The sequence below is a fragment of the Pseudomonas sp. MF5691 genome, assembly GCF_016405645.1.
GTDB classification, from domain to species: Bacteria; Pseudomonadota; Gammaproteobacteria; order Pseudomonadales; family Pseudomonadaceae; genus Aquipseudomonas; species Aquipseudomonas shahriarae.
This window is the reverse complement of sequence record NZ_JAEKDC010000016.1, coordinates 1-57671: the sequence shown is the minus strand read 5'-3', so window position 1 is coordinate 57671 and position 57671 is coordinate 1. Positions and strand designations below refer to the sequence as shown.

The 57671-nt window shown below is 59.9% G+C and carries 51 protein-coding genes, 1 tRNA gene and 1 pseudogene (1 of these 53 running past the window's edge); 28 read left to right on the top strand and 25 right to left on the bottom strand.

The genetic code is table 11. From position 1 onward, the window contains the following. The 6 genes from dnaG to JFT44_RS20800 all read left to right on the top strand — a co-directional run. A protein-coding gene (gene dnaG / locus JFT44_RS20825) for a DNA primase (RefSeq protein WP_120734240.1) crosses the window boundary here: on the top strand, positions 1 to 1946 show its 3' portion. It extends 25 nt beyond the left edge of the window; only the last 1946 of its 1971 coding nucleotides appear in the window; its start codon lies beyond the left edge, outside the window; the stop codon is at positions 1944 to 1946. Positions 1947 to 2013: 67 nt separating this feature from the next. Continuing rightward, on the top strand, positions 2014 to 3864 hold the full coding sequence (rpoD, locus tag JFT44_RS20820; RefSeq protein WP_057444304.1) for an RNA polymerase sigma factor RpoD: 1851 nt from the start codon (positions 2014 to 2016) through the stop codon (positions 3862 to 3864). A 124-nt stretch (positions 3865 to 3988) separates the two neighbouring features. After that, positions 3989 to 7732, top strand: coding sequence for a bifunctional diguanylate cyclase/phosphodiesterase (locus JFT44_RS20815; RefSeq protein WP_198831102.1), 3744 nt, complete (start codon positions 3989 to 3991; stop codon positions 7730 to 7732). Between the two features lie 15 nt (positions 7733 to 7747). Beyond that, a tRNA-Ile gene (locus tag JFT44_RS20810) sits at positions 7748 to 7824 on the top strand. 181 nt (positions 7825 to 8005) lie between these two features. After that, on the top strand, positions 8006 to 8371 hold the full coding sequence (locus JFT44_RS20805; RefSeq protein WP_198831101.1) for a hypothetical protein: 366 nt from the start codon (positions 8006 to 8008) through the stop codon (positions 8369 to 8371). Between the two features lie 32 nt (positions 8372 to 8403). Then, entirely contained in the window at positions 8404 to 8811 is a 408-nt protein-coding gene (locus JFT44_RS20800) for a hypothetical protein (protein ID WP_198831100.1), read from the top strand. Between the two features lie 9 nt (positions 8812 to 8820). Here JFT44_RS20800 and JFT44_RS20795 read toward each other — a convergent pair whose 3' ends face one another. From JFT44_RS20795 to JFT44_RS20760, 8 genes are all read right to left on the bottom strand, one after another. After that, on the bottom strand, positions 8821 to 9081 hold the full coding sequence (locus JFT44_RS20795) for a hypothetical protein (RefSeq protein WP_198831099.1): 261 nt from the start codon (positions 9079 to 9081) through the stop codon (positions 8821 to 8823). A 49-nt stretch (positions 9082 to 9130) separates the two neighbouring features. Beyond that, positions 9131 to 9652, bottom strand: a complete 522-nt coding sequence (locus JFT44_RS20790; protein ID WP_198831098.1) for a hypothetical protein — start codon at positions 9650 to 9652, stop codon at positions 9131 to 9133. Between the two features lie 133 nt (positions 9653 to 9785). Further along, positions 9786 to 10085, bottom strand: a complete 300-nt coding sequence (locus JFT44_RS20785) for a hypothetical protein (RefSeq protein ID WP_198831097.1) — start codon at positions 10083 to 10085, stop codon at positions 9786 to 9788. 310 nt (positions 10086 to 10395) lie between these two features. Beyond that, a complete protein-coding gene (locus tag JFT44_RS20780; RefSeq protein ID WP_198831096.1) occupies positions 10396 to 12741 on the bottom strand; it encodes a phage/plasmid primase, P4 family in 2346 nt (781 codons plus the stop codon). Further along, positions 12738 to 13010 (bottom strand): hypothetical protein, encoded by a 273-nt coding sequence (locus JFT44_RS20775; protein ID WP_198831095.1) that lies wholly within the window; start codon positions 13008 to 13010, stop codon positions 12738 to 12740. The genes JFT44_RS20780 and JFT44_RS20775 overlap by 4 nt, the downstream gene beginning before the upstream one ends. After that, complete coding sequence (locus JFT44_RS20770) at positions 13007 to 13324, bottom strand: helix-turn-helix domain-containing protein (RefSeq protein WP_198831094.1); 318 nt, start codon at positions 13322 to 13324, stop codon at positions 13007 to 13009. The genes JFT44_RS20775 and JFT44_RS20770 overlap by 4 nt, the downstream gene beginning before the upstream one ends. A gap of 2 nt (positions 13325 to 13326) precedes the next feature. Next, the gene (locus JFT44_RS29220; protein ID WP_374068254.1) at positions 13327 to 13524 is read right to left on the bottom strand and encodes a helix-turn-helix transcriptional regulator; all 198 of its coding nucleotides are present in this window, start codon (positions 13522 to 13524) and stop codon (positions 13327 to 13329) included. Positions 13525 to 13823: 299 nt separating this feature from the next. Then, complete coding sequence (locus JFT44_RS20760; protein WP_198831092.1) at positions 13824 to 15197, bottom strand: integrase; 1374 nt, start codon at positions 15195 to 15197, stop codon at positions 13824 to 13826. A gap of 312 nt (positions 15198 to 15509) precedes the next feature. On the opposite strand from JFT44_RS20760, the gene JFT44_RS20755 reads away from it, so the two are divergent. From JFT44_RS20755 to pqqE, 9 genes are all read left to right on the top strand, one after another. After that, positions 15510 to 15971, top strand: a complete 462-nt coding sequence (locus tag JFT44_RS20755) for an Lrp/AsnC family transcriptional regulator (protein WP_057440306.1) — start codon at positions 15510 to 15512, stop codon at positions 15969 to 15971. A gap of 146 nt (positions 15972 to 16117) precedes the next feature. Further along, positions 16118 to 17809 (top strand): NAD(P)/FAD-dependent oxidoreductase, encoded by a 1692-nt coding sequence (locus JFT44_RS20750; protein ID WP_198831091.1) that lies wholly within the window; start codon positions 16118 to 16120, stop codon positions 17807 to 17809. 11 nt (positions 17810 to 17820) lie between these two features. Beyond that, positions 17821 to 18615, top strand: coding sequence for a carbon-nitrogen hydrolase family protein (locus JFT44_RS20745; protein WP_198831090.1), 795 nt, complete (start codon positions 17821 to 17823; stop codon positions 18613 to 18615). Between the two features lie 50 nt (positions 18616 to 18665). Continuing rightward, positions 18666 to 21053 (top strand): pyrroloquinoline quinone biosynthesis protein PqqF, encoded by a 2388-nt coding sequence (pqqF, locus tag JFT44_RS20740; protein ID WP_198831089.1) that lies wholly within the window; start codon positions 18666 to 18668, stop codon positions 21051 to 21053. A 163-nt stretch (positions 21054 to 21216) separates the two neighbouring features. Beyond that, a complete protein-coding gene (gene pqqA / locus JFT44_RS20735; RefSeq protein ID WP_003194766.1) occupies positions 21217 to 21291 on the top strand; it encodes a pyrroloquinoline quinone precursor peptide PqqA in 75 nt (24 codons plus the stop codon). 75 nt (positions 21292 to 21366) lie between these two features. Continuing rightward, complete coding sequence (gene pqqB / locus JFT44_RS20730; RefSeq protein WP_057440302.1) at positions 21367 to 22278, top strand: pyrroloquinoline quinone biosynthesis protein PqqB; 912 nt, start codon at positions 21367 to 21369, stop codon at positions 22276 to 22278. Between the two features lie 10 nt (positions 22279 to 22288). Then, positions 22289 to 23041 carry a pyrroloquinoline-quinone synthase PqqC gene (gene pqqC, locus JFT44_RS20725; protein WP_057960803.1) on the top strand — a complete coding sequence of 251 codons (753 nt, stop codon included), beginning with the start codon at positions 22289 to 22291 and terminating at the stop codon, positions 23039 to 23041. Beyond that, positions 23038 to 23313, top strand: a complete 276-nt coding sequence (gene pqqD / locus JFT44_RS20720; RefSeq protein WP_032858571.1) for a pyrroloquinoline quinone biosynthesis peptide chaperone PqqD — start codon at positions 23038 to 23040, stop codon at positions 23311 to 23313. The genes pqqC and pqqD overlap by 4 nt, the downstream gene beginning before the upstream one ends. Beyond that, positions 23306 to 24436: a pyrroloquinoline quinone biosynthesis protein PqqE gene (pqqE, locus tag JFT44_RS20715; protein ID WP_233098400.1), complete on the top strand. Its 1131-nt coding sequence runs from the start codon at positions 23306 to 23308 to the stop codon at positions 24434 to 24436. Before pqqD ends, pqqE begins: the two co-directional genes overlap by 8 nt. 4 nt (positions 24437 to 24440) lie before the next feature. Here the strand turns inward: pqqE and JFT44_RS20710 are convergent, their stop codons facing one another. The 4 genes and pseudogenes from JFT44_RS20710 to JFT44_RS20695 all read right to left on the bottom strand — a co-directional run bounded on the left by JFT44_RS20710 (position 24441) and on the right by JFT44_RS20695 (position 26879). Beyond that, positions 24441 to 24599, bottom strand: a complete 159-nt coding sequence (locus JFT44_RS20710; protein ID WP_081044318.1) for a YqaE/Pmp3 family membrane protein — start codon at positions 24597 to 24599, stop codon at positions 24441 to 24443. 97 nt (positions 24600 to 24696) lie between these two features. Then, on the bottom strand, positions 24697 to 25017 hold the full coding sequence (locus tag JFT44_RS20705) for a DNA-binding transcriptional regulator (protein ID WP_057440299.1): 321 nt from the start codon (positions 25015 to 25017) through the stop codon (positions 24697 to 24699). Further along, positions 25001 to 25364, bottom strand: a pseudogene (locus JFT44_RS20700) (type II toxin-antitoxin system RelE/ParE family toxin). The gene JFT44_RS20705 and the pseudogene JFT44_RS20700 overlap by 17 nt, the downstream one beginning before the upstream one ends. A gap of 234 nt (positions 25365 to 25598) precedes the next feature. After that, positions 25599 to 26879, bottom strand: coding sequence for an aspartate aminotransferase family protein (locus JFT44_RS20695; protein WP_057440297.1), 1281 nt, complete (start codon positions 26877 to 26879; stop codon positions 25599 to 25601). Positions 26880 to 27085: 206 nt separating this feature from the next. On the opposite strand from JFT44_RS20695, the gene JFT44_RS20690 reads away from it, so the two are divergent. Further along, a complete protein-coding gene (locus JFT44_RS20690) occupies positions 27086 to 28006 on the top strand; it encodes a LysR family transcriptional regulator (protein WP_120734245.1) in 921 nt (306 codons plus the stop codon). A 227-nt stretch (positions 28007 to 28233) separates the two neighbouring features. On the opposite strand, the gene JFT44_RS20685 is transcribed toward JFT44_RS20690, so the two are convergent. The 10 genes from JFT44_RS20685 to bioB form a co-directional block, all read right to left on the bottom strand. Beyond that, positions 28234 to 30012, bottom strand: coding sequence for an acyl-CoA dehydrogenase C-terminal domain-containing protein (locus JFT44_RS20685; RefSeq protein WP_057960807.1), 1779 nt, complete (start codon positions 30010 to 30012; stop codon positions 28234 to 28236). A 131-nt stretch (positions 30013 to 30143) separates the two neighbouring features. Further along, positions 30144 to 31928 (bottom strand): acyl-CoA dehydrogenase C-terminal domain-containing protein, encoded by a 1785-nt coding sequence (locus tag JFT44_RS20680; protein WP_120734247.1) that lies wholly within the window; start codon positions 31926 to 31928, stop codon positions 30144 to 30146. Positions 31929 to 32018: 90 nt separating this feature from the next. Continuing rightward, positions 32019 to 33311, bottom strand: coding sequence for a diguanylate cyclase (locus JFT44_RS20675; protein ID WP_170059559.1), 1293 nt, complete (start codon positions 33309 to 33311; stop codon positions 32019 to 32021). A 206-nt stretch (positions 33312 to 33517) separates the two neighbouring features. After that, complete coding sequence (locus tag JFT44_RS20670; protein ID WP_057440295.1) at positions 33518 to 35323, bottom strand: phenylacyl-CoA dehydrogenase; 1806 nt, start codon at positions 35321 to 35323, stop codon at positions 33518 to 33520. Positions 35324 to 35701: 378 nt separating this feature from the next. Further along, positions 35702 to 35983, bottom strand: a complete 282-nt coding sequence (locus tag JFT44_RS20665; RefSeq protein WP_057960810.1) for a hypothetical protein — start codon at positions 35981 to 35983, stop codon at positions 35702 to 35704. A 105-nt stretch (positions 35984 to 36088) separates the two neighbouring features. Next, positions 36089 to 36769 carry a dethiobiotin synthase gene (gene bioD, locus JFT44_RS20660; protein WP_198831087.1) on the bottom strand — a complete coding sequence of 227 codons (681 nt, stop codon included), beginning with the start codon at positions 36767 to 36769 and terminating at the stop codon, positions 36089 to 36091. Next, positions 36766 to 37578, bottom strand: coding sequence for a malonyl-ACP O-methyltransferase BioC (bioC, locus tag JFT44_RS20655; protein ID WP_128593321.1), 813 nt, complete (start codon positions 37576 to 37578; stop codon positions 36766 to 36768). Before bioC ends, bioD begins: the two co-directional genes overlap by 4 nt. Further along, complete coding sequence (locus tag JFT44_RS20650) at positions 37571 to 38302, bottom strand: alpha/beta fold hydrolase (RefSeq protein WP_198800066.1); 732 nt, start codon at positions 38300 to 38302, stop codon at positions 37571 to 37573. Before JFT44_RS20650 ends, bioC begins: the two co-directional genes overlap by 8 nt. Beyond that, a complete protein-coding gene (bioF, locus tag JFT44_RS20645) occupies positions 38295 to 39473 on the bottom strand; it encodes an 8-amino-7-oxononanoate synthase (RefSeq protein WP_198831086.1) in 1179 nt (392 codons plus the stop codon). The genes JFT44_RS20650 and bioF overlap by 8 nt, the downstream gene beginning before the upstream one ends. A gap of 94 nt (positions 39474 to 39567) precedes the next feature. After that, positions 39568 to 40623 carry a biotin synthase BioB gene (bioB, locus tag JFT44_RS20640; protein ID WP_057440290.1) on the bottom strand — a complete coding sequence of 352 codons (1056 nt, stop codon included), beginning with the start codon at positions 40621 to 40623 and terminating at the stop codon, positions 39568 to 39570. Positions 40624 to 40715: 92 nt separating this feature from the next. Between bioB and JFT44_RS20635 the strand changes: the two genes are divergently transcribed. The 4 genes from JFT44_RS20635 (at position 40716) to rarD (ending at position 44430) form a co-directional block, all read left to right on the top strand. Next, positions 40716 to 41453: a ComF family protein gene (locus tag JFT44_RS20635; protein ID WP_198831085.1), complete on the top strand. Its 738-nt coding sequence runs from the start codon at positions 40716 to 40718 to the stop codon at positions 41451 to 41453. A gap of 65 nt (positions 41454 to 41518) precedes the next feature. Further along, positions 41519 to 42283 carry a TOBE domain-containing protein gene (locus JFT44_RS20630; protein WP_120734253.1) on the top strand — a complete coding sequence of 255 codons (765 nt, stop codon included), beginning with the start codon at positions 41519 to 41521 and terminating at the stop codon, positions 42281 to 42283. A gap of 172 nt (positions 42284 to 42455) precedes the next feature. Next, positions 42456 to 43430: a serine/threonine protein kinase gene (locus JFT44_RS20625; RefSeq protein WP_032858595.1), complete on the top strand. Its 975-nt coding sequence runs from the start codon at positions 42456 to 42458 to the stop codon at positions 43428 to 43430. A gap of 115 nt (positions 43431 to 43545) precedes the next feature. Continuing rightward, positions 43546 to 44430, top strand: a complete 885-nt coding sequence (rarD, locus tag JFT44_RS20620) for an EamA family transporter RarD (RefSeq protein WP_057960816.1) — start codon at positions 43546 to 43548, stop codon at positions 44428 to 44430. A gap of 222 nt (positions 44431 to 44652) precedes the next feature. Here rarD and JFT44_RS20615 read toward each other — a convergent pair whose 3' ends face one another. Next, positions 44653 to 45171, bottom strand: a complete 519-nt coding sequence (locus tag JFT44_RS20615) for a glycine cleavage system protein R (protein WP_057440288.1) — start codon at positions 45169 to 45171, stop codon at positions 44653 to 44655. A gap of 520 nt (positions 45172 to 45691) precedes the next feature. On the opposite strand from JFT44_RS20615, the gene JFT44_RS20610 reads away from it, so the two are divergent. Next, a complete protein-coding gene (locus JFT44_RS20610; RefSeq protein ID WP_057440287.1) occupies positions 45692 to 47869 on the top strand; it encodes a malate synthase G in 2178 nt (725 codons plus the stop codon). Between the two features lie 60 nt (positions 47870 to 47929). On the opposite strand, the gene JFT44_RS20605 is transcribed toward JFT44_RS20610, so the two are convergent. Beyond that, a complete protein-coding gene (locus JFT44_RS20605) occupies positions 47930 to 48316 on the bottom strand; it encodes a hypothetical protein (RefSeq protein WP_057960818.1) in 387 nt (128 codons plus the stop codon). Between the two features lie 130 nt (positions 48317 to 48446). After that, entirely contained in the window at positions 48447 to 48893 is a 447-nt protein-coding gene (locus JFT44_RS20600) for a response regulator (protein WP_057440286.1), read from the bottom strand. Positions 48894 to 49140: 247 nt separating this feature from the next. Here JFT44_RS20600 and JFT44_RS20595 point away from each other — a divergent pair, with 247 nt between their 5' ends. The 7 genes from JFT44_RS20595 to JFT44_RS20565 all read left to right on the top strand — a co-directional run bounded on the left by JFT44_RS20595 (position 49141) and on the right by JFT44_RS20565 (position 57489). Further along, positions 49141 to 51063, top strand: coding sequence for a putative nucleotidyltransferase substrate binding domain-containing protein (locus JFT44_RS20595; RefSeq protein WP_169990378.1), 1923 nt, complete (start codon positions 49141 to 49143; stop codon positions 51061 to 51063). Then, positions 51060 to 51767, top strand: a complete 708-nt coding sequence (locus JFT44_RS20590) for a PolC-type DNA polymerase III (protein WP_120734256.1) — start codon at positions 51060 to 51062, stop codon at positions 51765 to 51767. Before JFT44_RS20595 ends, JFT44_RS20590 begins: the two co-directional genes overlap by 4 nt. 204 nt (positions 51768 to 51971) lie before the next feature. Further along, positions 51972 to 52490, top strand: coding sequence for an RNA polymerase sigma factor (locus tag JFT44_RS20585; RefSeq protein WP_057440283.1), 519 nt, complete (start codon positions 51972 to 51974; stop codon positions 52488 to 52490). After that, positions 52487 to 53482, top strand: coding sequence for a FecR domain-containing protein (locus tag JFT44_RS20580; protein ID WP_057960820.1), 996 nt, complete (start codon positions 52487 to 52489; stop codon positions 53480 to 53482). The genes JFT44_RS20585 and JFT44_RS20580 overlap by 4 nt, the downstream gene beginning before the upstream one ends. Positions 53483 to 53718: 236 nt before the next feature. Next, positions 53719 to 56148, top strand: coding sequence for a TonB-dependent siderophore receptor (locus tag JFT44_RS20575; RefSeq protein ID WP_198831084.1), 2430 nt, complete (start codon positions 53719 to 53721; stop codon positions 56146 to 56148). A 61-nt stretch (positions 56149 to 56209) separates the two neighbouring features. Next, positions 56210 to 57313 (top strand): PepSY domain-containing protein, encoded by a 1104-nt coding sequence (locus tag JFT44_RS20570; protein ID WP_198831083.1) that lies wholly within the window; start codon positions 56210 to 56212, stop codon positions 57311 to 57313. Further along, positions 57310 to 57489 (top strand): hypothetical protein, encoded by a 180-nt coding sequence (locus tag JFT44_RS20565; protein WP_198831082.1) that lies wholly within the window; start codon positions 57310 to 57312, stop codon positions 57487 to 57489. The genes JFT44_RS20570 and JFT44_RS20565 overlap by 4 nt, the downstream gene beginning before the upstream one ends. Positions 57490 to 57671 lie beyond the last annotated feature (182 nt).

Genomic DNA, 57671 nt, shown 5'->3' with positions numbered 1-57671 from the left:
TTATTGACGACCTTCTGAACCGCACCGACATCGTCGATGTTGTCAGCTCACGCGTGCAAATGAAAAAGGCCGGCAAGAACTACACGGCCTGCTGCCCATTCCACAAAGAAAAGACCCCATCGTTCAGCGTCAGCCCCGACAAGCAGTTCTACTACTGCTTCGGCTGCGGCGCGGGCGGCAACGCCCTCGGCTTTATCATGGACCACGACAACCTGGATTTCCCCCAGGCCGTCGAGGAACTGGCCAAAGCCGCCGGCATGGAAATCCCCCGCGAAGAAAGTGGCCGGCCGCACAAACCACGCCAGCCCACCGACTCGCCGTTGTACCCGTTGCTCACCGCCGCCGCCGAGTTCTACCGCCAGGCCCTGAAAAGCCATCCGCAGCGCAAGGCCGCCGTGGACTACCTCAAGGGCCGCGGCCTGACCGGGGAAATTGCCCGCGACTTCGGCCTGGGCTTCGCCCCGCCGGGCTGGGACAACCTGTACAAGCACCTGAGCAGCGACACCCTGCAGCAAAAAGCCATGATCGACGCCGGCCTCCTGGTGGAAAACGCCGAGACCGGCAAGCGCTATGACCGTTTCCGCGACCGGGTGATGTTCCCGATCCGCGACAGCCGTGGCCGCATCATCGCCTTCGGCGGCCGAGTACTGGGTGACGACAAGCCCAAATACCTGAACTCCCCGGAAACCCCGGTATTTCACAAGGGCCAGGAACTCTACGGCCTGTTTGAAGCGCGCAAGAACAACCGCAACCTCGATGAAATCATCGTGGTTGAAGGTTATATGGACGTGATCGCCCTGGCCCAGCAAGGCCTGCGCAATGCCGTCGCGACTCTCGGCACCGCCACCAGCGAAGAGCACATGAAGCGCCTGTTTCGTGTGGTGCCCAGCGTATTGTTCTGTTTCGACGGCGACCAGGCCGGGCGCAATGCGGCATGGCGTGCCCTCGAGGCCACCCTGCCGAGCCTGCAGGATGGCCGCCGCGCACGCTTCCTGTTCCTGCCCGAAGGCGAAGACCCGGACACCCTGGTGCGCTCCGAAGGCACCGACGCGTTTCGCGCGCGCATCCACCAGCACGCACAGCCGCTGGCCGATTATTTTTTCCAGCAATTGACCGAAGAAGCCGATCCGCGCTCCCTCGAAGGCAAGGCCCACATGGCCACCCTCGCAGCACCGCTGATCGACAAGGTGCCCGGCGCCAACCTCAAGGCCCTGATGCGCCAGCGCCTGCTGGAAATCACCGGCCTGAGCGGCGAAGCTGTCAGCCAGCTGGTGCACAGCGCGCCCCAGGATACGCCACCGGCCTATGACCCGGGCTTCGACTACGATGCCATGCCGGACTACGCTGACTTCCACCAGCCCCAAGAAGCCTTTGTGCCTCAACAGGACTGGACGCCGAAGAAACCCGGCGCCGGCGGCAAGAAATGGGACAAGAAGCCCTGGAGTAAAAACGGCAAGCGCGGCGATCGCGACGAGGCCTACGCCCCGCGCACGCCGGTGGCCGTGGAGGCGCCGACACTGATTGCCCTGCGCACCCTGATCCACCACCCGCAACTGGCGGGAAAAGTGGAAAGCGCCGAACATTTTGCCAACGAAAGCAACACCTATGCCCAGGTGCTAATTGCCCTGATCGAGGCCGTACAGAAAAATCCTAAGCTAAACTCTATTCAGCTTATGGCTCGCTGGCACGGCACGGAACAAGGCCGCTTGTTGAAGGCTCTCGCGGAAAAGGAGTGGCTAATTGACGGCGATAACCTTGAACAACAGTTTTTAGACACCATTACTAGGTTATCCGCGGGCCAGCACACGCAGACCCTCGATGAACTCATCAAGAGAGCAAGGCAGCCGGGATTGTCGGCTGAAGAGCAAATTCAGATAGCAAAACAGATGCGCGACCTCTTAAAACAGAATGTTTCCGCATCAAACCCGACCTCAGCTGGCGTGTGAGGTCATAGCTCGGGTATAATCCTCGGCTTGTTTTTTGCCCGCCAAGACCTTCAGTGGATAGGGTGTTATGTCCGGAAAAGCGCAACAGCAGTCTCGTATCAAAGATTTGATCCTCCTGGGTCGTGAGCAGAAGTATCTGACTTACGCAGAGGTCAATGACCACCTGCCTGAGGATATTTCAGATCCTGAGCAGGTGGAAGACATCATCCGCATGATTAACGACATGGGGATCCCCGTACACGAGAGTGCTCCGGATGCGGACGCCCTTATGTTGGCCGACTCTGATACCGACGAAGCAGCCGCTGAAGAAGCAGCCGCCGCGTTGGCAGCAGTGGAGACCGACATCGGTCGCACGACTGACCCTGTGCGCATGTATATGCGCGAAATGGGTACGGTAGAGCTCCTGACACGGGAAGGCGAAATCGAAATCGCCAAACGTATCGAGGAAGGCATCCGTGAAGTGATGGGCGCAATTGCGCACTTCCCAGGCACAGTTGACCATATTCTGTCCGAGTACACTCGTGTGACCACCGAGGGTGGCCGCCTGTCCGACGTCCTGAGCGGTTATATCGACCCGGACGACGGCATTACTCCGCCGGCTGCCGAAATACCGCCGCCTGTCGACCCGAAAGCCGTGAAAGCGGACGACGAAACCGACGACGACGAAGCTGAAGCCAGCACCGACGACGACGAAGAAGTCGAAAGCGGTCCGGATCCCATCATCGCAGCCCAGCGCTTTGGCGCGGTCTCCGATCAGATGGAACTGGCGCGCAAGGCCCTGAAGAAGCATGGTCGTGGCAGCAAGCAGGCAACCGCCGAACTGCTGGCCCTGGCTGAGCTGTTCATGCCGATCAAACTGGTACCGAAGCAATTCGAAGGCCTGGTTGAGCGGGTTCGTAGCGCCCTTGAGCGTCTGCGTGCACAAGAGCGTGCGATCATGCAGCTCTGTGTCCGTGATGCGCGTATGCCGCGTGCCGACTTCCTGCGCCAGTTCCCGGGCAATGAAGTTGACGAAAGCTGGACCGACGCCCTGGCCAAGGGCAAAAGCAAATACGCTGAAGCCATTGGTCGCTTCCAGGCCGACATCGTTCGTTGCCAGCAGAAGCTGACTGCACTGCAGACCGAAACCGGTCTGACGATTGCCGAGATCAAGGACATCAACCGTCGCATGTCGATCGGCGAGGCCAAGGCCCGCCGCGCGAAGAAAGAGATGGTTGAAGCGAACTTGCGTCTGGTGATCTCCATCGCCAAGAAGTACACCAACCGTGGCCTGCAATTCCTCGACCTGATCCAGGAAGGCAACATCGGCTTGATGAAGGCTGTGGACAAGTTCGAATACCGTCGCGGCTACAAGTTCTCGACTTATGCCACCTGGTGGATCCGTCAGGCGATCACTCGCTCGATCGCCGACCAGGCCCGCACCATCCGTATTCCGGTGCACATGATCGAGACCATCAACAAGCTCAACCGTATTTCCCGGCAGATGTTGCAGGAAATGGGTCGTGAACCGACCCCGGAAGAGCTGGGCGAACGCATGGAAATGCCTGAGGATAAAATCCGCAAGGTATTGAAGATCGCTAAAGAGCCGATCTCCATGGAAACCCCGATCGGTGATGACGAAGACTCCCATCTGGGTGACTTCATCGAAGACTCGACCATGCAGTCGCCAATCGATGTCGCCACCGTTGAGAGCCTTAAAGAAGCGACGCGCGACGTACTGTCCGGCCTCACTGCCCGTGAAGCCAAGGTACTGCGCATGCGTTTCGGCATCGACATGAATACCGACCACACCCTTGAGGAAGTCGGTAAGCAGTTTGACGTGACCCGCGAGCGGATCCGTCAGATCGAAGCCAAGGCGCTGCGCAAGTTGCGCCACCCGACGAGAAGCGAGCATTTGCGCTCCTTCCTCGACGAGTGATCACAAAACCCCCAGGCCCAGGCCTGGGGGTTTTGCTTTGTGCAGATTAAATCCTCCCCGCGTCACTCCCCCTCGCAATGCCCGTCTACACTCGAAATATTCCCCGTGCCATAACGAGACCGTTATGCCCAGACTGCCGACCGTGCTACTGCTGTCGCTGCTGACCTGGACCGCGACGGCTGGCGCGTTGACTCTCACAGATGAAGAGCATGGCTGGTTGGCGGACCACCCAGAATTGCGCCTGGGCGTTGATGCCTCGTGGCCGCCGTTTGAATATCGCGATGAAGAAGGTCGCTATCAGGGCCTGGCCGCTGACTATGTGAGGCTGCTCCAGGAACGCCTGGGCATCAAGATCAAGCTGATAGAACCGGCCAACTGGAGCGCATTGCTGGAGCAGGCGCGGAACAACCAGCTCGACCTGTTGCCGGGCATCATGTCCACCCCGGAGCGCCAGGGCTTCCTCGCATTCTCCCGGCCTTACCTCGACTTCCCCATCGTCATTCTCGCCCATGAAGGCGGTGCCCAGCCCCGCTCCCTCAAGGACCTGTATGGCCTGAAGATCGCCGTGGTGGAGAACTATGCCCCCCACGAATTGCTGCGCACCCACCATCCCGACCTGAACCTGGTGGCGATGCCCAATGTCAGCTCGACGTTGCAGGCCCTGGCCACCGATGAGGTGGACGCCGTCGTCGGCGACCTCGCCTCCAGCGTCTGGAGCCTGCGCCAGCTCAAGCTCGACGGCTTGTATGTCAGTGGCGAAACGCCCTATCGCTACCAACTGGCAATGGGCGTGCCTCGAGAGAACAAACTGCTGATTGGCATTCTGGATAAAGTGCTCGCCGACCTCAGCCCCAGCGAAGTTAACGAGATCCAGAAGCACTGGGTCGGCAATGTCATTGATCACCGGGCCTTCTGGGCCGACTTGCTGCTCTACGGCCTGCCTGCCGTGCTGCTGTTGAGTACCGTGCTGGCCATCGTCATTCGGATCAACCGCCGGCTCAGTTCGGAAATTTCCCGCCGGGTAGCCCTGGAGCAAAAACTGCGCAGCAGCGAATACCATTACCGTGGGCTGGTAGAGAGCCTCTCCGCCATAGCCTGGGAAGCTGACATCAACGATTTCACCTACAGCTACGTGTCACCCCACGCCGAAGAACTACTGGGCTATCCACGGGCTCACTGGCTGATCCCCGGCTTCTGGCGCAACATCATTCACCCCGCCGACCTGACCCGCGCCGACAGCTTCTGCAAGCAGGAAACCCGCGCCAACCGCGACCACAGCATTGATTACCGGGTGATCACCGCTGACGGCCGCTGCCTGTGGGTCAGGGACATTGTCAGCCTGATCAAGTATGGGCATGAGCCGGTTCTGCGTGGCCTGATGATTGATATCAGCGAGGCCAAGCGCACCGAGGAAGCGTTGCGGCTCTCGCAGGAGAAGTTCGCCTCGGTGTTCCAGCAGTGCCCGGACATCCTGGTAATCGCCCGCCTGTCCGATGGCTGTCTGCTGGAGGTCAACAAGGCATTCGAGGACCAGATTGGCCTGAGCGCCGCAGACGTCATTGGCAAGACCGCTACCGAGCTGAACATCTGGGGTATCCAGGGTGTGGGGCCCAACCTGCTCAAGCGCGTGCAGACCACCAGTATCCGTAACCTGGAGATGCCGTTCCTGCGCAGCAACGGCCAGGCGTTTACCGGGCTGATTTCTGCCGAACCCTTCCAGCTCGATACCACCGCAGCCTTGGTAGTGGTGGTGCGGGATATCACCCAACTGAAGGAAACCCAGCAACTGCTGCAGACTACCGAAGAGAAGTTCGCCAAGGCCTTCCACGCCTCGCCGGATGGCTTGTTACTGACCCGCCAGAGTGATGGCCTGCTGCTGGAAGTCAATGAAGGCTTTAGCCGTATCACCGGGTTCAACAGTGCGATGTCCCTGGACCAATCGACCCTGGACCTGGGCATCTGGGTGGACTTGAACGAACGCAAGCACATGCTCGAGCTGCTGCAGCGCGACGGCCTGGTGCGTGATTTCGTCTGCCATATCCGACGCAGTGACGGGCAGATTCGCCTGTGCGAGGTGTCCAGCCGCCCACTGCCCATCGGTGATGACGATTGCATGCTGACCATCGCCCGCGACATTACCGAACGCCAGTTGATGCAGGAAAAACTGCAACAGGCCGCAACAGTTTTCGAAAGTACCGCCGAAGGCGTATTGATCACCGATACCCGGCAGAACATCAGCGCCGTCAACCGTGCCTTCAGCGAAATCACTGGCTACAGCGAAGCCGAAGCCCTGGGCCACACCCCACGCCTGCTGGCTTCCGGCCTGCACGACAGCGCGTTCTACGCGGCGATGTGGCATCAATTGACCGCCAACGGCCACTGGCAAGGCGAGATCTCCAACCGGCGCAAGAACGGCGAGTTGTATCCCAGCTGGCTGACCATCAGCGCCGTGCGCAATCACGACCAGTCGATCACCCACTTCGTGGCGGTATTTGCCGATATCTCCAGCCTCAAGCACGCCCAGGCACGGCTTGACTACCAGGCGCACCACGACCCACTCACCGGCCTGCCCAACCGCACTCTGTTTGAGAATCGCCTGCAGGCCGCCCTCAATAACCAACAGGAAACCGGCAGCCAGGGCGCGGTGCTGTTTCTCGACCTCGACCGCTTCAAACACATCAACGACAGCCTCGGCCACCCGATTGGCGACCTGCTGCTCAAGGACATTGCCGTGCGCCTCAAGGAGCAGTTGCGCGATATCGACACCGTGGCCCGCCTGGGCGGTGACGAATTCATCATCCTGCTACCCGGCCTGCAACAAGCCAGCGACGCCCAGCACCTGGCCAATAAACTGCTGGCCTGCTTCACCCCGCCCTTCCAGGCGGGCGAGCACGAGTTCTTTATCAGCGCCAGCATCGGCACCAGCTTCTATCCCCAAGATGGCATCGACGTTGCCACCCTGGTCAAAAACGCCGATGCCGCCATGTACCGCTCCAAAGCCAAGGGCCGCAATCGGGTCGAACGCTACACCCAGGACCTCACCGCCCAGGCCAACGAGCGCGTCGCCCTCGAACACGAACTGCGGCGCGCCTTAGAGCGCGAAGAACTGTTTCTGTATTACCAACCCAAGCTGAGCCTGGAGACCCAACAACTGATCGGCGCCGAAGCCCTGATCCGCTGGCGCCACCCGACATTCGGCGACGTGCCTCCCGAACACTTCATCGCCCTGGCCGAAGAAAACGGCATGATCCTGCAAATCGGCGACTGGGTCCTGGAACAGGCTTGCCGACAACTGCACCAGTGGCGCAAGTCCTATGACTACTTTGGCCCACTCTCCGTCAACCTCGCCGGTGCCCAACTGCGCCACCCCAACCTGCTGGGGCGCATCGAGCAACTGCTCCGGGACAACCACTTGGAGCCCGGTTGCCTGCAACTGGAAATCACCGAAAACTTCATCATGAGCCAGGCCGAAGAAGCCCTGGAAGTACTGCATAAACTCAAGCGCCTGGGCGTACAGCTGGCCATCGACGACTTCGGCACCGGCTATTCATCCTTAAGCTACCTCAAGCGCCTGCCCCTGGACTTCCTGAAAATCGACCAGTCCTTCGTCCGCGGCCTGCCGGATGACCCCCACGACGCCGCCATCGTGCGCGCCATCATCGCCCTGGGTCACAGCATGCAATTCACCATCATCGCCGAAGGCGTAGAAACCCTCGCCCAACAGGCCTTCCTCACTGACGAAGGCTGCGAACAAATGCAAGGCTACATCGTCAGCCTGCCCCTGCCCCCCGACATATTCGCCGCGACCTTCCTTCACATGACCCATTCGGATTTTTCGGATAGCACAGTGGAGAAACCATCGTTATAATCCGCGACCTACTGAGGGCCTATAGCTCAGTTGGTTAGAGCAGGGGACTCATAATCCCTTGGTCCACGGTTCGAGTCCGTGTGGGCCCACCATACAAATCAAAGGCTTACGTCTATCGGCGTAGGCCTTTTGTATTTCCGCACATAAAAAATTAACGAACTGCTCAACGAATGCGGTCTGTGCCTCTCCGCCCACTGCTCGGCTCGTGTAGGCAGTGGCCTTTTGATTTAATCCGGGCGTATGCTGTGAAAAACCACGGCACCAGGGATCGATATGAAAAAGGCACTGGCAATACTGGCAATGAGCCTCGCACTTTACGGTTGCGCCACCTCCCATTACACAAGCGGCAGAGATTTCCCGTCAGAGAACGTCGCCAGCATCGTCAAAGGGAAGACAACGACAGCGGAGCTTAGGACCCTCTTTGGTGATCCTTTCGCAAAAAGCGCCGTCAACGACACCGATGAAAAATGGGTATACACCTACGCAAACGGTTCCGCGCACGCGCAGAGCTACATCGTTACGATGAAAGTCACCACCACCGGCACACAGAAAACTCTGGACGTACTGATTCGCGATGACATTGTCATTAACTTTACCTTTAATGAAGGTCAAAACCCTTACAGCTCGCAAACTAACTAAGCTGACGACTAGAACCATAAAAGGCAAGCAAAGTGAACAAGATCAACGCTCTGTTATTTTCTGTCACTTTCGTAATAGGCCAATCGGCTACGGCAGCGCCGATTTATCTCGATTGCACCATCAAGCATGCAGGAGGGGCTATTGAGTTCGCAGTAAAAACCGACGAAGACACGGGAAAAATAACGCAGATAAGTAAGCTAGGCAGCGCATTCAATGCCGAGGGGTTTTATTCATCCAACCAGATTACATATCAAACATCCGACGTTGTAGGCGGATTAAAAACCACTTACATTTACACGATAGACAGAAGTAACTTAGCACTAACCAGATTGTTCAGAGCAGAACCTACAAACCCTGCATATGCGGCCCAAATCCCACCGAAAACCTCAACTGAACACGGTGCGTGCGATATTGCAAAACAAGCAAAACGAAAAATATAAACCCGCTGCTTATGCCCACATCACTCCCGGATAAGGCGAGGCGTCCCGGTCAGGAACCGGTTTCGTGGCCTTCGCCATACCCTTCACTAAATCGTTGTAGCGCCGCTTCGTCTTACCGTTGCACACGCACATCCTCGGCGTTAGGAAACCGCCCCAGCGAGCTAGCCAGCGCCTAGGGGGCATCACCTCGGCAGCTTCGATAGCCCAGATAAGCAACTGCTCATCACTGGGTTGATCGTCTTCTGGCTCAAACTCATCGATCACGTGCATATAAGGCCCGTTGTAGTATTGCCCGACCGGTCAAGATCGGGCGGATGGATCAGTGGCTAGAACTACCGACGACGATATCAAGGGTCTGTTTCGTACCCATCAAGTTAGTGATCGCCGCGACGTTGCCCATGTCCAGCGGCTGGATAGCCTCTAGAGACTTACGAACGCCAGCGAGGCTAACCGTGTGCCCGGCAAGCTGCGAACGATCAGCGATGACCTGGAATGCCGCGTTGTGGGTGTCAATCAATGGCTTCAACTTCTCGACAAGCTGGGCAATTGATTTGCGAGCCACGACTAAGCGCTCCACGGCCTCCATTGCCTCGGCGGCTTGAGCATTGGCGGCGTCAATCTTTGCCTGGTTCACTTCGCTGACTTTCTGATCCTGAAGAGCCTCCAAGCGCAGGCTCAGTCGCTTTGTTAGCCGTGCTGTCGTATCAATCTGATCCTCTAGCGCCGCCACGTCTTCACCAGCTCGGCAAGCGGACTCCCACTGCTCATTAAGGGACGCTAGCAACAACTCGGCATCGATTAGTTGCTGTTCATGGCTGGCAATCATTTCGACGGTGCTCATGCTCGGGCCTCCAAACGAACCATGATGAGTCCTAGACTGGCCTCAATCATAGCCATACGGTGCAGCAGGCTTTGCAGCAGGTTGCGGTTACTGGTGCCTACGGGACGTCCAGGCTTGCGGATTTCGGCGGCCATCAGAAAGCCCTCCCGGAAAAATACTCGCTTAAGTCTGGAATCGCGTTCCCGTTAGTTGGTGCAGGCTGCCCAGCAAGCTTGGCTAGGGCTTGGGCATTGTTTCCCATACCTTTAGCTACAGTCGCCCCAAATTTATCGCTAACAACCTTTCGATTAGCCTCAATATTTTCCGACTTAAGAAACGCCAGATCCAACTTGATCGACGCGATGTCTTTTACCAGCCCTTCGAGAACTCCAACCAATGATTCCAGGTCGCCAGAATTAAGCGAAGCTGAGGCGTTTACAAGATTTCGAGCCATGATAATTTACCTGCACATAATTAATTAAGAGCGCCTATTATACCCCAAGTAAAAACATGTCTATTAATATGGGGAATAACACGAGAGTACTTAGCAGGCTATCTATATTGGCGATATATCGGTCAAGATATAGATCCAAGTGTACGGTGTGCCGCTTGTGCCGGGTTTTTCGACATTCATTATCTTTCTGAAAAAATACAATATTGATATTTCACTACTTATATTTTTTGAAAGGTTGGGGTATCTCAGATAACCCGGCACAAGCGGCACACATTGCACAAAGAAAAGGGGCCGCGATGGCCCCTTCTTGTTATTGCTGTTGCATGCTCCAACCTGGACGAATCTCCAAGCCACTTACATACTTTCCATGTCGATCCCGCGTACGCCCGAAGCCCAGACGCTCCAACCTATCCACAAAGGATTTCTGCTTAACCTTCTGCGCGATTCCTTGATCAGAAGCCCAACTCGTGAACGTGTCATACAACTTTTGAGAGCCGACTTTTCCTAATGCACTCCGTTCACACACGTCATCAACGAACTGGGCCACCTGATCGGCCTCTAGACGCCATTCCTCTTTTGCTTGGCGACTGCTCTCGGGATCAGTAAACCCGTGTTCCAGTGCTTCGCTATACGCATCCAGCGACATGTTGAGAATGCCGGGAAGCTCAGCTAGCAGCTTTTCTTTAAGCATGGGGTCCGTCTGGCCGAGACTGGCGTCAAACTTCCTATTGAAACGGATGACCAAAGCACGCCGGAACAAGGCATCGGAAAAATCCCGTGTGTGTGGCATGTGGTTCGTGCCAAACCAGCAAGTAGCGTACGGGCGCATGACGAACGGGTCTTGGAACTTATGCTCAACCGTCGCGGGCTCTCCTGACACAATGCCTTTCAAGGCGGCGTCAGCGATTACCTCACCTTCCCGGATTTCGGTAACGATGTTGGCTAGCTTCATGTGCAAATGCGCACGAGAGAAAGCACGGTCGAACTGCGAAGGTTGTACACCGGACACATTCTCTGACCCTAGCAGCGCCTCCAGCACCGACAGCAAAACAGATTTACCGTTGCTGCCGCCACCGATGAGCATAATGAATCGCTCATGCCTGCAATGCGTCATCAGCGTATATCCGAGCATTTCCAACAACGCCCGCGCCTTCTCTTTACCATCGCTGTCGGGCTCGAAAATCTCGCCCAGAAACTGAGAGAAGCGAGGCGCAGCGGCTCCAGGCTGGTACTCAATTGGAACCTGAGTAGTTCGATACTCAAGCTTGTTATGTGGCTCAAGCTCCCATTCGCCAGTCAAATCATGCCGCACTAGAGCCCCTGACATGCAATTCACAGATTCCGGGTCGCCTAGATTGAAAGCATGGTCTTTGGTATAGATCGCGGTCTTGAAAACGTCCGCGACGTTATTGACCACGTTCGCTGTAATAGCCGTGTGTGGTGCAAGCGCCCTTTGAACCAACTGCTTTACCGCTCGATCCTCAGCAACTCGCCAGACACCTCGACTCAGCCATTCGTAAACCAACGGCCCGGACGCGAGGATGTTGTCAGCACCTATAGAAACCAAAACGCGCTGAGCAAGCTCAAGATGGTCCTCGTGATCATCATCATTCGCAGCAGGGGCCATCTCGCGCAAAGTGCCCAGGCCGATACCTGTGTGATGCTTGATTGCTTTGAGCAAACGGTCACGCTCGATAGGACTCCGGGACAAAGCCTCTGCTACTAGGCTTTCAATATCGGACGACTCGCTCTCATCGCTCAGTAATTTCACATCCGCATTGATTTCTGAGTATGCCCGAGCCGGAATAGGTGCATATCCTTTGCGACGTGCGCCCTCAATCATTCCAGCCAGCTCGGCACCCAACAGCGCGGAGGCCCGTTCTGCACCTCGCTGCTTTACCACTTCAGGAGCTACGGCGGAAAAAACCAGATGAATCAACTCATCGTCAGCACCCCTTGCCACCATTCGGCCAACAATTCGCAAGGCGTTATCGTGGACACTCTCGCCTTGCAACAACTCAGCTAACAACTCTGTGTGATCACTGCTACCCCGCTCCCCAGGATCGTTAGCGGCGCTTAGTTGCGACTCCCTCAGCGTGTCCAGCCATTCCGAGAACTCGGCCCATGTATATCGCTGGCCGCCCTCGTGAACAATGCACGACCTTACAGGCTGCGCTTTTGTGTGGTTGAACCCAGGCAGACGCATCACACGGGGTAGGTCGTGAATACTCTTGTCACTATCAACCAGTGCAATCAGCTTTCTCTGAGCAGCCTCAAACTCATTCAAAGGCACGCCATCCACACACCAATACGCGTGATGCTTACCGGGTGACGACTCGACAATGATTGACGGAGCAAAGGGGACAAGCGACAGCCGATCCAGATGATCATCGATTACGTCAAAGTCCACATAGAGAGCGCGAATACGGGTGATGCTCGCTGCGTCATGCCCGCCAGCATTCACAACAGCGTAAGCGCCCCACCCGGCAATATTTTTCGCCTGCAAGTCATACAAAGAGTTTGCCTTGCGTGCTCCTTGCATTGGGTGGATAGCTCGATAGTGCCAATCTTGCGGTTGCGAATCAGGGTCTAAGAGCGCCAAGAATCGCATAGCCTCATCGACGTCTGGCATTGCCTTCAGAGCAGAGGCGATCATTGCACACCCCCACGGTAACTAGCGATTATTTGCACACGCTCGGCCTCAATCAGACCAGCAAGTGCTTTGCCTGAATTGAACGCCGCCAGATAGCGGCGATTGACCTCCCCCACATCAAGCGGTGCGGACTTGAGACTATCGAAGGCCTTCACGAATACGCTAATTGCGAGCGCATCGTCGTTATCGTTAGCACTGATCAAAGAGGCATTTCCGATCATCTGGTACAGGCCTGCAAGGGCTTTCACTTGTGTGATTTGCTGAGTATTCATGCCACAAGTTCCTTTTGTTGAGCCAACCGAACCAACACGTAAACTGCAACACGCGGATGAATACGGCCGAAGCGATCCGGAAGGTTTTGACGCTTCGTCAAAATCTCGTGCCCTTGCTCCCGCAACTCAATTACACGAGCGCCCGGCATCATCACGTTGTAGCAATCTCGTAGCTCAAAGGTGCTTGCAGGATGATCTATCAGTACGGCCAGGACACGCTGCCGTTGTACGTAAGCGCTGGTTGCTGTGAGATCGTCAACTTTCTGAAGGCAAGCCGATGCCACCCCTAGCTCGTAGGGCTGTTTAATCTTCATGATTAAGCCGCCTCTGTTTTTGCTAGGAAGGCTTCGACGGCGGACGATCGCCAAGCAACACGACGGGGTCCCAGCTGAATCGGCTTAGGGAAATGTCCTGCGCAAACCCAGCGCCACAGGGTTACAGGTGAAACGCCCAGAATAGCGCACACCTGCTTTTTGTTTAGTAGCTTGAGGTCGGCCTCGCGGGTAGTCGCCATGTCTGCCAATTGCGACGGGGTATACTTTGATTGCATAATTTTCTTGCCCTGATACCAGAGCCGGGCTAAGATCCCTTTTGAAAGTGAAGAGACGCCCAGCGAATAGCTTGGATACTCTAGCCTTAGTGGTTGCACCCACTTAGGACATAAAGCGTATATCTCAAGATTGCCACGCCTTTTTAAGCCGTGGCATTTCTTTGCGACCCAGAAAGTTTAACATGGTTTTTAACGACGTCAGGGCGCTATGACCCAAGGGTCTGCTCTCGACCAAAATACAACGGCCAGTCAGAAAAAGACGCTCAAGCTCTTAGCGAAACTACATTATCAGCAGGAGCAACGCCCGCGAGATCATCTAGATAACGCGCCCATCTATCCAAATCCCCACGCTTCTCCGGTAGATAACTCCATCGGTCATAATGCTTTGCCTGGACGCCTGAGCGGCCATGCGACAACAGCCATGCGCGGCGCTCTTGATTCACACCCAACGACGCCAAGTGAGTTTCGATAGTTGCCCTAAGTGTCCGCCAAGTGAAACGGCGAGCCTCACCTTTGGCCGAAAGCTGATCACCAAGCCCCGAGAAAATATCCAGCGCAGTACCAGGTGTAATGCTGACCTTGCCACGTAGAGAGAATGGCCCAGGCGCCTTACCGGTATCCTGAAGAGCTATCAGTGGTGACAGGATTTCGCGCAGTCGCTGAGTGATCGGCAATAGATGCTCTCGTGACGGAGCCCCCTTACCACCCTTGAGGTCGATTAATCGCATTACCTCTCCATGCTCGCCATCGTCATAGATGTCGGCCCAAGTTACACGGCAGAGCATCTCTACCCGTTGTCCAGCTAGGTAAAGCATCGCCTTCGCAATTGCACAGCGGCGCTCAGGCAAATCCTCAACGGCTAGAACAACCGCCCTCAATTCTTCTTTGGTCAGCGACCAGGTATTCGCTTGATTGGCGCCCTCGATAGTTGGCACGTCACGCGCAGGGTTTGATTTGAGACCGTATTGAACAGCGTCACCAGCGCGGAGCGGGTTCAGATCGCTCGCAAGCCCGAACGAAAACGCCGCTTGAAGGTACGAGCGCAATTTATCAGCCTGCCGTTTCTTACCATTGGTTGCTGAAGCCTTCGTCAAGCGAACGCCACGCCCTTTGCTGGCGACTGAGCGAGTCAGGCAACGACGCAGGATGTTAGCAATATCGCTGGGCTCGACTTCCTTGGCTTTGCATTGCGACAACTCAGGGAATGGGTCGAGAACATCCAGCTTTAGCGCACCGCGCACCGCCTTGGCACTGGACTTCCCCCTGCGTTCCATATCGTCGACATAGGCATTCAGCATTTGGCCCAGCGTTCCCTGTCGCGCCTCAACCTCGGCAGCACGTTGGGTTGAGCGCTGGCGCTCCTTTTTCGCGTCCTCATAGGCATCAATGCTTGAAAAAGCACGGATCTCCAGAGACTTAGCAGCAGCGTAGGCACGCCACTCAACTAATGTTTTTTCGGAATAGATTCCTAGCTTTAACCGCTCCTGCTTTCCTTCTCGGCGCAGACTCAAGTAAACCAGCACACCAGTAGCTCGGCGTTCAAAGATAAGGGAGCCTGCTCCTTTCCCCGCCAAAGCCTCGGAAAGCGTGCCTTTCTTCAACGCCGTGATCTTGCTGTGAACCAGTTTCTGCGCCATTCCTAGCCCCTTAATTCTCTTAACGAATTGCTCAACGAATCATAGCAATTTTAGGAGATAATAAGAAACGGCACGAAACGGTAGATAGGCTTGAAAGCGCCGCTTTATAAGATGTTGTCGTTTCATGAGGCGACAGAGTATTTCAAATCTTGTGACTCATAATCCCTTGGTCGTAGGTTCGAGTCCTACTGGGCCCACCATCTCTAGAAGCCGCGCACTGCGCGGCTTTCGCGTTTCTGGCGGTCCCCCCAAGCACCACTGGCCATGAGCCTGTAACATGCTCCCCCATTGCCGCCCACGCCGGAGCCCATCTTGTCCGCCACCCGCCCTCCCGTTCTCGATGAAATCGACCGCCAACTAATCGCCGCCTTGCAGCTCAACGCCCGTGAAAGCGTGGCAATGCTTGCTCGGCAATTGGGGATTGCCCGCACCACGGTGACCTCGCGCCTGGCGCGTCTGGAAAAGACTCAGGTGATTACCGGTTATGGCGTGCGCCTTGGCCAGCGGGTGGTGGATGGGGGGCTGCAGGCGTATGTGGGGATCACGGTGCAACCGCGTTCCGGCAAGGAAGTGCTGCGCCGACTCAGTGCCATGGCTCAGGTCCAGCAATTGTGTGCGGTCAGTGGTGAGTTTGACTATGTAGCCTGGCTGCGCACCGACTCGCCGGAGCAGCTGGATCAACTGCTGGACCAAATCGGCAGTGTCGATGGGGTAGAAAAGACCACCACCTCGATCATCCTCAGCAGCAAATTGGATCGCGGCCAGCCAATCTGACCGCCAGCTTCGTCACTTCGACTAAAAACAAATCAAACCGACGACACATTGCGTCTTATTAACGAGCGCTACGCTCCCTAGAATGGCTGCCATCTTTTCCTATACTTCACGGGTCGTGCCCCGCGGAGTTGCCAGCAAGGTCAGCCATGAACGCCACTCACAAGAACAATCGCCACCCTGCAGACGGTAAAAAACCTATCACCATCTTTGGTCCGGACTTCCCGTTCGCCTTCGATGACTGGATCGAACACCCGGCCGGGCTGGGCAGTATTCCTGCCGCCAACCACGGCGCCGAAGTGGCGATTGTCGGCGCGGGTATTGCCGGGCTGGTGGCCGCCTACGAGCTGATGAAGCTCGGTCTCAAGCCAGTGGTGTATGAAGCCTCGAAAATGGGCGGGCGCCTGCGCTCCCAGGCGTTTGAAGGAGCCGAAGGCATCATCGCCGAACTGGGCGGCATGCGTTTCCCGGTGTCGTCGACGGCGTTCTACCACTATGTGGATAAGCTGGGACTGGAAACCAAGCCCTTCCCCAACCCGTTGACGCCTGCCTCCGGCAGTACCGTGATCGACCTGGAAGGCCAGACCCATTACGCACAGAAACTCGCGGACCTTCCTGCGCTGTTCCAGGAAGTGGCCGACGCCTGGGCCGACGCCCTGGAGGCCGGTTCGCAGTTCAGCGATATCCAGCAAGCCATTCGCGACCGCGATGTACCACGGCTCAAAGAGCTGTGGAACACCCTGGTACCGCTGTGGGATGACCGCACCTTCTACGACTTCGTCGCCACGTCCAAGGCGTTCGCCAAGCTGTCGTTCCATCACCGCGAGGTGTTCGGCCAGGTAGGTTTCGGCACCGGTGGCTGGGACTCGGACTTCCCCAACTCGATGCTGGAAATCTTCCGGGTGGTGATGACCAATTGCGACGACCACCAGCACCTGGTGGTCGGTGGCGTGGCGCAGGTGCCCATGGGGATCTGGCGCCACGTGCCGGAGCGTTGCGCCCATTGGCCAGCCGGTACCAGCCTCAGCTCCCTGCACCATGGCGCCCCCCGGGCTGGAGTCAAGCGCATTGCCCCTGCTGCCGACGGGCGTTTCGCGGTCACCGACAATTACGGCGACACCCGGGAATACGCCGCCGTGCTGACCACCTGCCAGAGCTGGCTGCTGACCACTCAGATCGAGTGCGACGAAAGCCTGTTCTCGCAAAAAATGTGGATGGCTCTGGATCGCACGCGCTATATGCAGTCGTCGAAAACCTTTGTCATGGTCGATCGGCCTTTCTGGAAGGACAAAGACCCGGAAACCGGCCGCGACCTGATGAGCATGACCCTCACCGACCGCCTGACCCGTGGCACTTATCTGTTCGACAACGGCGACGATAAGCCAGGGGTTATCTGCCTGTCCTACTCGTGGATGAGCGACGCCCTGAAAATGCTGCCGCAGCCCATTGATAAACGGGTGAAGCTGGCACTCGATGCGCTGAAAAAGATCTACCCGAAAGTCGACCTCAAGGCGCGGATCATTGGCGACCCGATCACCGTCTCCTGGGAGGCCGACCCGCACTTCCTCGGCGCGTTCAAGGGCGCGCTGCCGGGCCACTACCGCTATAACCAGCGTATGTACGCACACTTCATGCAAAAGGATATGCCGGCCGAGCAGCGCGGGATTTTCATTGCCGGCGACGATGTATCCTGGACCCCAGCCTGGGTCGAAGGCGCAGTGCAGACCTCGCTGAACGCGGTTTGGGGCATCATGACCCACTTCGGTGGCAGCACCCACCCGCAAAACCCGGGGCCTGGGGATGTATTCGATGAGATCGGCCCCATCGCCCTGGCCGAATAAGGAGTCAAGCCATGCGTGTCGCCCTGTACCAATGCCCGCCATTGCCGCTGGATGTGGCCGGCAATCTCAAGCGCCTGCATAGCGTCGCCCATGAGGCGTCCGATGCAGATGTGCTGGTGCTGCCGGAGATGTTCCTCACCGGCTACAACATTGGTGTTGAAGCAGTGGGCGCGCTGGCAGAAGCGCAAGATGGGCCATCGGCACAAACCATTGCCGAACTGGCGCAGAACGCGGGCCTGGCAATTCTGTACGGCTACCCGGAGCGGGCCGAAGATGGGCAGATCTACAATGCCGTGCAACTGATCGACGCCAATGGCCAGCGCCTGTGCAACTACCGCAAGACGCACTTGTTCGGTGATCTCGATCACTCGATGTTCAGCGCCGGCGGCGACGAATTCCCCATCGTCGAGTTGAACGGCTGGAAGCTGGGACTCCTCATCTGCTACGACCTGGAGTTCCCGGAAAACACCCGGCGCCTGGCCCTGGCCGGCGCCGAGTTGATCCTGGTACCGACGGCCAACATGGTGCCCTTCGACTTCGTCGCGGATGTCACCGTGCGGGCACGGGCCTTTGAAAACCAGTGCTATGTGGCCTACGCCAACTATTGCGGGCATGAGGACCAGATCCAGTATTGCGGGCAAAGCAGCATCGCGGCGCCGAATGGCCAACGTGTCGCCCAAGCCGGCCTGGATGAAGCGCTGATCGTCGCCACCCTCGACCGCCAGGCGATGCGCGACGCGCAAGCGGCCAATCACTACCTGGCAGACCGGCGCCCCGAGCTATACGCAGCGCTGCACAAGCACTGACCACCGCGCTTTGCGCTAGCATAGGCACTTCCTACGTTCTGGAAGTGCTCATGCCTGTGCCGGCCCACCCTCATTATTTACAACTGACCCTGGCCAATGGCCTGCGGGTTTCCCTGCGTCATGCCCCACGCCTCAAGCGCTGTGCAGCAGCCTTGCGGGTAGCGGCTGGCAGCCATGACGCGCCGTTGGCCTGGCCAGGGCTGGCACATTTTCTCGAGCACCTGTTGTTTCTCGGCACCGAGGCTTTTCCTGCACCCGACGGTTTGATGGCTTACGTGCAGCGCCACGGCGGGCAGGTCAACGCCAGTACTCGCGAGCGCACCACCGACTTCTTCTTTGAAGTGCCCACCCCGGTGTTTGGCGACGCGCTGCAGCGCCTGGGCGATATGCTCGCCCACCCACGCCTGGCCATGGACGAACAACTGCGCGAGCGTGAGGTGTTACAGGCGGAGTTTGTCGCCTGGTCCCAGGATGCCGAGGCACAGCATCAAGTCGCGATAGTTGAAGGCCTGGCTAGCGGGCATCCGCTGCGGGGGTTTCATGCGGGTAATCGCGACAGCCTGCCGGTGCCACAGGAGGATTTCCAACAAGGGTTGCGCGGGTTTTATCAAGACTTCTATCAAGCCGGGCAAATGACCTTGAGCCTTGCCGGCCCACAGTCGCTCGAGGAGCTGCAAGCCCTGGCCCAGTGCTTTGCCGACAGCCTGCCCTCAGGCCACCTACGCCCGCAGCAGGCGCCACCGGCATTGATGGACGGCGATCAACATCGCTATCAACACCTCGACAAACAGCATCTGCACCACCTCATCGCCTGTAATGCACCCCGTGAAGCCCTGGAGTTCCTCTGCACCTGGCTGAATGCCGAAGCGGCCGGCGGTTTGCTCGCCGAGCTAAAAAGCCGGGAATGGGCAAGCGCGCTACATGCCAAGGTGCTGTACCAATTCGCCGGGCAGGCGCTGCTGGATATCGAATTCAACCTGGGGCCAAAGGGTTCACAACAGGCCCCGGCCATCGAAGCACTGTTAAACGACTGGCTGGGCTTTTTCGCTCACAGCGACTGGACGGCGCTGCGTGAAGAGTACGCCCTGCTGGTCGACCACCAGCGACAAGTCCGTGGTGCCCTGGCTCTGGCGCGCCAGGACAGTGAACACTTCGAGGCGCAACTTTCAGAGCCCCACTGCCAGGCCCTCAAGGCCATGCTGAATACGCTGCAACCGACGCCCGCGCAACAGGCCTGGCAACTGCCGCCGAGCAATCCATTCCTGCAACGGGCCCCCCAGGAACAACGTCCCGGACTGATTCGTGGCCAGACCAGCGCCCATCGCGGCTTGCGTACCTTTGCCCAAGACCGCTCCCGTGGCCGGCGCGAACTGCCAGGCCTGTCGTTCAGCCAAGCATTGCCTGCCGATAGCGACGAAGGCGCCCTGTACCTGCGCTGGCAACTGGATTCGCCCGCGCAGGGCTTGGATAACAGCCTGCAAACACTGCGGACCAACGCCCGTCAGGCCGGCGTGGAATTATCCTTCGAAGCCGTAGGCAATGACTGGCTGCTGAAAATGAGCGGGCTGCATGAACCGATGCCGGCCATCGTCGAGCAACTGGCACGGGACCTGACCCGGCCCGCTGCCAACCTTTGGCACAACGCACTCGCCAGCCCGGCGCCGCAGATGGCCATTCGCGAACTGCTCAAGGTACTACCGACCTGTTTTGCCGACACCGCTAACGTCAACGCGCTACCTGACCGGTGGGCCACCGCTCGCTGGCAAGGCTTGGGCATTGGCCTGCCCGCTGCGTGCGAAATGGCGATCAAAAATGCGGCGGCACGCCTACCCGGACACTGCACCGACAGTGAACACAAAGCTCTGTCCATCAACGGCCAACATCGCTGGCAAACCGTCACAACCGATGGCGACGAAGCCGCCTTGCTGCTGTTTTGCCCGGCCCCCAGCCAATCCCTCGCAGACGAAGCCGACTGGCGGTTGCTCGCTCACCTGGCGCAGGTCCCGTTTTACCAACGCCTACGTGTCGAGTTGCAAGTGGGCTACGCAGTATTCAGTGGCATCCGACAGTTCAATGGGCAAACCGGCCTGCTATTTGGCGTGCAGTCGCCCAATGTCGCGCTTGCGGGCCTGCTCGAACACATCCAGGCCTTCCTCACGCAACTGCCAGCCTTGATCAAGGGGAACGACGACTTGGGCAACACCACCCTGGCCCAGCAGTTCTCGCCACAGACACTGCCCAACGCCCAAGCCGCCGAGTTGCTCTGGCAGGCGCATTTGGCGGGGCATGGCACGGACTATCTTGAGCAACTGCAACAGTTGATCCAGGCCCGCAACCGTCAGAACCTCGTCGATGCGGCGCAGCAACTCAAGCAAGCCGCCGGCGGCTGGCAGTGCCTGGCCAATGGTGCGGCGGTGGGCGATTGCTGGCAGCAATGAAGCTAATCGTTGCCGATGCTGCAAAAGGCTTTTTCTGCCAAGACAGCGCTAGCTCGGCGAGAAATGGGTAATATTCCCACACACATCTGAACATCTCCGCCAGGAGGTGGACTATATGTATTACTTGGTAGTAAACGTCACATCCCTTCGTAGGAGTATGAATATGACTTGGTCCAAACCTGCTTACACTGATCTGCGTATCGGTTTTGAAGTCACCATGTACTTCGCCAGCCGCTGATTGCTTTTGTATTGCAATGCAACGCCTCGGCTCGCCGGGGCGTTTTTATTTTGAGTCTTGTGTGAAGGAGCGGCGATGTTTGTCCAGATTCTAGGTTCAGCCGCCGGTGGTGGCTTCCCGCAGTGGAACTGTAACTGTGTGAACTGCGCCGGCTTTCGCGACGGCAGCCTGCGGGCCCAGGCGCGCACCCAATCGTCCATCGCCCTCTCCGATGACGGCGTGAACTGGGTGCTGTGCAACGCTTCGCCGGATATCCGCGCCCAATTGCAGGGCTTTGCACCGATGCAACCGGGCCGCGCACTGCGTGATACCGGGATCAGCGCAATCATCTTGATGGACAGCCAGATCGACCACACCACCGGCCTGCTCAGCTTGCGCGAAGGCTGCCCGCACCAGGTGTGGTGTACCGACATGGTCCATGAAGACCTGAGCACCGGTTTCCCGCTATTCACCATGCTGACCCACTGGAATGGCGGCCTGGATTGGCAGCGCATCGAGCTGGATGCCAGCTTCACCATTCCCGCCTGCCCCAACCTGCGCTTCACCCCACTGCCCCTGCGCAGTGCCGCACCGCCCTACTCGCCCCATCGGTTCGACCCGCACCCCGGTGACAATATCGGCCTGATCGTCGAAGACCTGCGCACCGGCGGCAAACTGTTCTATGCCCCGGGCCTGGGCAAAGTGGACGCGCCGCTACTGGAAATCATGGCCGGCAGCGACTGCCTGCTGGTGGACGGCACGATGTGGGATGACGATGAAATGCAGCGCCGTGGCGTCGGCACCCGCACCGGCCGCGAAATGGGCCACCTGGCCCAGAACGGCCCCGGCGGCATGCTAGAGGTCCTGGAGCAACTGCCCCAGCAGCGCAAGGTGCTTATCCACATCAACAACACCAACCCGATCCTCGACGAAGACTCGCCCGAGCGCGCCGAGTTGGCCCGGCGCAATGTAGAAGTAGCCTACGACGGCATGAGCATTGAACTGTAGGAGAGCCCCAATGACCGATACACCGCTGAACCCCGCCGAGTTTGAACAGGCCTTGCGGGCCAAGGGTGCCTTCTACCATATCCACCATCCCTACCACGTGGCGATGTATGAAGGCCGGGCCACCCGCGAGCAGATCCAGGGCTGGGTCGCCAACCGCTTCTACTACCAGGTGAATATCCCACTGAAGGACGCCGCGATCCTGGCCAACTGCCCGGACCGGGAAATCCGCCGCGAGTGGATCCAGCGTTTGCTCGACCATGACGGCGCCCCCGGCGAAGACGGCGGCATCGAAGCCTGGCTGCGCCTGGGCCAGGCAGTGGGCCTGGACCCGGATCAACTGCGCTCCCAGGAACTGGTGCTGCCCGGCGTGCGCTTTGCCGTGGATGCCTACGTCAATTTCGCCCGCCGGGCCAGTTGGCAGGAAGCCGCCAGCAGCTCGCTGACCGAGCTGTTCGCCCCGCAGATCCACCAATCGCGCCTCGATAGCTGGCCCCAGCATTACCCGTGGATCGACCCTGCCGGCTACGAATACTTCCGCACCCGCCTGGGCCAGGCCCGGCGCGATGTCGAACACGGGCTGGCGATCACGCTTACGCACTACACCACCCGCGCCGGCCAGGAGCGGATGCTGGAGATTCTCCAGTTCAAACTGGACATCCTTTGGAGCATGCTCGATGCCATGAGCATGGCCTACGAACTGAACCGCCCGCCCTATCACAGCGTGACCGCGCAGCGGGTCTGGCATAAAGGGATCACCCTATGAGTTTCGACCGCAGCAAAAAACCGACGTGGCGCCAGGGTTATCGCTACCAGTACGAGCCGGCGCAAAAGGGCCATGTGTTGCTGTACCCCGAAGGCATGATCAAGCTCAACGACAGTGCGGCGTTGATTGGTGGCTTGATCGACGGTGAGCGCAGTGTGGCGGCCATCATTGGCGAGCTGGAGCAGCAATTCCCCGGCGTGCCCGAACTCGGTGAAGACATCGAGCAATTCATGGAGGTCGCACGTGCAGAGCACTGGATCGAACTTGCCTGACAAGCCCGAGATTGGCCTGCCGCTCTGGTTGCTCGCCGAGCTGACCTATCGCTGCCCGCTGCAATGCCCGTATTGCTCCAACCCGCTGGACTTCGCCGAGCAGGGCAAGGAGTTGAGCACCGAACAATGGATCAAGGTGTTTCGCGAGGCCCGGGAAATGGGAGCGGCGCAATTGGGGTTTTCCGGAGGTGAGCCGCTGGTGCGCCAGGACCTCGCCGAGCTGATCAGTGAAGCCCGCAAGCTGGGGTTCTATACCAACCTGATCACCTCCGGCATCGGCCTGACCGAGCAGAAGATCAGCGACTTCAAAAAGGCCGGCCTGGACCATATCCAGATCAGCTTCCAGGCCAGCGACGAACAGGTGAACAACCTGCTGGCTGGCTCCAGAAAGGCCTTCGCGCAGAAGCTGGAAATGGCCCGGGCAGTGAAAGCCCATGGTTATCCGATGGTGCTGAACTTCGTCACTCATCGACACAATATCGACAAGATCGACCGCATCATCGAGCTGTGTATCGCCCTTGAGGCGGACTTTGTCGAGCTTGCCACCTGCCAGTTCTATGGCTGGGCCCAGCTCAACCGCGTCGGCCTGCTACCTACCCAGGAACAACTGACCCGCGCCGAGCGCATCACCAACGAATACCGCGCCAAGCTGGAAGCGCAAGGTCATCCGTGCAAGCTGATCTTTGTCACACCGGACTACTACGAAGAACGCCCGAAGGCCTGCATGAATGGCTGGGGCAGTATCTTTCTGACAGTAACGCCAGACGGCACCGCCCTACCTTGTCATGGCGCCCGACAGATGCCGGTACAGTTTCCCAATGTGCGCGACCACAGCATGCAGCACATCTGGTACGACTCGTTTGGCTTCAACCGCTTTCGCGGCTACGACTGGATGCCCGAGCCGTGCCGCTCGTGCGACGAGAAAGAAAAGGACTTCGGCGGCTGCCGCTGCCAGGCGTTCATGCTGACCGGTGACGCCAGCAACGCCGACCCGGTGTGCAGCAAGTCTGCCGATCACGACATCATCCTTAATGCCCGCCTCGAAGCCGAGCACGCCACGCAGACCATCGAGCAATTGGCTTTTCGCAATGAGCGAAACTCACGGCTGATCGCCAAAGGCTGACGGCTCAGCGCTTGGCGATGATGTACACCGCATGCACGATACCTGGGATGTAGCCGCACAGGGTCAACAGGAGATTCAGCCAGAATGCGCCGGCGAAGCCCACTTGCAGGAACACACCCAAGGGCGGCAACAGAATGGCGATGATGATACGAATGAAGTCCATGGGTCAGCTCCAAAAAATCGGCTCGTGTGAGCCGTACAGCTAATCGACCCTGGCCGCGCGTGAGGGTTCAGTGGAATCTGGCACCGGGCCATCCTCCTCAGGCGAGGATGTCCAACCCGTGCTTTTGCACAATGCTCAATAGCTTGAGCGCCATACCACTGGGTTGCTTCTCGCCGGATTCCCATTGCTTGACTGTCGAGGCACTGGTGTTCAGGTAGCGGGCGAACACCGGCTGGCTGACATGGCTACGTTCGCGCAGCTGCTTGATCTGGGCCGCAGGTATCTGCGCCGGCACAGGTGCAATGCATAGCTCATCGAACTGCCGAAGGGTGGTCTTGCTGATGGCGCCAATCGAATGCAGCGCGCTGGCCGATTGGTGAATGGACTCCAGCGCTTCAGTTTCATATTTTTTGCGCATGATCTATCTCCACAAACTCCCTGAGATCCAGTAATTGCTGGATCTGTATTTCGTTTAAGCCTTTAGGCCTTTGCCAATGCCCTAAACCCAGCCAATTCCTTGTGGCTGATATTGCTTTGATCTTGCTTGGCGAACAGAAACTGATAAACCCAGTAATGCCTGCCCTTTGCCAAAACGATGGAACGATGCCGGTTGTGATTGAGGCGTTTCTTCCAGACTCCACCGCCCAAGTTATCCGCCTGGCCCCTGAGCATCTCGCCAAATGCCTCCCCCAATTCCGAATCGCAGATCCAGGCTTTGCTCGCGGCATCAGCAAAATGCCGGCTTTTGAACAGTCTGAGCTTCATAGGCATCCCTTCCCCACAAACATACCACCCAGTGGTAGATATTAGAAACAGGGCACACACAAAAATCTCTGCACCCTACCGGCACTCCCTGCCGGCGCCTGCAAAAAAGCCATTTTTTTCGACGGATCTCAAGCCTCCTTTTCAATCCAAAAATGACACAAAAAAAAACGCCCCCAGCCAAAAAAATCAGGCTGGAGGCGCCGCGTATAACGCGAGACGGTTCAGGAATAAGGGTTAAACAGCGATGCCCTTGCGGCATTGCAGTTGGGCGGTGTGCACGCGGGAAAACGCGCGGGCCAGACGCAGCAGCATTTCGTCAATATTGCTCTTGCTTAGCGTCAGCGCCGGGGTAAAGCGCAGGCAGTCGGGTTGTGGGGCATTGAGGATCAAGCCTTCATACAGTGCCGCCTTTACCACGGCATCTGCCGAATCATCCGACAAGGTCAGGCCCCACAACAGGCCCTGGCCTCGCAGTTCGCCCTGTCCATAGCGGTGAGCAACACGGGCCAGGCCTTCGCCCAGGTACTGCGCGGTATCACGTACGTGTTCGAGGAAGCCGTGCCCCAACACGCTATCGAGCACGGCGACGCCGGCCGCAGCCATCAGCGCATTGCCGTGGTGGGTGCCTTCGAGCTCACCCAGTTCAAAACAACAGGCTTTGCCACGGGCCAGCAACGCCGCCAATGGCACTCCGCCCCCAAGGCCTTTACCCAGGGCGACGATATCGGCGCGCACACCGTAGCGCTGTTCCGCCAGCAAGGTGCCGCAACGCCCGATCCCGGTCTGCACTTCGTCGAGGATCAGCAGGATCCCCAGCTCCCGGCACAGCCGCTCCACCCCCTTGAGGTAATGCTCGGTGGCCGGAACGACGCCGGCGTCGCTCTGGATCGGCTCCAGCATGATCGCCACGGTTTGCGCATCAACGGCGGCATGCAAGGCCGGCAGATCGTTGAACGGTACGTGGCAGAAGCCCGGCAGTTGCGGCTCGAAACGATTGTCGCCAGCACCTGCCGAGGCCGCCAGTGTCGCCAGGCTGCGGCCGTGGCAAGCGTTGCTGGCGGTGATGATGCGGTAGGCGCCGCCACGATGCAGTTGGCCCCACTTGCGCGCCAACTTGATGGCCGCTTCGCAGGCTTCTGCACCGCTGTTGAGCAGGTAGGCCTGGTCGCTACCGGTGCTGTGGCACAGGCGGTCCACCAGGTTCAGTTGGCTGCGGTTGTGCAGCCCGATGCCAGGGTTGATCAGCGCTTGCGCCTGGTCAGCCAGCGCACGCACCAGTACCGAGGGGCTATGGCCGAGACTGTTGGCTGCGCCGCCCTGGGTAAAGTCCAGGTAGGCACGGTCTTCGCTGTCCCACAGCCAGGAGCCCTGGCCGCGTACGAAAACCTGTGGCGGACGGGCCACGGTGGGCATCAGGGATTGGCTGGAAAGCTCATCGCGCAGCATCGGTTTTTTCGCGTCCAGTAACAGGTCATCCAGACTCGGTGCCGGGCGGCGCAGGTTGAACAGATTCATGCCTGCACACCCCGCAGGCTGTTGGCAACCCTCGATTGACGGAAGCCCGGCAAGTCGTTTTTTGCCTTGCCTATGTAAACACCATCGCTGTAAACGGTATTCATCGCGCTTTCTGGCCCTGTAAGCCTTGTGAATAGGCGCTAGACTAGGCGCCTTGGGGGCGTACAGCCATTTCGATTTTCCAGCTTTTTCGATAAGCGTTACTTATGGATTTCAAGCAACTGCGTTATTTCGTCGCGGTGTACGAAGAGGGCCATGTAGGCCGGGCTGCCGAGCGCCTGTCGATCTCCCAGCCGGCGCTGTCGCAGCAGATCCGCCAGTTGGAGCAGCACCTGGATGTGAGCCTGTTCGAACGCAGCAGCAAGCGCCTGTTGCCAACCCTGGCCGCCCACACCTTGTACAACCACGCCCTGCCGCTGCTCGATGGTATGCAGCAAGCCGTCGAGGCCCTGCGGCATTTCAAGGGCCAGGCGCTGCGCACCCTGGCCATCGGCGTGCTGCAAACCGTGCATACCAGCCTGGTGCCGCAGATGCTGGAGCGGGTACGCAAGGCCCAGCCGCACCTGGTGGTGCAGATCTACGAGCTGACGGGCCTTGAGATCGAACGCCGCCTGCTCAATGGCTCGCTGGACATTGGCATCAGCTACCTGCCGGCACGCCAGCCCGGTTTGCACGGTGTGCTGCTGTATGAAGATGAACTGAAAGTGGTCATCCCGGCCGACCATCCCTTGCGTGAATTCAAGAAGGTCTCCCTCAAGCAGGCGGCGGAGTTGCCCATGCTGTTGTTGGGCGAAGAGTTCCAGGTCAGGCAGATCTGGCAAGCGCAACTGGCGAACCTGGGGCGTCGACCACAGGTGCAAGCCGAGCTGAACACTATGGTGGGGATTCTCGACAGCCTGCCCCATACCAAACTGGCGACGGTACTGCCCGGCCGATCACAGGACGAACACACCAGCCAGGCGCTGCTATGGAAGCCCTTGAGTGAGCCACGGGTGCCGCTGAAGGTGGGGTTGGTGTGCCGGGATGTACAACGTCAGCAGGCAACGTTGGCATTGCTGCGCACCTTGCTCGAAGACGTGATGAATGGTCCACATGGGCCGACGGCCACGGTAGACGGGCTGGCCTGAACTTTTTCGCGGGCAATAAGAAAACCCCGCCGAAGCGGGGCTTTGCAGACTGTTTCCCTGACATCCATTTCACTCCGCCATCCTGGCAGAATCCTACGTGTCCCTGTTGTTGCTTTGCGCTTCCTGCGCGACGTCCATGTGAAGTAGATTAGCTGTGGATCCAATCTGGCGATAGAGGACGATTAGCAGCACGTCATGTAAGAGAATGCTTACACGCCCTCTTCGGCTTAGAACTGCGCTTCGTCCAGCAGGAACAGCGATTCACTGCCGGCCTTCACCGAAGCACTCAAAGAGTGGATACGCGGCAGCAGGCGGGCAAAGTAGAAGCGCGCCGTCCCCAGTTTGCTGGCGTAGAAGTCCTCCTCGGCCTCTTTGCCCAAGGCGGCCTTGGCCATCAGCGCCCACATGTAGGCGTAGGCCATGTAGCCAAAGGCGTGCAGATACTCCACCGAGGCCGCACCGATTTCATTCGGGTTGCTCTTGGCGCGGTCCAGGACCCAGGCAGTCAAGGTGTCGAGTTCGTCCACCGCAGCACTCAGCGGCTGAATGAACTCGGCCAGGTCACTGTTGGCAGTGGCGATGAAATGGCGGATCTCATCGGCAAACAGGGTGTAGAACGCCCCGCCGCTGCCAACGATCTTGCGCCCCATCAAGTCCAGCGCCTGGATGCCGTTGGTGCCTTCGTAGATCTGAGTGATGCGCACATCCCGCACCAACTGCTCCTGACCCCACTCGCGAATATAGCCATGACCGCCGAAAATCTGCTGGCCGTGCACGGTGGTTTCCAGGCCCAGGTCGGTGAGGAACGCCTTGGAAACCGGGGTCAGCAGCGCCACCAGGTCATCTGCGCGCTTGCGGGTCGCGGCGTCTTCGCTGAACTTGGCGGTGTCCAGTTGCATCGCCACGTAAGTGGAGAACGCCCGGCCGCCTTCGTTCGCGGCCTTCATGGTCAGCAACATGCGACGCACGTCAGGGTGGTTGATGATCGGGTCGGCGATCTTGTCCTTGGCCTTGGGGCCTGTCGGCGAGCGGCTTTGCAGGCGGTCACGCGCATATTCGACCGCGTTCTGGTAAGAGCGCTCGCCGGTCGCCAGGCCCTGGATACCGACACCCAGGCGCTCATAGTTCATCATGGTGAACATCGCCGCCAGGCCACGGTTCGGCTCGCCAACCAGGTAGCCAACGGCTTCGTCGAAGTTCATTACACAGGTCGCGGAGGCCTGGATCCCCATCTTGTGCTCGATCGAGCCACAGGTCACCGGGTTGCGCGCGCCCAGGCTGCCATCGGCATTGACCATGAACTTGGGCACCAGGAACAACGAGATGCCCTTCGGCCCGGCCGGGGCGTCCGGCAGCTTGGCCAGCACCAGGTGGATGATGTTTTCGGTGAGGTCGTGTTCGCCACCGGTGATAAAGATCTTGGTGCCGCTGACCTTGTAGGAACCGTCCGCCTGCGGCTCGGCCTTGGTACGAATAATCCCCAGGTCGGTACCGGCATGGGGCTCGGTCAGGCACATGGAGCCGGCCCACACACCCGAGTACATATTCGGCAGATAAGTGGCTTTCAGTTCGTCACTGGCGTGGGTGTTGATCGACACGCAGGCGCCGGACGTCAGCATCGGGTACAGGCCAAACGCCAGGCCCGAGGAGTTGATCATCTCTTCGACCTGGGCCGAGACCGCCTTGGGCATGCCCATGCCGCCGTAGGCAGGATCGCCACCAACGCCCACCCAGCCGCCTTCGGCGTAGGTCTTGTAGGCCTCGGGGAACCCGGCCGGGGTGGTGACCACGCCGTTGTCCCAGCGGCAACCTTCCTCGTCGCCATTCCGGCTCAACGGGGCGATGGTCTTGGCGGTGACTTTACCGGCCTCCTCAAGGATCGCCTCGACGGTTTCAGCATCCACGGTCTCGGCCAGGGCCGGCAATTGCGCCCACAGCTTGGCAACCTCGAATACTTCGTTGAGGACGAAGCGCATATCGCGCAGCGGCGCTTTGTAGTCAGCCATGGCAAACCTCGTGAGAACGTTAAAAGTGATTCGGTAGGATCGGTTTCACAGACCCAGAGTGTAACCGAACAACTTTTGTGACACATAGGGTCTGCTTGTGACCAATTGGTATTTTACAGTCACGCCAACAGTTATAAGGCGAACAATTCGGCGGGCAAACTCATCAGGCAATCACTGCCCGCCTCCACCGCCGCACGATGGGCACTGGTGCGCGGCAACAGGCGCTTGAAATAAAACTCACAGGTCACCAGCTTGCCCCGGGCGTAATCCCCATCGCCACTGCCCGCGTCCAATTGCGCCTGGGCCACCAGGGCCATGCGCAACCACAGGTAGGCATGGATGATGTAACCGCTGTACATCAAATAATCCAGGGCGGCGGCGCCGACTTCATCAGGGTTTTTCATCGCGGCCATGCCGACCTTGGTGGTCAACTCGCCCCATTGCTGGTTCAGCTCGTTGAGCTGTGCAACCTGGGCCTTGAGTTGCGGGTGCTCGGCATTCGCCGCACAGAACTTATGCACAATCTTGGTAAAGCCGCGCAGCAACTTGCCCTGGCTGCCCAGCACCTTGCGCCCCAGCAAATCCAGGGCCTGGATGCCGTTGGTGCCTTCATAGATCGGCGCGATGCGACAATCGCGCACCAACTGTTCCATGCCCCACTCGCGGATAAAACCGTGGCCGCCGAACACCTGCATGCCATGGTTGGTCACTTCCAGGCCGGTCTCGGTCATAAAGGCTTTGCAGATCGGGGTGAGGAACGCCAGCAAATCCTCGGCTTCCTGGCGTTGCTGCGGGTCGTCGCTCAGGTGTGCGGTGTCCAGCAGTTGCGCGGTGAAGTACGTCAGGGCGCGGTTGCCTTCATTGAAGGCTTTCATGGTCAGCAACATGCGCCGCACATCGGGATGCACGATGATCGGGTCCGCCGGTTTGTCCGGGACCTTGGCGCCGGTCAGGGCGCGCATCTGCAGGCGGTCGTTGGCGTACTTGATCGCGCCCTGGAAGCTCGCTTCACCCAGGCACAGCCCCTGCATGCCGGTGCCCAGGCGCGCATGGTTCATCATGGTGAACATGCAATTGAGGCCTTTGTTGGCCTCGCCGATCAGATAGCCCTCGGCACCATCGAAATTCAGCACGCAGGTGGCCGAAGCCTTGATCCCCATCTTGTGCTCGATGGAGCCGCAACTGACACCATTACGCGCCCCGCTATCGGCGAGGAACTTGGGCACGATAAACAGCGAAATACCCTTGGTGCCAGCAGGCGCATCCGGCAACTTGGCCAACACCAGGTGGATGATGTTTTCACTCATGTCGTGCTCGCCGGCCGAGATGAAGATCTTGCTGCCGGTCACCGCGTAGCTGCCATTGGCCTGGGGCACAGCGCGGGTCTTGATGATGCCAAGGTCAGTGCCGCAGTGGGCTTCGGTCAGGCACATGGTGCCCGTCCACTGGCCGGCGGTGAGCTTGGTCAGGTAGGTGTCTTTCTGCTCTTGAGTGCCATGGGCGTGGATCGCCGACATGGCGCCGTGGGTCAGGCCGGGGTACATGCCCCAGGAGGTGTTGCTGGAGCCGATCATCTCGCTGAGCACCAAGCCCAGGGAAGACGGCAAGCCCTGCCCGCCGTAGGCCGGATCCGCCGCCAGGCCGTGCCAGCCGCCTTCGACGTATTGCGCGAACGCTTCCTTGAAACCTTTGGGTGTGGTCACCACGCCATTGTCGAAATGGCAGCCCTCTTCGTCCCCCGGACGGTTCAACGGCGCCAGCACGTTCTCGCAGAACCTCGCACCTTCTTCGAGGATTGCGCTGACCATGTCCGGGCTGGCCTCGGTGGCGCCCAAAGCAGCGTAGTGAGCGGGGAAATCAAACACGTGATCAATCAGAAAGCGCATATCGCGCAGGGGAGCTTTATAGGCAGGCATGGTGATGTCTCCGGCGGCAGATGACTCAAACCTACTGCCGCCAGGAGCCCCGGACAATCACTGTACAGACGCTGAATACACCACCATCACTCAACCGGCAGCGCCCTGCATGCGCACCGCGCCACGGCGGTTCTGGCCGGCCGCCACCACACAGTTGCGCCCGGCGCCCTTGGCGTTGTACAGCGCCTGGTCGGCGGACTTGAGCACTTCTTCGGGGGTGCGCTGCTCGGCCTGGCGCTCGGCGACGCCGATGCTCACGGTCACCGACACACTATTCGCCCCCGTGCCCGAACGGCGCTGGCGCCCCTGGTGATCGTCCTGGGGGCGGCTGTCGGGGTTACGCAACTTGATGTGGTAGTTGGCAATGATCTCGCGGATTTCTTCCAGGTGCGGCAGGCATTCATCCAGGGTCTTGCCGGCAAACACCACAGCAAACTCTTCGCCGCCATACCGATAGGCCCGGCCGCCGCCGCTGACTTTCGACAGTTTGCTGGCGACCAGCCGCAGCACCTGGTCACCGACGTCGTGGCCATGGGTGTCGTTGAATCGCTTGAAGTGGTCGACGTCGCTCATCGCCAGCACATAGTTGCGCCCCAGGCGCTGCATACGCTCGTTGAGGGCGCGGCGTCCGGGCAGGCCGGTGAGTTCATCGCGAAAGGCCATCTGATAGGCCTCGTGGGACACACCTGCAGCAATCATCAACATCACCTGGCTGCACATGATGTTCAGGGTGAACGGCAGGATAAAGGTCTGCGGCAACATCCAGAACATCCCCAGCAATCCCACCAGCTGTGCCGCATGCAACGGCCGCGGTTCGCGCCAGTACTGGGCCGCCAGTGCGACAAAGCCCAGTAGGAACATCGGGTACGACAGTTGGATCAAGCTCATCCACGTGCCATGCAACGCCGGCCAGCGAATTTCCGCCAGCCAGTTGAGCAACGGCCCTGGGTAACTCTGCTCCAGGCCCAGGGCCACGCTGCCTACGGCGAGCAGCACCGCGCAGCGTGCGACAAAGTCGCGGAACAGGTGGGTTTTCTCCTGCCACAGGGCATAAATGCTGAACAGCATCGGCAACAGCAGGCACACCAGATGGAACACCACGGCGGCGTCTTCGCGCACACGGCCATGGTCGCGGTAGAAATCGGTCTGGGTGTCCAGCAGGAAGTAGGCGACATACACCGTCACCATCAAGAACAGCTCACGCTGGCGACGGTACACCGTGCAATAGGCCCCTCCGAGCAACAGTACCAAGGTCGGCAGGACATTGAACAACGAGGTGAAGAAGACGTTGAGGTCCTTGACGTAAGCAGCCGACAACCCCGCCAGCAATAACAGCAACGACGGTAGGAAATGACTGAAACGTACAGCAGACGCGCGCGACAAGGGTAAAGCTCCGACCCATAAAAAAGATGGCATAGTGCCTTCACTGAACACAGTTAAGCACACTCAATGTGACCCGTATCACATTGCCACCACTGTAACGGCAGCCAGGCGCAATCCCTGAGCGCGCTACTCAGGTTTTTTCATGCGCCCACAAAAAAGCCGCCGCTCTTTCGGGAGCGGCGGCTTGGCAGGGAACCCGCCGGGGCTTAGTAGCCCAGGTCGAAGTTCTCTTCTTTCATGTCCATCAGGTTGTTGGCGCCCGACAGCATGGTGGCTACGTGGGTGCGGGTGCGCGGCAGGATGCGCTGGAAGTAGAAGCGCGCAGTCTGCAGCTTGGCGGTGTAGAAGCCTTCTTCGCTGGTGCCGGCAGCCAGTTTTTCAGCAGCCAGGCGCGCCATCTCGGCCCAGAAGTACGCCAGGCAGGCATAACCGGAGTACATCAGGTAGTCCACGGACGCGGCACCGACTTCTTCACGGTCCTTCATGGCAGCCATGCCGACCTTCATGGTCAACTCGCCCCATTCCTTGTTCAGGGCAGCCAACGGTGCGACAAACTCGCTGACCGCTGCGTTGCCTTCGTTGGCCTGGCAGAACTTGTGCACGATCTTGGTGAAGCCCTTGAGCGCTTCGCCCTGGGTCATCAGCACTTTACGGCCGAGCAGGTCCAGGGCCTGGATGCCCGTGGTGCCTTCGTACAGCATCGAAATGCGGCTGTCGCGAACGTTCTGCTCCATGCCCCACTCGGCGATGAAACCGTGGCCGCCGTAGATCTGTACGCCGTGGTTGGCGGACTCAAAACCGACTTCGGTCATGAACGCCTTGGCGATCGGGGTCATGAACGCCAGCAGGCCATCTGCCTGTTTCTTGGCTTCGTCGTCGGTGCCGTACTTGACGATATCCACTTGCTTGGCGGTGAAGTACACCATCGCACGGTTGCCTTCGGCGAAGGCTTTCATGGTCAGCAGCATGCGGCGCACATCAGGGTGCACGATGATCGGGTCAGCGGCCTTGTCCGGCGCTTTCGGGCCAGTCAGGGAGCGCATCTGCAGACGGTCACGCGCATATTTCAAGCCACCCTGGAAACCGATCTCGGCGTGGGCCAGGCCTTGCAGTGCGGTACCCAGACGAGCGGTGTTCATAAAGGTGAACATGCAGTTCAGGCCTTTGTTCGCCGGGCCGATCAGGTAGCCGGTGGCCGCGTCGAAGTTCATTACGCAGGTGGCGTTGCCATGGATGCCCATCTTGTGTTCCAGGGAACCACAGGACACCGCGTTGCGCTCACCCACCGAACCATCGGCGTTGGGCAGGAACTTAGGCACGATAAACAGCGAAATGCCTTTGGTGCCAGCCGGAGCATCCGGCAGGCGGGCCAGTACGATGTGGACGATGTTATCGGCCATGTCGTGTTCACCGGCCGAGATGAAGATCTTGGTCCCGGAGACTTTGTAGGAACCGTCGGCCTGAGGCTCGGCCTTGGTGCGCAGCATGCCCAGGTCGGTGCCGCAGTGCGGTTCGGTCAGGCACATGGTGCCGGTCCACTCGCCCGAGACCAGTTTGGTCAGGTAGGCATCCTGCTGCTCGGGGGTACCGTGCTCGGAAATGGTGTTCATCGCGCCATGGGACAGGCCTGGGTACATGCCCCACGACCAGTTGGCTTCACCGACCATCTCGCTAACGGCCAGGCCCAGGGATTCCGGCAGGCCTTGGCCGCCGTGCGCGACGTCGTGGGCCAGGCTCGGCCAGCCGCCTTCGACGAATTGCTTGTAGGCTTCTTTGAAACCAGTAGGGGTTTTAACGCCTGACTCGCTCCAGGTGCACCCTTCGATGTCACCGACGCGGTTCAACGGGGCCAGCACTTGCTCGCAAAACTTGGCGCCTTCTTCGAGAATGGCGTCAACCATGTCTGGGGTAGCGTCCTGGCAAGCCGGCAGACTCTGATAGTGCGCTTCGTAGCCGAGCAGTTCGTCACGAACGAAGCGAATATCACGCAAGGGGGCCTTGTAGTCAGGCATAGCGATAAACCTCTGCTGATGAATCCTGGAATGAACAACCGCGTGGATTTGTTGTAGCGGTCAAACAGTTGTTTGAAACATACGTTTACGCCCAATCCTTGTCAAGCGCCCAGCGGATGCCGTTTGTCATGACGTAGGTCAACGCCAGGCGCGACGAGGCCTGCAGCGTGATGCCGCACAACGTTTCAACGAGAAGAAGATGGGAGAATCAGGCGGTTGTGGCGAACGGGCTTGCCCGCGTCGGGCTGCGCAGCGCCCCAGAAAGGCACTGGCGGTGTATCAGATGAATTGCATTGCTGGTGTGGGGCTGCTGCGCAGCCCGACGCGGGCAAGCCCGCTCGCCACAGGAAAAGCACCCGCCATATGGCGAGGGGGGGATCAAGCGTAGGTGTCGATCAACGTGCCGAGCATTTCGTCGGAAGCCTTGGCGACTTTCGCGCCCAGCTCCACCTGAAACTTACCTTCGGCCAGTTCCACCATATTGCTCGCCGAGTCGGTCGGCTGGCCGCGATTGACCGCCTGCAAGCGATCATTCTGGGCATCCGAAGGCTGGCCGGTGGCGGCACTGGCGATTTTGCCGGCGGCCTGGTCGACGCGGTTCTGCCCGGCCTGAATAGTGCTCAGGCCTGAATAAAACGCACTGCTTCCAGAGATTTCCATGGCGAACCTGCCTTGCAATAAATCGTGAACCCTTATTGAAGCAGACAATCTGGCAAAAGGCCCGTCAATAACACTAATGGCATAATGCCTTATCGCTAGGAAAAACTAATCAAGCAAGTCCAGTTGCAGGTAACCGGCCACTGCTTCGGCCGTGGGCTGCTTGAGCCTTGGCACTCGGCCCAGGCAGGGCGCCGGCAGGCGTTCGGCCAAGGTGGCGAGGTTTTCTTCCAGACGGGAGGTCTTCGGGTCGATGATATTGGCCACCCACCCCGCCAGCGGTAAACCGTCCCGGGCGATGGCTTCGGCGCTCAACAATGCATGATTGATGCAGCCCAGACGCACGCCCACCACTAGGATCACCGGCAGCCCCAAGGCCTTGGCCAGGTCGGACAGGTTGTGCTGATCGGCCAGTGGCACGCGCCAGCCGCCTGCGCCTTCGATCAAGGTGAAGTCCGCGTGTTTATCGAGGATGTGCCGCATTGGCTTGAGCAGCGCTTGCACGGTCAACGCCACACCGGCTTCACGGGCCGCCAGGTGCGGCGCGATGGCGGGCTCGAAGGCCAGTGGATTGACCTCGGCATAAGCCAGCGGCAACGAGCACTCGGCCAGCAAGGCCAGGGCATCGACGTTGCGCAAGCCACGGGAGGTCACTTCGCAGCCCGAGGCCACCGGCTTGCCGGCAGCCGTGCTCTTGCCCGCTTGCCGTGCGGCATGCAGCAGGCCTGCGGCGACGGTGGTCTTGCCGACATCGGTGTCCGTGCCGGTGATGAAATAGGCGGCGCTCATAATGGTTTCTCCAATACGGCGTACACGACTTGATAGGTTGCCGGCAGCCCCTGGGTCTGGCGAAACTGCTCGTAGGCCTGCACCAGTGCAACAACCCGTGCCCGGCCCGTCAAGCCACCGGGGCGCCCCGGGTTCAGATTGTGCGCGCCCAATGCTTTCAATTCGTGGGTCAGGCTGCGCACATCCGGGTAATGCAACACATGGGCACGTTGCTCCAGGCTGACCACACGCAAGCCACTGTCCGCACACAGCTGTTGATAAGTACTGAACGGGCGGAAGCGATTGACGTGCACCATCCCATCCGCCGCCCGCCAGCTTTCGCGCAGTTCGTCCAGGGTGCCGACGCACAGGCTGGCAAACGCCAGCACACCGCCAGGCTGCAGCACGCGCCGGGCTTCACTGAGCACCGCGGCAAAATCGGCACACCACTGCACTGCCAGGCTGGAGAAGATCAACTCGCAGCTTGCATCCTGTAACGGCAAGCGCTCGGCATCCCCGGCAATAAAGTACTCAGCACCGCCCAATGGCCGGGCGTGATTAAGCATGCCTTCGGCGATATCCAGCGCCAGGCCCTGGCCCTCGGGGAATACACTGTTTAATGCGCGGCTGAAATACCCGGTGCCGCACCCCAGGTCCAACCAGCGCTGGGGAAGCAAGGCTGACGGCAGACGGGACAGCAGTTCGCCGCCCACATCACGCTGCAACGCGGCCACGCTGTCATAACTGGCCGCCGCCCTGGAAAACGACGCCGCGACCTGGCGCTTGTCGGGCAAGGCGCCCGGCAGTGGAGGATGGGACAAATCAGTCATCACCGCACTCATGCAAAAAAGCCTGGATCGCCCCCGCCACTCCGTGGGGGTTGTCCAGTAGGAAAGCGTGGCCGGCCTGTTCAATCAGACCGACTTCGACATCTGGCAGCAACTTCAACAACTCAATAGCCGCCTCACAGGGCACCAACTCATCCAGGCCGGCAAACAGATGCAACTGCGGGCCACGAAAGGCCTGCAAGGCCTCGCGAGTATCCAGTTGCGCGAGCAGTTCAAGGCCGGTCATCAGCACACTGGAGGGGGTAGCCGGCGCGCTGCTGACCAGCAAGCGCGCAATGCCCCGTGGGTCTTGCGTGCCCTTGGCGCACAGCAGGCCGAAACGTTTGAGGGTGACTTGCGAGTCGGCATGGCAACCGGCCAGGAATGCATCGAAAGTCTGCGCCGGCATCGCGCTGGGCCAGCCCTCATGCGCCACAAAACATGGATTGCTGGCCAAAGTCAGCAGGCCGCAGCAGCGCTCGCCACGCCGTGCCGCCAACTCAGAGGCGAGCATCCCGCCCAACGACCAGCCGCCCAGCCAGGCGTTATCGGGCAAGGTGGCGTCAAGTTCGTCGAGCCATTCGTCGAGGTCGCTGCCCGCCAGCGCCGGCAACGGTTCGATATCTACCCGCAGGTGCTCGTCCAAACCGCGCAAGGCGGCGGCCAAAGGCTCCAGCGGCGAGACACCCAGGCCCCAGCCGGGGAGCAATATCAGTCGATCACGCATGGTCGGACTCCCGGCCTGACAAACGGAAACACGTGTCCAATGCGTCTAACAATAGTCGTACCTGCGCCTCGCTGTGGGCGGCGGTCAAGGTCACGCGCAAGCGCGCGCTGCCGGCCGGCACCGTGGGCGGGCGGATGGCCGTGACCATGATCCCGCGTTCGCGCAGCATCTGGGACAGGCGCATCGCCCGGGCACTGTCGCCAATCATGATTGGCTGGATCGGCGTGAAGCTGTCCATCAGCTCCAGACCGATCTGCTCGGCGCCCTGGCGGAACTGACGGATCAGCGTGCACAGATGCTCGCGTCGCCAGTGCTCGCTGCGCAGCAGCTCCAGACTTTTCAGGGTCGCGCAGGCCAGCGCCGGCGGTTGGCTGGTGGTGTAGATGTATGGGCGGGCGAACTGGATCAGGCTTTCGATCAGTTCCTCACTGCCAGCCACAAACGCCCCGGCGGTGCCGAAGGCCTTGCCCAGGGTGCCGACCAACACCGGCACATCCTCCTGGCTCAGGCCGAAATGCTCGACAATCCCGCCCCCCGTGGCGCCCAACGGGCCGAAGCCATGGGCGTCATCCACCATCAGCCAGGCGCCCTTGGCCCGGGTTTCGCGGGCCAGCGCCGGCAGGTCCGCCAGGTCGCCGTCCATGCTGAACACACCGTCGGTGACCACCAGGGTATTGCCGCTGGCTTTTTCCAGGCGCTTGGCCAGGCTGAGCGCATCGTTGTGCAGATAGCGATTGAATCGTGCCCCGGAGAGCAAACCCGCATCCAGCAGGGACGCGTGATTGAGGCGGTCTTCGAGCACCGTATCGCCCTGCCCCACCAATGCGGTGACGGTGCCGAGGTTGGCCATATACCCGGTGGTGAACAGCAAGGCACGCGGGCGCCCGGTGAACTCGGCCAGGGCCTCCTCCAACTCATGATGCGGGGTGCTATGGCCGACCACCAGGTGCGAAGCCCCCCCGCCGACGCCCCAGCGGGAAGCCCCGGCCTGCCAGGCTTCGATAACTTGCGGATGATTGGCCAGGCCCAGGTAGTCGTTATTGCAAAAGGCCAATAGCGGCTTGCCGTCTACCACCACCTGCGGCCCCTGGGGGCTTTGCAGCAGTGGGCGCTGGCGATAGAGATGGTCTGTACGGCGGGCAGCGAGGCGCGCGGCGAGATCGAAAGACATGCTGGCCTCGGTAGATCAGGTTGGACTCGACCCACTGTAGGAGCTGGCTTGCCTGCTCCCACATTTGGATTGCACTCCAACAGGGAGATGGGGGTCAGACGGCGGCGTTGTAGAACTGCTCGCTGCTTTTCTGCTCGACCAACGCCTGCTCAATCGCCGCCTGGTGCACTTCATCGGCATGCTCTTCGCGGGCTTCCGGCAGGATGCCCAGACGCGAGAACAGTTGCATGTCCTTGTCCGCCTGCGGGTTGGCGGTGGTCAGCAATTTGTCACCGTAGAAAATCGAGTTGGCACCGGCAAAGAACGCCAGGGCCTGCATCTGCTCATTCATTGCCTCGCGGCCGGCGGACAGGCGCACGTGGGATTTCGGCATCAGGATGCGCGCCACGGCGAGCATGCGGATAAAGTCGAACGGGTCGATATCCTCGGCATTTTCCAGGGGCGTACCGGCCACCTTGACCAGCATGTTGATCGGCACCGACTCTGGATGCTCCGGCAGGTTGGCCAGTTGGATCAGCAGGTTGGCGCGATCGTCCAGGGATTCGCCCATGCCGAGGATGCCCCCCGAGCAGATCTTCATCCCCGAATCACGCACATACGCCAGGGTTTGCAGGCGCTCGCTGTAGGTGCGGGTGGTGATGATCGAGCCGTAGAACTCCGGCGAGGTGTCCAGGTTGTGGTTGTAGTAGTCGAGGCCGGCCTGGGCCAGGGCCTCGGTCTGGTCCTGGTCGAGACGGCCGAGGGTCATGCAGGTTTCCAGGCCCATGGCCTTCACCCCTTTGACCATCTGCAACACATAAGGCATGTCTTTAGCCGACGGGTGCTTCCAGGCCGCGCCCATGCAGAAACGGGTCGAACCGATGGCCTTGGCGCGTGCAGCCTCTTCGAGGACTTTCTGCACTTCCATCAGTTTTTCTTTTTCCAGGCCGGTGTTGTAGTGGCCCGACTGCGGACAATATTTGCAATCTTCCGGGCAGGCACCGGTTTTGATCGACAGCAACGTCGACACCTGCACCCGATTGGCATCGAAATGCGCGCGGTGCACGGTCTGCGCCTGGAACAACAAGTCATTGAACGGCTGGACGAACAGGGCTTTGACTTCGGCCAAAGACCAGTCGTGACGCAGAGTGGCAGTGAGGCTGGCGCTCATGGGCGATTCCTTGTTTATGCTTGGGCAAGCGCTGTGGGCAGGGCAATACCCACAGGCACGACACGGATGCTCGGCATATTTAAGGAAGATTCATGCACTGTCAACCCAGCCACAAACATGAAGTTTACATCTGGTCAAAAAACAATCAAACCTGCTTGATCTGTGATGAAGCCACCGACTCGCCCTCAACGGTGTGCAACGCCTGCGAACTCGATCTGCCGTGGCTGACGGACGGCTGTCGCGTGTGTGCCCTGCCGCTGCCGATGAGCGGGCTGATCTGCGGCGAATGCCAGCGCTCACCGCCGGCGTTCCATCAGGTGACCGCACCTTGGACCTACAGCTTCCCGGTGGACAGCCTGATCAGCCGCTTCAAGCATCAGGGCAAATGGCCTCTGGGCCATCTGTTGGCCAATCTATTGGGGCAATGTCTGCAAGACGGCTTCGACAACACCGAACTGACCCGCCCCGACCGCCTGCTTCCCGTACCGATGGCCGCCAAACGCCTGCGCCAGCGCGGCTATAACCAAGCCGCCATGCTCGCCCGCTGGCTAAGCCAAGACCTCGACCTGGCCTTGGATGAACACGTGCTGTTGCGCCCTCAAGACACCATCGCCCAGCAACAATTGGCTGCCAAACAACGCCAGCGCAACTTACTCAAGGCGTTTGCCCTGGCACCCGACGCACAGGTGCGCGGCCAGCACCTGGCGCTGGTGGACGATGTGCTGACCACCGGCGCCACCGCCCACAGCCTGGCCCGCCTGCTGCTACACGCCGGTGCGCGCCAGGTCGACGTGTACTGCCTGGCGCGCACGCCCAAGCCCGGCACATGACTTGACTCTGGCGCCGCCTGCCCGCAACGTCCGGTGCATTCCAAATCAGTGTGCAGCCGTTCGCCATGCCTTTACCGTCGCTGTTGAGCCAACATATTGTCCGTCGCCCGCAACGCATCGCCTTGCTGCAACACATCGCCGAACAGGGCTCCATCACCCGGGCGGCGAAAAGCGCGGGTTTGAGTTACAAGGCCGCGTGGGATGCCATTGATGAACTGAACAACCTGGCGCAGAAACCGCTGGTCGAACGTAGCGTCGGCGGCAAGGGCGGCGGCGGTGCGCGACTCTCGGCAGAGGGCGAGCGGGTGTTGCGCCTGTATCAGCGCCTGCAAACCCTGCAGGCCCAGGTGCTGGAGGCCGCCGAAGACGCCAGCGACTTCAACCTGCTGGGCCGCCTGATGCTGCGCACCAGTGCGCGTAACCAATTGCATGGCCAGGTGATCGCCATGGATAGCCATGGTCGCAATGACCGGGTGCGCCTGGAGCTGGCCGGCGGCTTGACCCTCGATGCACAGATCACCCACGACAGCACGCTGCGCCTGGAGCTGGAAATCGGCACTGAAGTGGTGGCATTGATCAAGGCCGGCTGGCTGGAGCTGATCGCTGCCGACCAGGCGCCGGTGCCTGGGTTTAACTGCATGGGCGGCCAGGTCGAGGCGGTTCTTGATGCAGAGGATGGCCCCAGTGAGGTGCGCATTGCCTTGCCCAATGGCTTGGTGCTGTGTGCGCTGGCGGCGCCCGAGCAGCTCAAGGCGCTGGGGGCGGGTGAAGGCACGCAGGTTCAGGTGCAGTTTGCGCCGAGCAATGTGCTGTTGGGTACGCCGGTTTAGGTGATCTTTAGGGCCTCATCGCGGGCAAGCCCGCTCCCAAACTTGAGCGGTGTACACAGAAACATTGTGCGGGCTTGCCCGCGATAGCGATGGCACACGCGCCACCTATCCTAGGCCCGGTGCGATACCATACCCGGCCGGACGCGGCGACCTGCTGCGCGCAGGAGTTCGCATGGCCCACCCGTTTGAAACATTGACCCCCGATCTGGTTCTCGATGCTGTCGAAAGCATCGGTTTCCTCAGCGATGCTCGCGTATTGGCGCTCAACAGCTACGAAAATCGCGTCTATCAGGTCGGCATCGAAGACTCCGAGCCATTGATCGCCAAGTTCTATCGCCCCCAGCGCTGGACCAACGAGGCGATCCTCGAAGAACACCGCTTTACTTTCGAACTGGCCGAGTGCGAAGTCCCGGTCGTCGCCCCGATGATCCATAACGGTGAAAGCCTGTTCGAACACGCGGGCTTTCGTTTCACCCTGTTCCCCCGTCGTGGCGGCCGGGCGCCGGAGCCGGGCAATCTCGATCAGCTGTACCGCCTCGGGCAGTTGCTCGGGCGCTTGCATGCGGTCGGCGCCACCCGCCCTTTCGAGCACCGCGAAGCCCTGGGCGTGAAGAACTTCGGTCACGACTCCCTGAACACCTTGCTTGAAGGCAATTTCATCCCCAAGAGCCTGTTGCCTGCCTACGAATCCGTGGCCCGTGACCTGCTCAAGCGTGTGGAGGATGTGTACAGCGCCACGCCGCACAAGAACATCCGCATGCATGGCGACTGCCACCCCGGCAACATGATGTGCCGCGACGAGATGTTCCATATCGTCGACCTCGATGACTGTCGCATGGGCCCGGCGGTGCAGGATTTGTGGATGATGCTTGCTGGTGATCGTCAGGAATGCCTGGGGCAGTTGTCGGAACTGATGGATGGCTACCAGGAATTCCACGACTTCGATCCCCGCGAACTGGCGCTGATCGAGCCGCTACGTGCCCTGCGCCTGATGCACTACAGCGCGTGGCTGGCACGGCGCTGGGATGACCCGGCATTTCCGCACAGCTTCCCGTGGTTTGGCAGCGAGCGGTATTGGGGCGACCAGGTGCTGGCGCTGCGCGAGCAATTGTCGGCGCTCAACGAAGAGCCCCTGAAACTGTTCTGACACTGGCCTCGCTGTGGCGAGGGGCTTGTGCCCTCGCCACAAAAAGTCAGCACGCATTTCCTGACAAACATCCTTACAATTGCGGCATTGTTAGCTGCCTAAGCAAGGATTCTGCATGCAAGCCGCCAACCCGCGTCGCGGGTACATTCTGGGCCTGAGTGCCTACGTCATCTGGGGCCTGTTCCCGCTCTACTTCAAAGCCATCGCCAGCGTCCCGGCGGCCGAAATCATCGTCCACCGCGTACTGTGGTCGGCGCTGTTCGGCGGTTTGCTGTTGCTGGTGTGGAAACACCCCGGCTGGTGGCGCGAACTGCGGGACAACCCCAAGCGCCTGGCGATCCTGGCGTTGAGCGGCTCATTGATCGCGGGCAACTGGCTGACCTATGTGTGGTCGGTCAACAGCGGGCGCATGCTGGAGGCCAGCCTGGGTTACTACATCAACCCGCTGGTCAACGTACTACTGGGCATGCTGCTCCTCGGCGAACGCCTGCGGCGCCTGCAGTGGGTGGCCGTCGGGCTGGCCGCCGTGGGCGTTGCGCAACAGGTGTGGCAGGTCGGCAGCTTGCCGTGGGTGTCGCTGGTGCTGGCGCTGACCTTTGGTTTCTATGGCTTGATCCGCAAGCAAGCGCCGGTCAAGGCGCTACCCGGGTTGGTGGTGGAAACCTGGATGCTGGTGCCGATTGCCCTGGCGTGGCTGCTGCTCAACCCCACAGCCCATAGCGCCAACCTGGCATTCTGGAGTACTTCCGAGGCCTGGTGGCTGGTGGCCGCAGGCCCGGTGACATTGATTCCCCTGGTCTGCTTCAACGCTGCGGCACGGCATCTGCCCTACACCACCCTGGGCTTTTTGCAGTACCTGGCGCCGACCCTGGTGCTGCTGCAAGCGGTGCTGTTGTTCGACGAACACATGAGCCCCGCCAGCCTGGTGGCGTTCGTGTTTATCTGGGCCGGGCTGGCGGTGTATAGCGTTGATGCATGGCTGAGCCTGCGCAAACGCTGATCAAATAACGTACAAAACCCTGTAGACCACGGCCGGCGTGGCTTACAGGGTTTCACCCCAAGGTTATCCACAACCTGATCCCCGGCGTTTGTGCACAAGCCGTTGAAATTGCTCGTTTTTTGCTCAATACACTACACGCCGCGGCCGGCGTGGCCTGGCGCCGGGTCTCTACAGCTTATCCACAGGCCCATGCAAGATTTAGATGAACAACCCTGTGGACGGTTATTCCTCGCTGCGCAGTTGCAGTTCCACCATCAAATCATCGGCCAGGGTTTCCAGGGCGGCTTGCAGCGTGTCCAGTGCCAGGCTGGACGGCACCGCCAACGCGGCCTCGGCGTGAAACAACGGGTCACTGCTCATGGGCGCCGGACGCACGTCGGTGCTCAGGCGTTCCAGGTTGACCCCTTGCTTGCTCAACAGCGCGGTGATCTCGCGCACGATCCCCGGCCGGTCATTGCCCACCAGGGTCATCAGGATCGGTTTGCTCGCCGAGGCTTGCGCGCCGCTGCTCTCGCCCACCAGCACGCGGATGCCATGGGTGGACAGGTCCTCCAGGGCGCTGACCAACTCACTGCGGTTTTCCATCGGCACACTGACCCGCAGGATCCCGGCAAATTGCCCGGCCATATGGGCCATGCGACTTTCCAGCCAGTTGCCGCCGCGCTCGGCAATGCAGTGGGCAACACGTTCGACCACGCCGGGTTTGTCGGCGGCGATCACGGTGAGTACGAGATGGTCCATGGCAACAGCCCTCTTGTTGTGGATTAGCCAGTATAGGCAGATACGGGTATCGGTTGGCTCATGTGGCAGTTGGCTTGCCGGCGATGCGGGTGCTGCGGTGTAGAGGCCATCGCAGGCAAGCCAGCTCCCACATTGATCGCATGGCGGTGAGGAAAAACAAATCGTGTACCATTTTTATATTTATCTGGAACAATCCATTGGTTTTTTGAGAACATCCCATACCCCGCTGTGACCGTACAACCAAAGTGGGTCGCTAAACGACGTATTTAGTCTAATTTTCACAACCGCAACTCATCATGTAGTATGCCTCGGCGCGCACTACATAACGTTAGGTCGATGTCTGCCCAGGCGCCGTCGTAACCCCGAACACCCCGTCAGCAAGCCTTGCGCCGTTGATTGGAACCACCCAGCCGCCGTGATGGCATGTACTGGTGCCGGGTTTGTGGTTTAAATGGCCAGAGGCTTCATTGGTAAATTGAAAAGCTGAAAAGCGAATTAGCTCCGCAGAGTGAGGCAAGCAATGACTGAACACGTTCAAGTCGGTGGCCTGCAGGTCGCCAAAGTCCTGTTCGACTTCGTGAACAACGAAGCCATTCCCGGTACCGGCCTGACCGCCGACCAGTTCTGGGCCGGTGCCGACAAGGTCATCCACGACCTGGCACCGAAGAACAAAGCCCTACTCGCCAAACGCGACGATTTCCAAGCGCGAATCGATACCTGGCACCAGACCCATGCCGGCCAGGCCCACGACGCGGTGGCCTACAAAGCCTTCCTGCAAGATATCGGCTACCTGCTGCCAGAAGCGGCGGATTTCCAGGCGACCACCCAAAACGTCGATGACGAAATCGCCCGCATGGCCGGCCCGCAGTTGGTGGTGCCGGTGATGAATGCGCGGTTCGCCCTCAACGCCTCCAACGCGCGCTGGGGCTCGCTGTACGACGCACTGTATGGCACTGACGCCATCAGCGAAGCCAACGGCGCCGAGAAAGGCCAGGGCTACAACAAGGTGCGTGGCGACAAAGTCATCGCCTTCGCCCGTGCCTTCCTCGACGAAGCCGCACCGCTGACCGCCGGCAGCCACGTTGACTCCACCGGCTACAAGATCGTCGACGGCAAGCTGGTGGTCAGCCTCAAGGGCGGCAGCAACAGCGGCCTGCGCAGCGACGCCCAGTTGATCGGCTACCAGGGCGACGCCGCCCAGCCCATCGCACTCTTGTTGAAGCACAACGGCCTGCATTTCGAAATCCAGGTTGACGCCAGCACCCCGGTCGGCCAGACCGACGCCGCCGGCGTCAAAGACATCCTGATGGAAGCCGCGCTGACCACCATCATGGACTGCGAAGACTCCGTTGCCGCCGTCGATGCCGATGACAAAGTGGTGATCTACCGCAACTGGCTCGGCCTGATGAAGGGCGACCTGGCCGAAGAAGTGGCCAAGGGCGGCAAGACCTTCACCCGCACCATGAACGCCGACCGCACCTACACCGGTGTCGATGGTAATGCCGTGACCTTGCATGGTCGTTCGCTGTTGTTCGTGCGCAACGTTGGCCACCTGATGACCATCGACGCGATCCTCGACGCCCAGGGCAATGAAGTGCCCGAAGGCATCCTCGATGGCTTGATCACCAGCCTGGCGGCGATCCACAGCCTCAATGGCAACAACAGCCGCAAGAACAGCCGCACAGGCTCCGTGTACATCGTTAAACCGAAAATGCACGGCCCGGAAGAAGCGGCGTTCACCAACGAGCTGTTCGGCCGCATCGAAGACGTACTGAACCTGCCGCGCAACACCCTCAAGGTCGGGATCATGGACGAGGAACGCCGTACCACGGTCAACCTCAAGGCCTGCATCAAGGCGGCCAGCGAGCGCGTGGTGTTTATCAACACCGGCTTCCTCGACCGTACCGGCGACGAAATCCACACCTCCATGGAAGCGGGCGCGATGGTGCGCAAAGCTGCCATGAAGGCCGAAAAATGGATCGGCGCCTACGAGAACTGGAACGTCGATATCGGCCTGAGCACCGGCCTGCAAGGCCGTGCGCAGATCGGTAAAGGCATGTGGGCCATGCCCGACCTGATGGCGGCCATGCTCGAGCAGAAAATCGCGCACCCGCTGGCCGGTGCCAACACCGCTTGGGTGCCGTCGCCGACCGCCGCAGCATTGCACGCGCTGCATTACCACAAGGTCGATGTATTCGCCCGCCAGGCTGAACTGGCCAAGCGCGAACGCGCGTCGGTGGACGACATCCTGACCATCCCCCTGGCGCAGAATACCGACTGGTCCGAGGAAGAAATCCGCAACGAACTGGACAACAACGCCCAGGGCATCCTCGGCTATGTGGTGCGCTGGATCGACCAGGGCGTGGGTTGCTCGAAAGTACCAGACATCAACGATGTGGGCCTGATGGAAGACCGCGCCACCCTGCGTATTTCCAGCCAGCACATTGCCAACTGGCTGCGCCATGGCGTGGTCAGCGAAGCCCAGGTCATGGAAAGCCTCAAGCGCATGGCGCCGGTGGTGGATCGGCAGAATGCCGGTGATGCGCTGTACCGCCCGCTGGCACCGGATTTCGACAGCAATATCGCGTTCCAGGCCGCGGTGGAGTTGGTGATTGAAGGGACCAAGCAGCCCAATGGTTATACCGAGCCGGTGTTGCATCGTCGGCGTAGGGAGTTCAAGGCCAAGAATGGTTTGTAACTGGTCATTGAAATGAAAAAGCCCCGGTCCTATGACCGGGGCTTTTTTATGTTGCAAGGCTTAACCTGAAACCACAATCAGGTAACTACCCGACAGCTCCAACTTACTGCCTTGCCCTGAGCCCGTTCCGTCAACCTTCAAGCCGATCAACTGACCGGTATGGTTATTACCGACGACTTTCACAACGATGGTGCCTGCAACTGGATGAGTGAATGTGCTTCCGGTTGCATCTAAATATTCAATTCCAAACTGAGTATGCGTCAGGGTATGAGTCCCGTTCTTCAGGTCCTGGCCGTAATTAATTGTCAGGTGGGTAGTAATATCTGTGTCCATTCTGACCTGGGAAGGGATACCAAAAAACTGATTCGGAGAAAATACCTCCTGCTGACCATTGATAGAGGCGTGAATATTAGCGCTGTGTTGCGGGTTGTTTTTTTCAGTACTCATAATGAACTCCTGTTCGCGTCATTTAGAGGCGCTGATCCCAAACCAGCTCCCTCCCAACGATTAAACAAGCGCCACTCAAACCGCCGATACTGTGAAATCTGACAGTACTGACCAACGGTAAAAACACCCCCTACTGCGCCATCCCCAGCTCGCGTTTGACCATCTTCGCCAACTTCACGCTATCAATCGGCTTGAGCAAAAAGTCCACCACGCTCAGGTGCATCGCGTCGATCACGTCCGGTGCCTCGGCATCCCCCGACATGATGATGATCGGCAACGCAGCCCGGGTGGACTCGCGTACTTTGCGGATCAGTTCCAGGCCGTTGCTGGGCGCCATGCGCAAATCGGTGATCAACAAACCAATGGATGTGCTGGCATTCAAGAGTTCCCAGGCCGCCTCGCCGCTGTCTGCCGTCATGCAGCGAATGCCATCCAGCCCAAGAATCTCCGCCAACAGTTCACGGGCATCTTTATCGTCATCAACGATCAGTACCCGCTGCGGCGGTAGATCAGGCTCCAGCATCACGGCGCTTAACGCCTCGCGCTCGGCATCGCTCAAAATATCTTGGTCGGGCATATATTTCTCAGCAGTTGCACTCAATCTCCCAGCACAGAAGTCAGACATCACCGGAAGGGCGAACAATGTGCACTTCGTCGGATAGTTTTCCTAGTGGGCGTTCTACGGGGTCTGGACGATATTCATGTAAGGTTTTTCCCTAGTCATTGAAGGCCGGATAGCTACCTAGACTTACGTCCAATGGGCACCCGCCGCGTGGGGGTCGACCATGAGGGACGATAACGACAAAAAAACTGCGGTCATGGTTATGAGTAAAGCTGATGCTTTCACCCAGGCAGGGAAAACTGCGGTATTGCAGAACATTCACGGCACCCTGCAATTCCTGCAACGCTTCCCTCCGTTCAATCAGATGGAAAACGCCCACCTGGCGTTTCTGGTGGAGCAGTGCCAGTTGCGCTTCTACGGCCCCGGCGAGAGCATTCTCAAACCGTCGGCAGGCCCTGTGGAGCACTTCTACATCGTCAAACAGGGGCGGGTGATCGGCGAGCGGCCGGATTCGGCGCAAACCACCTTCGAAATCACCACCGGCGAATGCTTCCCCCTGGCCGCGCTACTGGGGGAACGGGCGACGCGAACTGAGCACAAGGCCGCCGAAGACACGTTCTGCCTGCAATTGAACAAGCCGGCGTTTATCAAGTTGTTTGCCCTGTCCGGACCGTTTCGCGACTTTGCCTTGCGTGGGGTCAGCAGCCTGTTGGACCAGGTCAACCAGCAAGTCCAGCAAAAGGCCGTGGAAACCCTCGGCACCCAGTATTCGTTGAACACCCGCCTGGGCGAGTTGGCCATGCGTCACCCCGTGACCTGCAGACCGCGGACGCCGCTGCGTGAGGCGGTCACACTGATGCATGAGCAGCAGGTCGGCAGCATTGTGGTGGTCGATGAACACAAGGCGCCCCTGGGGATTTTCACCCTGCGTGACCTGCGCCATGTCGTGGCCGAAGGCACCAGCGATTTCACCCAGGCCATCGAACAGCATATGACCCAGGCGCCCTTCTTCCTCAGCCCGGATCACAGCGCCTTCGACGCGGCGATTGCCATGACCGAACGGCATATCGCCCATGTGTGCCTGGTCAAGGACCGGCGCCTGTGTGGAGTGGTGTCCGAGCGCGATCTGTTTTCCCTGCAACGGGTTGACCTGGTCCACCTGGCACGCACCATCCGCAATGCACCACGGGTGGAAAACCTGGTGGCGATCCGTGGCGAGATCAGCCAATTGGTGGAGCGCATGCTGGCCCACGGCGCGTCCTCGACCCAGATCACCCATATCATCACCCTGCTCAACGATCACACGGTATGCCGGGTCATCGAGCTGAGCATCGCAGACAAGGGCGACCCCGGCGTGCCATTCAGTTGGCTGTGTTTTGGCAGCGAAGGCCGCCGTGAGCAGACGCTGCACACCGACCAGGACAACGGCATCCTGTTCGATGCCCGCGATGCCGCCCACGCCGCCGAGATTCGTGGCCTGCTGTTGCCCCTGGCGCAGCAAATCAATCAAAGCCTGGCGCTGTGCGGTTTCACCCTGTGCAAGGGCAATATCATGGCCGGCAACCCCGAGCTGTGCCTGTCCCGTGCCGAATGGGCCCGGCGCTTTGCCGCATTTATCCGCGAAGCGACGCCAGAGAACCTGCTCAAGTCCAGCATCTACTTCGACCTGCGGGTGGTGTGGGGCGATGAGCAAGGCTGCGAGCAACTGCGCCAGGGCATGCTTGAGCAAGTGGCGGACAATCGCCTGTTCCAACGGATGATGGCCGAGAACGCCTTGCGCCAGCGCCCGCCGGTGGGGCGTTTCCGTGACTTCGTGCTGACGCGCAAAGGCTCGGACAAGGCCACCCTCGACCTCAAGGTGCAGGGCCTCACGCCCTTCGTCGACGGTGCCCGCCTGCTGGCCCTGGCCAATGGCATCGCCACCAACAACACCCTGGAGCGCTTGCGTCAGCTGGTGGATAAAGAGGTGATCGAACGCCTGGACGGCGCGGCCTATGAAGAGGCCTACCACTTTATCCAGCAAACCCGTATGCAGCAGCACCAGTTGCAAACCCGCGAGAACCAGCCCTACTCCAACCGGGTCGACCCCGACAGCCTCAACCACCTGGACCGGCGCATCCTGCGTGAGTCCCTGCGCCAGGCCCAACGCCTGCAAAGCAGCCTGGCCCTGAGGTATCAGCTGTGAGCCTGTTCAGTTGGCTGCGCCCTGCCCGGCCAGGCCTGAATGCCCAGCAACAGGCGCGCCTGCAACAACTGGCTGCCCCCAAGGCACTCGGCGAACACAGTCTGCGCGAGCAGCGCTGGGTGGTACTGGACCTGGAAACCAGCGGCCTGAACCTCAATCGCGACCAGGTGCTGTCGATTGGCGCGGTGGTGATCGAAGACGGCGCGGTCGACTTTTCCCAGCAGTTCGAACGTACCCTGCAACGGGCCGACAACAAAATCAGCCCCAGCGTGCTGATCCATGGCCTGGGCCCCAGTGCGATCGCTGCCGGATGCGATCCAGCCGAGGCGTTACTGGACTTCATGGACTTTGTCGGCGACAGCCCGCTGCTGGCGTTCCACGCACCATTCGACCAGCACATGCTTGGCCGAGCGCTCAAGGACAGCCTGGGTTATCGCCTGACCCATCCGTTCCTCGACGTGGCAGACCTGGCGCCCATGCTGTGCCCCCAGGCGCATATCCGCGAAGCCGGCCTGGATGACTGGATTGCCCATTTCAACCTGCAAGTGGGCGAACGCCATCACGCCAGCGCCGATGCCCTGGCCACCGCAGAGTTGATGTTGATTCTATTCAGCCGTGCCCGCCAGCAAGGGCTGGACAGCCCTGCCGCGTTGCAACAACGCCTGAGCCAGTGGAAACGTCGCAAACAAGCCCCTTCCTTCTAACGGCTGCCGCTCAGTTAAGAGAGGCAATCGGTAACCTGTGGCGAGGGAGCTTGCTCCCGTTGGGGCGCGAAGCGGCCCTGAAACGGGAGCAAGCCCCCTCAGCAACATCCGTCCCGCCCGACCAACGCCAATTGCACCCATCCGCCACCTCTGCCACAATCGCGAATAATTCTCGTTAGTTTAAACATCTCGATTGGTGATGCCTTGTCGTCAGCCCAAAGTCCCCACAGTGAGCTTGTTGGCACGTTGTACCGTGACCATCGCGGCTGGCTGCTGGCGTGGCTGCGGCGCAACGTGGCCTGCCCCAGTCGTGCCGAGGACCTGAGCCAGGACACCTTCATGCGCCTGCTGGGCCGTGAAGAACTGCGTGAACCCCGCGAACCCCGGGCGTTTCTGGTGGCTGTCGCAAAGGGCCTGTTGTTCGACTACTTTCGCCGCGCCGCGCTGGAACAGGCCTACCTCACCGAACTGATGCTGATCCCGGAAAGCGAACAGCCTTCCCCGGAAGAACAGCACCTGATCCTCGAAGACCTCAAAGCCATCGACCGCCTGCTTGGCAAGCTGTCCAGCAAGGCCCGCGCCGCGTTCCTCTATAACCGCCTGGACGGCCTGGGCCATGCCGAGATCGCCCAGCGCCTCGGCGTGTCGGTGCCCCGGGTACGGCAATATCTGGCTCAGGGGATCCGCCAGTGCTACATCGCCCTGTATGGCCAGCCGTTGTGAGCCAGGTCAGTTCCAGACCGGTCAGCGCACGGGTGCTGGATGCGGCGATTGCCTGGCAACTGTCCCTGGACTCCGGGGACAGCAGCGCCGTGGAGCATGAAGCATTCAACAAATGGCTGGCCAGCAGCGAAGAACACGCCCGCGCCTGGCGCCAACTGGGCATGCTCGACCAGCGCTTCAGCGTGGCCAGCGGCCCGGCACGGGCGGCGCTGCTGCAATCGCGCGAAGGCATTCGGCAACGGGTGCGCAAGCTCGGCAGCGGCCTGGCCAGTGTGGTGCTGGTCTGCGGCCTGGCGGTGTTCGCCGGCCAGCGCTACGTGCCGATCAACTACTGGCTGGCCGACCAACGCACCGCCACCGGTGAACAGCGCACGCTGAAACTGGCAGATGGCACCCTGATCAACCTCAACACCCACAGCGCCATTGACGTGCGTTTTGACGAAAAGCGCCGAGTAATCGTGCTGCAGGAAGGTGAGATCTTCGTCGAAACCGGGCACAACGATGGGCGCCCCTTTGTTGTCGAAACCCGCGACGGCAGCCTGCGCGCCCTGGGTACGCGGTTTATCGTCAAGCGCGAGGACGACGGCACGCGGCTCAGCGTGTTGCAGTCGGCGGTTGCGGCGCAGCCCGAGGCGTTGCACCAGGAGCAGGTGTTCAAGGAAGGCCAGCAAGTGCTGATGCGCCGTAACAGCCTCGGCCCGTCGCTGGCCGTAACCCCCGGCACCGACGCCTGGACCCGCGGCATGCTGGTGGTGGACAACGCGCGGCTGGGGGATGTGGTCGAGGAACTGGCGCGCTACCGCACCGGCTACCTGGGTGTGGATAAAAACGTCGCCGACCTGCGCATCACCGGCAGCTTCCCGCTGCACGACACCACGCTGGCGCTTAACGCGCTGCTGCCGACCCTGCCGGTGCAGATCGAGCAACATACGCCGTGGTGGATTAACGTGGCCGCCAGGCCCGTGCCAGACGGTTCCGTTAGCAATAATTGAATAAAGGCAATGTCGAAAACAAAGCCCTCTGCGCCCCCGCTACCGAGGCGCTGGTCGCTGAATGCCGACTGCGCTGCGGGGTGGCCGGTGCACTCAACCTCAATCGCTTCGCCGACTGCAAAAGCTACGAAGAGCGCGTGAGCATTCACAGATTTATTTTCACTTGGCCCTATCACTTTTTGATTCTCGTCCGGCACCTAGGCAATTGAGAAATATTTCCATTCCGGAGCCGCCCTATGTCCCGCACATTAGACACCTTGTTGCGCCCCAGCCTGCTAGCCGTGGCCATCGCCCTCAGCGCCCCGCTGACCAGCACCTCGCTGTTCGCCGCCGAACAGGCGTCCAGTGTGCGCGCCTACAACCTGCCGGCTGCGCCATTGGCCAGCACCCTGAACCAGATCGCCAGCCAGGCTGGCCTCCCCCTGACCCTCAGCCCAGCACTGGCCGCCGGCAAGACCTCGGCCCCGGTCAAGGGCCAGTTCGATGCACCGGGCGCACTGCGCGAGGCCCTGCGTGGGACGGGGTTGCAGTTGGAGCAGAGCAGCGCAGGCACCTACACCCTGGTGGCAATTCCAGAGGGTGTGGTGTCGCTGCCGGAGACCAATATCACCGGGCAGGGGAATTACGAGAGCGCGTGGGGGCCGGTGGAGGGTTATGTTGCTACGCGGACGGCGGCGGGGAGCAAGACTGATACGGCCCTGGTAGAAGCACCCCGCTCGATTTCCGTGGCCACCCGCCAGCAAATGCTGGACCGCAACGTTCAGAACCTGGATGACGCGGTCAAATACATGCCGGGAATCGTGTCCGCCAGCTACGGCAGTGATACCCGCTACGACTGGATGCGTGTGCGTGGCTTCGAACCCACCCATTTCCTCGATGGCCTGCCATTGCCTCGCGGTGTGTACGCCAACCCGAAAGCGGAAACCTGGAACCTTGATCGTCTCGCCCTACTGCGCGGCCCGGCCTCGTCGGTCTACGGCCAGACCCCGCCAGGCGGTCTGCTGGATATGGTCAGCCGGCGCCCCAGCGCGGAATCGAGCAATGCCATCCAGGTGCAATACGGCAGCGACAACTATCGCCAGATCAACTTCGCCAGCACCGGCAAGATTGACGATGAAGGTCAGTTTCTTTATGGCCTAAGCGGCGTGGTGCGCGATGCCGGCACCCAGGTCGATCACATCGACAACAAGCGCTACAACATTGCGCCCAGCCTGACCTGGAACATTGATCCCGATACCAAGCTGACCGTGCTCTCGCAGTTCACTCGCGACGATACCGGCGCCACCAGCCAGTTCCTGCCGATCGTGGGCACCAAGATCAAATCACCGCTGGGTGAGGTCTCGCACCATAAGAACCTGGGTGACCCGGACTACGAGTTCTACGACCGTACCTATTACGCATTGGGCTATGCCTTTGAACATCGTTTCAACGATACCTGGCAGTTCAAGCAAAACCTGCGTTACACCAAGTCGGAGTTGTCGTTTCAGCAGTTGACTGTCGGTGCCTATGGTTATGCTCCGGTTGATTCTGCGGGAAACATGAACCGCATCTCGACCAACGTCGACGAGAACATCGGTCAGTTCGCGGTGGACAACAATTTCCAGGCTGACTTTGCTACTGGTGATATCACCCACACCCTGCTGCTGGGACTGGACCACCAACGCACCGACACCTCGTACCTGTCGATTTACGGTGACGGCGGGAGGGTCAACCTCTTCAACCCGGCCAACACTAAGCCAGTAGAGCGTCCTTTGCGCTCAGCGGCCTATTACGACTACAACCAGAAAACTGTGCAGACCGGCCTCTACGCTCAGGACCAGATGGCCCTCGACAAGTGGCGCCTGACTCTCGGCGGCCGTGAAGACTGGGTTCATCAGGGCACCACGTACCTCAACAAGCAAGACGCTACCAACACTGACCGCAGCAAGAACTTCAGTGGCAACGCCGCACTGAGTTATGTATTCGATTCGGGCTTTGTCCCCTACCTGTCCTACGCCGAATCGTTCCAACCCGCGAGCAACGCCAGCGCAGACCCGGTCAAGTCGTACAAGCCCACCGAAGGCAAGCAATGGGAGTTAGGGGTCAAGTACCAGCCGCCCGGCAGCAACACTCTGCTCAGCGCCGCGGTTTACGACTTGACCCAGAAAAACGTGCTGGTGACTAGAACCGGCTCAGGCGGCCAGTCGATCACCGACCAGGCCGGCGAAGTCAAGGTCAAGGGCCTGGAACTGGAAGCGGTGTCTGACGTGACCGAGAACCTCAAGGTCATCGCCGCCTACACCCTGGCCAAATCCGAGGTGCAAACAGGCATCTACAAAGGCAACCGCCTGCAACTGATACCCAACCAGCAAGCCTCCCTGTGGACCGACTACACCTGGCACGACGGTGTGCTCGACGGTTTCGGTATCGGCTTTGGGGCCCGCTACACCGGCAACACCTACGGCGACCAAGGCAATACCTGGCTAGGCAAGGCTGATGCCTACACCGTATTCGACGGTGCGGTGCATTACGACCTAGGCCGCCTGGACAACAGCCTCAAAGGTGCCTCGGTAAAACTGAACGCCACCAACCTGTTCGACAAGCAGTACATCTCCACCTGTGATGCCTCCTACTGCTACTACGGTGATCAGCGCAGCGTCGTCGCCAGTGCCACTTACCAGTGGTAATCGGCTGAGTTAACAACCAGGCCGCCCCGTGGGCGGCTTTGGTGTGTCTGAAGGCTAGAAAATGAAAAGCACAACCATCCGCCGCTGGTCCTTCATCCACACCTGGACCAGCCTGATCTGCACAGTGTTCCTGTTGATGCTGGCGCTGACCGGCTTGCCGTTGATCTTTCACCACGAGATCGATCACCTGCTGGGCAACGAACCCGAGCTCAAGCAGATGCCGGCCGATACTCCGCAGCTCAACCTTGAGCAACTGGTGGCCAAGGCCCAGGCCCATCGCCCGGGCGAAGCCATGCAGTACCTGGCCTGGGATGAGGACGACAAGAACGGGGTGGTTGCGATCATGGCGGCCACCGCCGGCACCGAGCCCAATTCGTCCCACACCTTTATGCTCGATGCGCGCACCGGGGAAAGCGTGGAGATGCCGTCGGCCAATGGCGGCTTGACGATGTTCCTGCTGCGCCTGCATGTGGATATGTTCGCCGGCCTGCCGGGCAAGTTGCTGCTGGCTTTTATGGGCGTGCTGTTTGTGCTGGCGATTGTTTCCGGCACGGTGTTGTACCTGCCCTTTATGCGGCGCTTGAAGTTCGCCACGGTGCGCCAGGACAAGTCCACACGCCTGCGCTGGCTGGACCTGCATAACCTGATCGGCGTTGTCACCCTGACCTGGGCCCTGGTGGTGGGCGTCACCGGGGTGATCAGCGCCAGTGCCGACTTGATCATCGCCGCATGGCGCAGTGACAGCCTCACCGCGATGATCGAGCCCTATAAGAACGCGCCACCGCTGACCTCGCGTGCGCCGGCCACCGACCTGCTGAAGATTGCTGAGCAGGCCGCGCCGGGCATGACCCCAGACTTTATTGCGTTCCCCGGTACGCGCTTTTCCAGCGAGCACCATTACGCAGTGTTTATGAAAGGCAGCACGCACCTGACCTCGCACCTGCTGACCCCGGTGCTGATCGACGCCAGCGACCTGAGTATCACCGCCGTGGCCGGGCGGCCGTGGTACATGGACGCCATGGGCATGTCCCAGCCCCTGCACTTTGGCGACTATGGCGGCATGCCGATGAAAATCCTCTGGGCGGTGCTGGATGTGCTGACCATCATCGTGCTGGGCAGCGGCGTATACCTATGGCTGGTGCGGCGCAAGGCGGCCAAGTCATGAGGCCAAGGCAATCGAATTTCTGGAAGGTGTTCGGGGTGCCACTGGGGATCGGGCTGCTCAGTGCTGCCGGACTGTTTGCGGCGTTGCTGGGGGATGGGGGTTGGGATTCCCTGAGCTGGGTTGGGCTGGGGATCCCGTCGGTAATCGGTGTCTGGGGGTTGCTGCGGCGACCGTGAGGACGCCATCACAGGCAAGCCAGCTGCCACAGTTGGCAGTGTTCACACATCAAAATGTGGGAGATTCTATGGTTTTGGGGAAGCCCCCCAAACCGCTTTTGACTGGTATTCGCTCAGGTTTTTCATGAGCGAAAAGGCGATGCGCGCCAGCTTGCGGCCAATGATGACCAGGGCTTGAGTCG

What these genes read in the sequence shown, in the direction of transcription:
- pqqC (WP_057960803.1), top strand. Translation starts at nt 22,289, where the DNA reads ATGACCGATACACCGCTGAACCCCGCCGAGTTTGAACAGGCCTTGCGG.
- bioF (WP_198831086.1), bottom strand. Translation starts at nt 39,473, where the DNA reads ATGTCTTTCGATCTCGCCGCGCGCCTCGCTGCCCGCCGTACAGACCAT.
- JFT44_RS20630 (WP_120734253.1), top strand. Translation starts at nt 41,519, where the DNA reads ATGCCTTTACCGTCGCTGTTGAGCCAACATATTGTCCGTCGCCCGCAA.
- JFT44_RS20695 (WP_057440297.1), bottom strand. Translation starts at nt 26,879, where the DNA reads ATGAATCTGTTCAACCTGCGCCGCCCGGCACCGAGTCTGGATGACCTG.
- JFT44_RS20710 (WP_081044318.1), bottom strand. Translation starts at nt 24,599, where the DNA reads ATGGACTTCATTCGTATCATCATCGCCATTCTGTTGCCGCCCTTGGGT.
- JFT44_RS20760 (WP_198831092.1), bottom strand. Translation starts at nt 15,197, where the DNA reads ATGGCGCAGAAACTGGTTCACAGCAAGATCACGGCGTTGAAGAAAGGC.
- JFT44_RS20745 (WP_198831090.1), top strand. Translation starts at nt 17,821, where the DNA reads ATGCGTGTCGCCCTGTACCAATGCCCGCCATTGCCGCTGGATGTGGCC.
- JFT44_RS20650 (WP_198800066.1), bottom strand. Translation starts at nt 38,302, where the DNA reads ATGCGTGATCGACTGATATTGCTCCCCGGCTGGGGCCTGGGTGTCTCG.
- rpoD (WP_057444304.1), top strand. Translation starts at nt 2,014, where the DNA reads ATGTCCGGAAAAGCGCAACAGCAGTCTCGTATCAAAGATTTGATCCTC.
- JFT44_RS20605 (WP_057960818.1), bottom strand. Translation starts at nt 48,316, where the DNA reads ATGAGTACTGAAAAAAACAACCCGCAACACAGCGCTAATATTCACGCC.
- JFT44_RS20625 (WP_032858595.1), top strand. Translation starts at nt 42,456, where the DNA reads ATGGCCCACCCGTTTGAAACATTGACCCCCGATCTGGTTCTCGATGCT.
- bioB (WP_057440290.1), bottom strand. Translation starts at nt 40,623, where the DNA reads ATGAGCGCCAGCCTCACTGCCACTCTGCGTCACGACTGGTCTTTGGCC.
- rarD (WP_057960816.1), top strand. Translation starts at nt 43,546, where the DNA reads ATGCAAGCCGCCAACCCGCGTCGCGGGTACATTCTGGGCCTGAGTGCC.
- JFT44_RS20665 (WP_057960810.1), bottom strand. Translation starts at nt 35,983, where the DNA reads ATGGAAATCTCTGGAAGCAGTGCGTTTTATTCAGGCCTGAGCACTATT.
- JFT44_RS20795 (WP_198831099.1), bottom strand. Translation starts at nt 9,081, where the DNA reads ATGCACGTGATCGATGAGTTTGAGCCAGAAGACGATCAACCCAGTGAT.
- JFT44_RS20570 (WP_198831083.1), top strand. Translation starts at nt 56,210, where the DNA reads ATGAAAAGCACAACCATCCGCCGCTGGTCCTTCATCCACACCTGGACC.
- JFT44_RS20600 (WP_057440286.1), bottom strand. Translation starts at nt 48,893, where the DNA reads ATGCCCGACCAAGATATTTTGAGCGATGCCGAGCGCGAGGCGTTAAGC.
- JFT44_RS29220 (WP_374068254.1), bottom strand. Translation starts at nt 13,524, where the DNA reads ATGGCGACTACCCGCGAGGCCGACCTCAAGCTACTAAACAAAAAGCAG.
- JFT44_RS20815 (WP_198831102.1), top strand. Translation starts at nt 3,989, where the DNA reads ATGCCCAGACTGCCGACCGTGCTACTGCTGTCGCTGCTGACCTGGACC.
- JFT44_RS20565 (WP_198831082.1), top strand. Translation starts at nt 57,310, where the DNA reads ATGAGGCCAAGGCAATCGAATTTCTGGAAGGTGTTCGGGGTGCCACTG.
- JFT44_RS20770 (WP_198831094.1), bottom strand. Translation starts at nt 13,324, where the DNA reads ATGAAGATTAAACAGCCCTACGAGCTAGGGGTGGCATCGGCTTGCCTT.
- JFT44_RS20635 (WP_198831085.1), top strand. Translation starts at nt 40,716, where the DNA reads ATGCACTGTCAACCCAGCCACAAACATGAAGTTTACATCTGGTCAAAA.
- pqqB (WP_057440302.1), top strand. Translation starts at nt 21,367, where the DNA reads ATGTTTGTCCAGATTCTAGGTTCAGCCGCCGGTGGTGGCTTCCCGCAG.
- JFT44_RS20575 (WP_198831084.1), top strand. Translation starts at nt 53,719, where the DNA reads ATGTCCCGCACATTAGACACCTTGTTGCGCCCCAGCCTGCTAGCCGTG.
- JFT44_RS20680 (WP_120734247.1), bottom strand. Translation starts at nt 31,928, where the DNA reads ATGCCTGCCTATAAAGCTCCCCTGCGCGATATGCGCTTTCTGATTGAT.
- JFT44_RS20775 (WP_198831095.1), bottom strand. Translation starts at nt 13,010, where the DNA reads ATGAATACTCAGCAAATCACACAAGTGAAAGCCCTTGCAGGCCTGTAC.
- JFT44_RS20790 (WP_198831098.1), bottom strand. Translation starts at nt 9,652, where the DNA reads ATGAGCACCGTCGAAATGATTGCCAGCCATGAACAGCAACTAATCGAT.
- JFT44_RS20685 (WP_057960807.1), bottom strand. Translation starts at nt 30,012, where the DNA reads ATGGCTGACTACAAAGCGCCGCTGCGCGATATGCGCTTCGTCCTCAAC.
- JFT44_RS20670 (WP_057440295.1), bottom strand. Translation starts at nt 35,323, where the DNA reads ATGCCTGACTACAAGGCCCCCTTGCGTGATATTCGCTTCGTTCGTGAC.
- JFT44_RS20780 (WP_198831096.1), bottom strand. Translation starts at nt 12,741, where the DNA reads ATGATCGCCTCTGCTCTGAAGGCAATGCCAGACGTCGATGAGGCTATG.
- JFT44_RS20615 (WP_057440288.1), bottom strand. Translation starts at nt 45,171, where the DNA reads ATGGACCATCTCGTACTCACCGTGATCGCCGCCGACAAACCCGGCGTG.
- pqqD (WP_032858571.1), top strand. Translation starts at nt 23,038, where the DNA reads ATGAGTTTCGACCGCAGCAAAAAACCGACGTGGCGCCAGGGTTATCGC.
- pqqF (WP_198831089.1), top strand. Translation starts at nt 18,666, where the DNA reads ATGCCTGTGCCGGCCCACCCTCATTATTTACAACTGACCCTGGCCAAT.
- JFT44_RS20610 (WP_057440287.1), top strand. Translation starts at nt 45,692, where the DNA reads ATGACTGAACACGTTCAAGTCGGTGGCCTGCAGGTCGCCAAAGTCCTG.
- JFT44_RS20705 (WP_057440299.1), bottom strand. Translation starts at nt 25,017, where the DNA reads ATGCGCAAAAAATATGAAACTGAAGCGCTGGAGTCCATTCACCAATCG.
- JFT44_RS20595 (WP_169990378.1), top strand. Translation starts at nt 49,141, where the DNA reads ATGAGTAAAGCTGATGCTTTCACCCAGGCAGGGAAAACTGCGGTATTG.
- bioD (WP_198831087.1), bottom strand. Translation starts at nt 36,769, where the DNA reads ATGAGCGCCGCCTATTTCATCACCGGCACGGACACCGATGTCGGCAAG.
- JFT44_RS20785 (WP_198831097.1), bottom strand. Translation starts at nt 10,085, where the DNA reads ATGGCTCGAAATCTTGTAAACGCCTCAGCTTCGCTTAATTCTGGCGAC.
- bioC (WP_128593321.1), bottom strand. Translation starts at nt 37,578, where the DNA reads ATGACTGATTTGTCCCATCCTCCACTGCCGGGCGCCTTGCCCGACAAG.
- JFT44_RS20690 (WP_120734245.1), top strand. Translation starts at nt 27,086, where the DNA reads ATGGATTTCAAGCAACTGCGTTATTTCGTCGCGGTGTACGAAGAGGGC.
- JFT44_RS20750 (WP_198831091.1), top strand. Translation starts at nt 16,118, where the DNA reads ATGAACGCCACTCACAAGAACAATCGCCACCCTGCAGACGGTAAAAAA.
- JFT44_RS20805 (WP_198831101.1), top strand. Translation starts at nt 8,006, where the DNA reads ATGAAAAAGGCACTGGCAATACTGGCAATGAGCCTCGCACTTTACGGT.